The organism is Billgrantia endophytica, from assembly GCF_002879615.1.
Classification (GTDB): domain Bacteria; phylum Pseudomonadota; class Gammaproteobacteria; order Pseudomonadales; family Halomonadaceae; genus Halomonas; species Halomonas endophytica.
Window position 1 is genome coordinate 112,152 of record NZ_PNRF01000032.1, and the last position, 57,127, is coordinate 169,278.

The following is a 57,127-nucleotide window of genomic DNA, read 5'->3' on the forward strand; positions in this document are numbered from 1 at the left end:
ACCAGGCACCGACCAGGGCATGGCCGAAATCGGGGTTGGCGGCCAGGGTGTCGCTGTTGACCACCAACATGTCGAGGATCTCGCCGGGAATTTCGGCGGAGGTGTAGACCACGTGGCTGTCGGGCATCTCGGCGATGGCATTGAGCTGGGGATTCCAGGCTGCCACGGCCTCGGTGCTGTCGCTGGAGAAGAGGCCGACGATATCGGCATCCGAGGTGTTGACGGTCTCGATGTCACGCTCGGTAAGGCCGACGCTTTCCAGGGCGCGAGCCAGGAAGTAGTGAGAAACGCTGAATTGCACCAGGTTGACGCGGCGGCCTTCGATGTCGGCCAGATCGTCGCTGTCCTTGAGCACGATGCCATCGTTGCCGTCGGAGTAGTCGTTGATGATCAGTGCGGTGGAGTCGACGCCACTGGCGGCGGGGATGGTCAGTGCATCCATGTTGGTCATGGCGCAGCCGTCGACGTTTCCGGAGGTGAACTGGTTGATCGATTCGACGTAGTCGTTGACCTGGATGACATCGATGCTGATGCCGTACTCCTCGGCCCATTTATCGATGATGCCTTCCTGGTCGGCATAGGCCCAGGGCATCCAGCCGGCATAGATCGACCAGCAGACGCGGAATTCGTCGCGTTCCTGGCCGTGAGCTGGTGAGGTAGCCAGAACGCTGGCAAGCAGCACCGAGGAAAGCGCACAGGAAGCGATCAAATTGCTGCGGCTATGCAGGGCCAGCGGATGTCCGGTGAGAGGGCGGGGAAGCGTGGCAGGGGTCATGGCAGTCTCCAAACGGTTGGGAGCGAGCTAGGGGGGCATCGGCGCAGCAACTGCACCTTATCCTCCCGGGCTTTTCTCCCGCCGTGTAACCTTGCATCTGTGAGGAACGTCCGTGACGGAACACTTCCCCGCTGATGCCGGGTCGACGGCTCTCGGACCTGGCGCCGCATCTGGGGGCTTACTTGATGCGACCGGAACCCTAGCCGTCCATTGGAAACCGAATTGTCTGGCAGCCAAAGCTGCCGATACCCCATATCATGCAATGTGAGGCAAGAATAGGGCCGGTCATGAGGTAATAATCGTGAAAACAGGGCATTGAGGGAGTGCGAGGCGCCGGTGGGCAATCGCGACTCGGCATCGGTGTTTCAAGATGGTGCGCACTTGTCGCATGCGCACCATCCTGGTGGTTAGTGGCGTCAAAGTGGCGTCTTGCTGGCTTCGCCGGGGATCTCACGCACCAGGCGGGGCATCAGGAAACCAGGCAGTTGCCCCCTCAGGCCCGCGATCAGTTCGCGGGCCTCTTCGTCTGTCACGTCGAAGTGGGCGGCCCCCGCCACCGGGTCGAGCACGTGCAGGTAGTAGGGCAGGACGCCGGCTTCGAAGAGCCGCTCGGAGAGGTTGGCCAGCGTCTCGACCGAGTCGTTGACACCGCGCAGCAGCACGCTCTGGTTGAGCAGGGTCACGCCAGCGCCTTTCAGGCGCTCGCAGGCCGCCGCCACGGCGTCATCGATCTCGTTGGCATGGTTGATGTGCAACACCACCACCTTCTGCAGGCGGGTGGTGGAGAGCCAGTGGAGCAGGGCGTCGTCGACCCGGTCGGGGATCACCACCGGCAGCCGAGTGTGAAGGCGCAGCCGTTTCAGGTGGGGAATGGCGGCGAGGCGTTCCGCCAGCCATGCCAGTTGGCGGTCGCTGGCGGCCAGCGGGTCACCACCGGAGAGAATGGCTTCGGTGATCGAGACGTCGTCACGCAGATACTCGAGAGAGTCTTCCCACTGGGTGCGGGAGGGTGTGTTCTCGCCGTAGGGAAAGTGGCGGCGGAAGCAGTAGCGGCAGTTCACGGCACAGGCGGGGCTGGCGATCAGCAGGACGCGCCCGGCGTACTTGTGGATCAGGCCTCGCCCGGGAGTGTGGTCGGCTTCCGCCAGGGGGTCGGATACGTAGCCCCGGACCACCTCGCCTTCGGCAGCCAGCGGCAGTACCTGGCGCAGCAGGGGGTCCTGTGGGTCTCCGGGGCGCATGCGGGACAGAAAGGCCTCCGGCACCCGCACCTCGAACAGGGAGTGGCCTCGCTCGGCGCCGGGAAGCCAGCCGCCATCGAGGCCCAGGCGGCGACACAGTTCCCCCGGGTCGCGGATGGCCTGCGACAGCTGGGCCTGCCAGGCCGACTGCAGGGCCAAGGGCGTCACGTCGGGGTGTGTCGATTCCTGGCTCTGCAAAACGGAGGGGCTTCGGGTTATCATGTGGCACACCAGTCACATAGGGACGAGGGGATGACTCCTCGTCGATTCCGTATTCGCGCGTCCAGATCGAGCTGCGACGCGCTCGATCCTGCGAGGCAATATGGCGAACTATTCTACCAACGAATTCAAGGGCGGGCTGAAGGTGATGCTGGATGGCGACCCCTGCGCGATCGTCGAGAACGAATTCGTCAAGCCGGGCAAGGGCCAGGCCTTCAACCGGGTCAAGCTGCGCAACCTGATCACCGGCCGTGTCTGGGAGCGCACCTTCAAGTCCGGCGAATCCCTTGAGGGCGCGGACGTGATGGACCTGGAGATGGAGTATCTCTACTCCGACGGGGACATGTGGTACTTCATGAAGACCGACGGTTCCTTCGAGCAGTATGCGGTCGAGAAGAAGGCCCTCGGCGACACGGCCAAGTGGCTCAAGGAGCAGGTGGCCTACACCGTGACCCTGTGGAACGACAATGCCATCAGCGTCACCCCGCCCAACTTCATCGAGCTGGAAGTGGTCGAGACCGACCCGGGACTCAAGGGCGACACCGCTCAGGGCGGCTCCAAGCCGGCAACCCTCTCTTCCGGTGCCGTGGTTCGCGTTCCGCTGTTCATCAACCAGGGCGAGGTGCTGAAAGTCGATACCCGCTCCGGGGATTATGTCAGCCGCGCTTGAGGGAAGATCCTCCAAGGCTAGCGGCGCCGGGGATAGGCTATCGCAGATAGCTTCCATCGCTCGGGGCCGGTCTGGCGACAAGCCTGTGAGGAGGCGCTGTGAACACTTCCCTGTACGCTACCGATGTCATCCCTGGCGTAGGACCTCCTCTTCGGCTTGTCCCCAATTCCCCTCGCTTGGCGTATCCGCGATAGCCTTGGCACTGGGGAAGCCACGGCTCCGTGCCTGTTTCCGACGAGACAGCAACCCACGAAGGCTACGCTTTTCCGGCGTGGCTTTCGTCGTTCTGGAGAAAGTGTCATGGCAACCGACTGGCAGCCCACGGCGAGTATCGAGACGCTGCGCGAGCGGGCGCGGCTACTGGCCCAGGTGCGGGCGTTCTTCGCCGGGCGGGATGTGCTGGAGGTCGAGACGCCGGTTCTTGGCCATGGTGGCAGTACCGATGTGCACCTGGCCTCGCTCTCCTGCCAGGCGGATACGCCGGCCGGGCGTGAGCGGCTGTGGCTGATCACTTCGCCGGAGTTCTCCATGAAGCGGTTGCTCGCCGCCGGTAGCGGGCCGATCTTCCAGCTGGCGAAGAGCTTTCGCGACGGCGAGGTGGGGCGACGCCACAACCTCGAGTTCACCATGCTGGAATGGTATCGGCCGGGCTTCGTGCTCAACGAGCTGATCGACGAGACGGCGGCACTGATTCACACGATCCTGCCAGGCGCATCTGGTCCGCTTCGGCGGCGCCGCTACCGCGAGCTGTTTCGCGCGGCGCTCCATATCGACCCCTTCCATGCGCCGCTGAGCGACCTGCGCCGCCTGGCCGGTGAGCGCGGTGGGCTCGACATGGCGGAAGCGCCGCGCGATACCTGTCTGGACCTGCTGATGAGCCTGGTCATCGAGCCGACACTGGGTCGTGACGGACAGGAGGTGGTGGTGGACTACCCGGCTAGCCAGGCGGCCCTGGCGCGTCGTCATCGCGACCCGGAGGATGGCGAGTGGGTCGCCTCGCGCTTCGAGGTCTATGCGCAGGGACTGGAACTGGCCAACGGCTATGATGAGCTCATCGATGCCGGTGAACAGCGCATGCGCTTCGAGGAAGACAATGCCGAGCGCCGCCGGCTGGGGTTTGCCGAGGTCGATATCGACGAGCGCCTGCTGGCGGCCCTCGAATACGGCATGCCGGCGGGCTGTGGGGTCGCGCTGGGCTTGGACCGGCTGATCCAACTGGCGTTGGGCAAGCAGAGCGTGGCGGAGGTGATGGCCTTCGCCACGCCCAACTGCTGATTCACCACCTGGGCATCATCGTTCAATGAGCGCCAGGGAGGGAAAGCCGCCCAACGACTGGCCCATGGTCACCTTGGTCTTGGGCGCCAGGGTGTCGTCGAAGCCGACCGGGCCGGCGAAAGCCATCACCACGGTGGAGCCGAGCTTGAAGCGTCCCATCTCCTCGCCACGTTCGAGGCGTACCGGGGTATCGAAGCGGATGCGCTGCACCTGCCCCGAGAGCGGCGTAATCTGTCCTGCCCAGACGGTTTCGATGGCGGCCACGATCATCGCCCCGACCAGTACCACCACCATGCGGCCGTGCTCGGTATCGAAATGGCACACCAGGCGCTCGTTGCGGGCGAACAGGTTGGGCACGTGGTCGGTGGTGGCCGCATTGACCGAGAACAGTCGCCCCGGCACGTAGACCATCTCGGTCAGGGAGCCGCCCAGCGGCATGTGCACCCGGTGATAGTCCCTGGGCGAAAGATAGATGTTGGCATAACTGCCACCCCGGTAGCGCCTGGCCGCTTCCTCGTCGCCGCCGAGCAGGTCGGCCATGGAGAAGCGGTGCCCCTTGGCCTGCAACAGCCGGTCCGCCTCGATGGCGCCGAACTGGGACAGGGTTCCGTCGGCGGGGCAGAGCAGCCCTTCACCGAGGGGTCTGGCATCCGGCTTCAGTTTTCGGGTGAAGAAGTCATTGAAGGTGGCATAGGCCGTGGGATCGGGCTCGACGGCCTCGCGCATGTCGACCTTGAACCGCTTGATGAAGGCGCGGATCAAGGCGTTCTTCAGCCAGGGCTGGCGACATTCGGCGAGCTTGCCCACCAGGCGCGAGAGCAGATGGTGGGGAACGGGGTACTGGATCAGGGCGAAGCACTTGGCGAGAGACAAGGTAGTGGTTCCGTTGCGGGATTGGTTGGTTTGCCTTACTTCTCTATCGGCGTATCGTCGCGGTTGCCCCACTCCTTCCAGGAGCCGGCGTAGCCACGCATCTTCTCGAATCCCAGCGCCTTGCCCACCAGCCAGGTGAAGCCGCTGCGGTGATGGCTCTGGCAGTGAGTGACCACTTCCATGTCCGGTGTCAGACCCAGGGCTCCCAGCTCGGTGATCAGCTCCGCATAGTCGCGGATACGCAAGGCGCGCTCCTGGTCCATGGCAGCGGTCCATTCCATGTTCACCGCGCCGGGAATATGTCCGAGCCGCCTGTTGTCGCCTTTCTCCCCGTCATACTCGGCCCGGGAGCGAGCGTCCCAGACAGCGAAGCCCTTCTCCCCCAGGCGCTCCAGGATCTCGCTGCGATCGATGGCCACCTCGGGGTGCAGGATGTCGGCCTCGTAATCGCTGGGGATGGGGGAGCGCGATTCGGTCGAGATGGGCTGACCGGCATGGCGCCAGGCGTGGATACCGCCGTTGAGATAGGAGTAGCGGGTATGCCCGATCAGCTCCAGGGTCCACAGCAGGCGTCCGGCCCAGCCCCCGCCCTCATCGTCATAGGCCACCACATGGGTATCCCGTGTCAGGCCGAGTGACGAGAAGAGATGCGAGAGCGCGTCTGTGGCTGGCACCTCGCAGGGGACATCGCCTTCACCACGCATCAGCTTGCGAAAGTCGAGAAACACGGCGCCCGGGACATGCCCCTCGCCATGGCTGTCAGCCTTTATCGGCACGTCGATGATCAGCAGCTGAGGATCGTCCAGATGCTCGGCAAGCTGTTCGGGCTCGACGATCAGCGGCAACAGATTCTCTTCAGAGCTCATGGCACTCTCCTTATTTTCAGCCTTGGTTCCAGCCTTGACACCGGCCTGCGTCGGGTCGCTTTCACTCTACCTCAGATCTCGTCATGGCTCAGGCTTCGTTGAGGCTGTCGACGATGCGGCGGTAACTGTCAAAACGTTCGGGATGGATGTCCCCTCGCTTCACGGCTTCGAGCACTGCGCAGCCCGGCTCCTGCCGGTGGCGACAATCGCGGAATCGACAGCGCCCGAGCAGTTCGCGAAACTCGATGAAGCCTTCGGTGACCTGCTGTTCGTCCAGGTGCATCAGCCCGAATTCACGAATTCCGGGGGAGTCGATCAATTCGGCGTTTTCGGCAGTCGGCAGGTCGTAGAGTCGCGCCGTGGTGGTGGTATGGGTACCCTTGCGCGAATCCTTCGACAGCGCCCCGATGCGAAGCGCCTCGCCGGGGAGCAGACGATCGATGAGGGATGACTTGCCTACGCCGCTCTGACCGACGAAGACCGAGGTGCGTCCGGCCAGGCGGTCATGAAGGGCGGCGAGGCCATTCTCCCGTGCCGTGGTGGTCGCCACTACCGGGTATCCCAATGCCTCGTAGCGGTTGAGCAGCGCCATCAATTCGCCACCGTCCTTCGGCAGCAGGTCGATCTTGTTGAGTACCAGCGTCGGGTCGATGCCAGTGGCTTCGGCGGCCACCAGGTAGCGATCGATCAAGTTGGGATGGGGGGCGGGCTCCACGGCGAAGACGATCAGGATCTGATCGATATTGGCGGCAACCGGCTTCAACTGGCCTCGGGCGTCGGGGCGCTCCAGGACACTCTGGCGTTCCGAGCGGGCCACGACAACGCCTTCGACGACATGCCCGGCAGGATCATGGGTCGCGCGCCAGATCACACGGTCGCCGGTCACCAGGCCTTCGAGGTTGGCGCGCAGGTGACAGCGCACCGGGTCGCCGCCGCTGTCGGCGCGAACATCCAGGGTACGCCCGAAATGGGCGATGACGCGCCCGGGTTGCTCGGGACCGTACTCGCCGGCAGCGAGTTTCCGGGAATCCTCGTCACCCCGCTGTTCGGCGCGACGAGCGCGTTCGGCTTGTACCTTCTCGATACGCCAGCGCTGCTGGCGGCTCAACTTGCGTTTGCTCATGAGGGCCCGAAAATCGTTACAATGATGGCATTGTAACCAGCGTGGCCTGGCCTGTCGTGCTGTGCCCGTTTTTCTGGAGCTCCCAATGACCGATTCCCCTGAACCACGCCAGGACCTGCTGGTGTGGATCGATCTTGAAATGACCGGGCTGGACCCGGAGCGCGAGCGTATCATCGAGGTGGCCACCCTGCTCACCGATAACGACCTCAACCTCATCGCCGAGGGCCCGGTGCTCGCCGTCCATCAGCCCGATGGGTTGCTGGCGGCGATGGACGACTGGAACCAGAAGACCCATGGCGAGTCGGGCCTGGTCGAGCGGGTCAAGCAGAGCCGCATCGACACTGCCGAGGCCGAGCGACGTACCCTCGACTTTCTCAAGGCCCACGTGACCCCGGGTTCGTCACCGATGTGCGGCAACAGCGTGCACCAGGACCGGCGCTTCCTCGAACGCGAGATGCCCGGGCTGCTGGCCTTCTTCCACTACCGCAACCTGGACGTCTCGACGCTGAAGGAACTGGCCAAGCGTTGGAACCCGGGCGCGCTGGCCGGCTTCAGCAAGCGCAATACGCACCAGGCGCTGGACGATATCCGCGAGTCGCTGGCCGAGCTGGCCCACTATCGCAATACGTTCCTGCGGCTGGCGGGCAGTGAGCGTGACGAGGAGGAGTGAGAGGAAAGTCTGACCCAGTCGTCAGATGGAAGGAGTCGGAGCTGTCATGTGAGCGATTTAGCCGGGACGCCGATGCGAGCGAGCCGAGTCGCGCAAATCGACCGGGATGTCGATTTAGGGCTAGCAAGAGGGACCTTGTTCTAGCCCGGCGCGTCGCTCGGCTCGCGAAGCGTCGGGGTTTCGTCACGGCGCAAGCGAGTATACAGGCTCCGACGTACACTCAGATGCCGGCGTTCCCTAGCCCTGGCTGGCAATCAGCCTGCCACGCTTTTCCCGCTGCCGCCCGAGCGCCCAGCGCACGTGCTCGCGCACCAGATCGGAGGGGTAGGACAGGCGCGCCATCAAGGCGGCTTCCACAGCCTCGCTCCATGGGGCGTTGCCCAGCCCCACCGCCAGGTTGCGCAGCCAGCGCTCATAGCCGATGCGCCGTATCGGGCTGCCGGCGGTCTTGTCGAGGAACTCCTCCTCGCCCCAGCCGAACAGCGAGACCAGGCTGGCCCGGTCGAGGTCGTGGCGCGGCGCGAAGTCCGCTTCCCGTGTGGCGCGGGCGAAGCGAGTGAAGGGGCAGACCAGCTGGCAGTCGTCGCAGCCGAATACCCGATTGCCCATGGCCTCACGGTATTGCTCGGGAATGGCGCCGAACAGCTCGATGGTGAGATAGGAAATGCAGGCCCGGGCATCCACCACTCGATCCGCGACGATGGCGCCCGTCGGGCAGGCGGTGCGGCATGCGCTGCAGCTGCCGCAATGGTCGGCCTCGAAGGGCGGATCCACCGGCAACGGCAGGTCGACGTAGAGCTCTCCCAGGAAAAACAGCGAACCGGCCTTGGGATTGAGTAACATGGCATTCTTCCCCACCCAGCCGAGCCCCGCCTTGCGGGCGATTGCGCGCTCCATCACCGGTGCCGAGTCCACGAAGGCGCGGTAGCCGAAAGGGCCCGTCCTGGCTTCGATCCACTGTGCCAGCGTGGCCAGCCGCTTGCGCATCAGCTTGTGGTAGTCGCGACCAACGGCATAGCGGGAGACATAGGCCGTTTCCGGCTGACCCAGTACCTTGGCGCTTTCCACGTCGGCGGGCAGGTAATCCAGGCGTACGCTGATCAATCGGACAGTGCCGGGTATGAGCGCTTCGGGCCGTGTGCGCCTGGTGCCATGCTTGGCCATGAAGCCCATTTCACCGTGATGGCCGGCGTCCAGCCAGCGCTGCAGGTAGCGCTCGTCATCGGTCAGGTCGATGTCGGTGATACCCACCTGCTGGAAGCCCAGTTCTCGTCCCCAGGTCTTGATGGTGTCGGCCAGGTTGGCGAGTTCGGTGTCGTCCAGGGGTGCCGGAGGCGTCATGATCGAGAAAAAACCACGTAAATGCGCGCTGGGGGATTGGCGAAAGCGCCATGAAGCTTACACTTGTCTATGGTAAAGCATCCTTCGCAGGGGAGACACCGGATGTCCGAGAATCAGCCCGACAAGACACAGCCCTTGCTGCGGCCCCTGTATCGGGCCGATCAGGTGCGGGAACTCGATCGGCGTACCATTGCCGCCGGAATCGAGGGCTTTGCCCTGATGCAGCGTGCCGCCGCGGCTGCCTGGCAGAGCCTCACGTCGCGCTGGCCGGGGGTGCGGCGGCTGACCGTGCTGTGCGGAGGCGGCAACAATGGTGGCGACGGTCATGTCCTGGCGGCGCTGGCTGCGGCGGCCGGGCTGGACGTGCAGCGTATCGTGCTCAAGAAGACGGAAACGCTGGAAGGGGATGCGGCCCGGGCCGCCGAGATGGCGACGGCTGCCGGCGTGGGTGTGGTCGACTGGCAGCCTGGCCTGAACCTTACCGGCGAAGTGGTGGTGGACGCTCTCCTCGGGACGGGGCTGGGGGGAGAGGCGCGCGGTGCGTTTCGCGAGGCCATCGAGGCCGTCAATGCCAGCGGCCTTCCGGTACTGGCGATCGACATTCCCTCGGGGCTGGCCGCGGACACGGGGGCGGAGCTTGGCCTCGCGGTACGTGCCACCCGCACCGTAACCTTCATCGCCGACAAGATCGGCCTGCATACCGGCCGAGCCCCGGCCCTGGCCGGAGAGGTGCATTTCCGCGCACTGGGAGTCGATGCCGCTGCGCACCATGACCTGGTGCCAGCGGCTTGGCTGCTCGACAGCGCCTTGCTCCCGGCCATGCTGCCTCCGCGTCGGCGCGATGCGCACAAGGGAGACATGGGCCACCTGCTGGTACTGGGCGGGGCGCCCGGCTTCGGTGGGGCGGCACTGCTGGCCGGCGGGGCGGCCGCTCGCCTGGGGGCCGGCAAGATCAGCCTGGCCACGGCGCCCGAACATGTCACGGCCTGCCTGATGCATCGACCGGAAGTCATGGTGCATGGCATGCGCGGAGCGGCGGATCTCGGTGATCTTCCCGCGCGTGTCGACATAGTGGTGGCAGGGCCGGGCCTGGGGCAAGGTCCCTGGGGGCAGGGCATGATGCAGGCGGCGCTGGGGGCGAAGCGACCCCTGGTAGTGGATGCCGACGGTCTCAATCTGCTGGCCAGCCGCTGGACCGGGGAACGACGCGATGACTGGATCCTGACGCCGCACCCGGGGGAGGCGGGCCGGCTGCTGGGTATCGGCGCAGCAGAGGTGGAAGCCGATCGCCCCGCTGCCGCACGCGAGCTGCAGCGCCGTCGCGGTGGCGTGGTGGTACTCAAGGGTGCCGGTAGCCTCGTGGTCGGCCCGGAGGGGATGGTGGTTTGCCCCTACGGTAACCCCGGCATGGCCTCGGGTGGCATGGGTGACGTGCTGTCGGGAATTCTGGGCGCCCTGCTGGCCCAGGGGATCGGGCTGGAGGATGCCGCCCGTCTCGGGGTGCTGGTACACGCGATGGCGGGCGATCTGGCGGCTCGGGATGGTGGCGAGCGTGGTCTGCTGGCTGCTGATCTGGCATCCTATGCACGACGTCTGGTCAATCCCGGGATCAACTCCGGGTCCAATTCCCTGGCAGGTAGTGGCAATGCGCGTGCGACTCGATGATGAAGACACCCAGGTCGCCTTCGGCGAGTGCCTTGGCCGCGCCCTGGCCGGACATGGGCGTGTCTATCTCGAGGGCGACCTGGGTGTCGGGAAGACGACGCTGACCCGGGGTATCCTGCGGGCATACGGCCATGCGGGGGCCGTCAAGAGCCCCACCTATACCCTGGTCGAGCCCTATGAGTTCGGCGGCAGGTGGCTCTACCATTTCGACCTCTATCGTCTCGGCGACCCGGAGGAGCTGGAATTCATCGGTGGGCGCGACCTCTTTGCCGACGATGCCCTTTGTATCGTCGAGTGGCCCAGCCGGGGGGCAGGATGGCTGCCGATACCGGACCTTGTCATAACTCTCGGCCTGGACGAACCGGGCCGGGTCGCCAGCCTGGAGGTCTTCTCGGAGCACGGGCGGGCCGTCCTGACGACGCTGGCGGTGGATGCCACCCTGGACGACGCAATCATCGAGCAGGAACGCGAAGCACCGTGATGACGATCCGATACTTGCCTGTGAGTCTCTTTCCGGGCGCCCCCTCATGGCGCTGGTGCCAGGTCATGCTGGCACTCTTGCCGTTACTGCTGTTTCCCAAGCTGGCTCTGGCGGCGCAGGTGGACAATGTGCGCCTCTGGGCGGCGCCGGATCATGCCCGCCTGGTCTTCGACCTATCCGGCCATGCCGAGGCCGATGTCTTCATTCTCGACGGTCCCCGGCGGCTGGTCATCGACCTTGATGACAGTGGTCTCAATACCGAGCTTTCCGCGCTGAATCTGGATGGCAGTGCCATTACCGCCGTGCGCAGCGGGGTACGGGATGGCAATGGCCTGCGGGTGGTGCTGGAACTCTCCCGAGAGGTCGAGCCGCGCCATTTCACGCTACCGCCCAATGATCAGTATGGCCATCGCCTGGTAGTGGACATGGAGTACCCGGGGGAAAGCGCGGTGGAAAATCCCATCGACCCCATCGAGGCGATGATCCGCGAGCAGGAGATCATCGCCAACCGCGGGCGTTCCGAGGGGGCGGAGAGTGCGCCCCGGGTGGATGCCGAATCCGCCGTGGCGAGCCAGCCGGCGGCGCCGCATCCCCGCCGCGACATCATTATCGCCATCGATCCCGGCCATGGGGGAGAGGACCCCGGCGCGATCGGGCCAGGCGGCACACGCGAGAAGGACGTGGTCATGGAAATCAGTCGCCGGCTGCAACGTCTGGTGGACGGTGCCGAAGGGTTCCGTGCCGTGATGATCCGGGACGGGGACTACTACATCGGCTTGCGTCAGCGTACCCGTATTGCCCGCGAGCAGAAGGCCGACTTCTTCGTCTCGATCCATGCCGATGCCTTCAACAGTCCGCGCCCCAACGGCAGTTCGGTCTATGCCCTGTCCCAGCGTGGTGCCACCTCGGAGACCGCCCAGTGGCTGGCGGCCAGCGAGAACCAGGCCGACCTGATTGGCGGCGTGGACGGTAACCTGTCGCTGAACGACAAGGATGAGGTGCTGCGAGGCGTACTGCTCGATCTCACCATGACCGCCACGCTCAACGACTCGCTGGCCATCGGCGGCCAGGTGCTCGACCAGCTTGGCCGGGTCAATCGGCTGCACCGTTCGCGTGTGGAGCAGGCAGGCTTCATGGTGCTGAAATCGCCGGATATCCCGTCGCTGCTGATCGAGACGGGGTTCATTTCCAACCCCGAAGAGGAGCGGCGTCTGCGGGAGGGCGGACATCAGCAGAAACTGGCCGAGTCGATCTTCGCGGGCCTGAGCGAACATTTCCGCCGCAACCCGCCTCCAGCCAGCCTGCTGGCCTGGCAGCGGGACAATCAGCGCAGCCCTGCCGGGGACGAGTACCGTATCCAGCCCGGCGACACGCTGTCGGGCATCGCGTCGCATCATGGCGTACCCGTGGGTCGGCTCAAGCAGGCCAACGAGCTCAATGGCGACGTGATACGTGTCGGGCAGGTACTACGGATTCCGCGTTCATGACGATATCTCGCACGGACCATCAGGGCGCTACGGTCGAAGCTCGGCGTATTCGGGTTCTCGACCCCCGCCTGGCCAACCAGATTGCCGCCGGAGAGGTGGTGGAGCGCCCCGCCTCGGTGGTCAAGGAACTGGTCGAGAATGCCATCGATGCCGGTAGCCGCCGCATCGAGGTGGACATCGAGGCGGGCGGCGCACGGCTGATTCGGGTGCGCGACGACGGCAGTGGCATCGGCGAAGCCGATCTGCCGCTGGCCCTGTCGCGGCACGCCACCAGCAAGATCGTGTCGCTGGAGGAGCTGGAAGGCGTGGCCAGTCTGGGCTTTCGTGGAGAGGCGCTGGCGTCGATCTGCTCGGTATCGCGCCTGGAGCTGGTCGCCAATGCCGCAGAGGACCCCCAGGGGGGCTGGCGGGTCGTCGTCGAGGGACGCCAGATGGAACCGCGTGTCACGCCGGCTCCGCACCCTCGCGGTACATCGGTTACCGTGCGGGATCTCTTCTTCAATACGCCTGCCCGGCGCAAGTTCCTGCGTACCGAGAAAACGGAATATGGTCACGTGGAGGAGGCGTTCCGCCGCCTGGCCCTGTCACGCTTCGACATCACCTGGGTGCTTCGGCACAATCAGAAGATCGTTCACCAACTGCCCGCCAGTATCGACACGATGGCCCGTGAGCGCCGCATCGGCGCGCTGCTCGGCAAGGGGTTCCTGGAGCATGCCCTGCACCTGGACCTGGGAGCCGGCAGCCTGCGACTGTGGGGCTGGGTCGGGCTGCCTACCCACTCCCGTGCCCAGGCCGACCAACAATATTTCTTCGTCAATGGGCGGGTGGTGCGGGATCGCCTGGTGGCTCATGCCATTCGTCAGGCCTACCGGGATGTGTTGTTCCATGGCCGCCATCCGGTCTTCGTGCTCTATCTGGAAGTCGATCCGCTGATCGTGGATGTCAATGTGCATCCTACCAAGCATGAGGTGCGTTTCCGCGATGGCCGGATGGTGCACGACTTCCTGTTCTCGAGCTTGCACCGGGCATTGGCGGAGGCGCGTCCTGGCGAGCAGGGCGATCATGCTGTCGCAGTGGCCGAGGGTTCGCCAACGAACGACCAGGCTGGCCGATTCGAGCATGAGGTTCGTGAAGGCGGGGGGCGCTGGCAGCAGCAGCCGATGGCGCTGCATGACCGCGCCGCTGGCGAGGGCGAGCGGGTCACGCCAGACCACGTACGGGCCTTCATGAACGGCTATCGGGCTCTCCATCCCGACCATGAAACGCAGCTGCTGACACCCCGGCCGGCTGCGCCCGGGGCGGGCGGCACTGCCGCCGAGGTGGCCCTGGCCGAACGGCAGCATCCTGGAGGAGCCGAATCCTTGGTGGCTCGTCCAGGCCTCCCCGAGGAAGACGCCACCCGTGCCCCGCCCCTGGGCTATGCCGTTGCCCAGCTGCATGGTGTCTATATTCTCTCCCAGACCGAGCGGGGTCTGGTGATAGTGGACATGCATGCCGCCCACGAGCGTATCGTCTATGAGCGCATGAAGACCGAAGTGCACGGTGGCGCACTGGAGGCTCAGCCATTACTGATGCCGGTGTCGCTGGCCGCCAGCGCTGCGGAAGTCGCCACCGCCGAGGCCGAACGGGAAGCCTTTGCGCGTTTCGGCGTGGAGCTCGATGTGGCCGGCCCGGAGACTCTGTTGGTGCGCCAGGTACCGGCATTACTGGTGGATGCCGATGTGGAACCGTTGGTTCGCGACATGCTGGGTGATCTGGAGCGCTATGGTCGCTCCGACCGCCTGGAAGCCCATGTCAACGAGTTGCTGGCCACCATGGCCTGCCACGGCAGCATACGGGCCAATCGCCGCCTGACGACGGCAGAAATGAACGCCCTGCTGCGCGACATGGAGCGCACCGAGCGTAGCGGCCAGTGCAATCATGGCCGCCCCACCTGGACCGAGATGTCGCTCAAGGAACTGGACCGCCTTTTCCTGCGCGGCCAGTGAGAGAGCGCCGTAACCGGATATGTGGAATGTCTGACGATCGCCCCCTGGCCATCCTGCTGATGGGCCCCACTGCCGCCGGCAAGACCGATCTGGCCATTGAACTGCATGAGCGGCTCGACTGTGAGCTGATCAGCATGGATTCGGCCATGGTCTATCGCGGCATGGATATCGGCAGTGCCAAGCCTTCCCCCCGGGAGCTGGCCCGGGCGCCGCATCGACTGATCGATATTCGTGATCCGGCGGAATCCTATTCGGCGGCCTCCTTTCGTGAAGATGCCCTGCGTGAGATGCGACAAATCACCGCAGCGGGCCGGGTGCCGCTCCTGGTGGGCGGCACCATGATGTACGCCAAGCGCCTGATCGAGGGAGTCGCCAACCTGCCTTCGGCCGATCCGGCGATACGGGCCGAGTTGGCAAGGGAAGTGGAGCGGGGCGGGCTCGTCGCCCTGCACGACGAGCTCAGCCGCATCGATCCGGAAGCGGCTCGACGCATTCACCCCAATGATCCCCAGCGGCTGATGCGCGCCCTGGAAGTCTTTCGGGCCAGTGGTCTGACCTTGACCGAGCTATGGCATCGGCAACGTCCTGAAACCTTTCCGTGGAAATTGCTGTCGATAGGTATCGCGCCATCCGATCGCGGCCTCCTGCATGCTCGTATTGCCGACCGTTTCGATGCCATGTTGACGGCCGGCCTGATCGAGGAGGTAGCGGCGCTCAGGGCCCGTGGCGACCTGCATCCTGGCCTGCCGTCCATGAAAAGCGTGGGGTATCGCCAGGTATGGGAGTATCTGGATGCCAGCGGAGACAGGGCTCACTTGCGCCATCGAACTGTCGTGGCGACGCGGCAGTTGGCCAAGCGCCAATTGACATGGCTTCGCAACTGGCCGGAGCTGCGCTGGGTCGATACCCAGTGTGGCGATGCGTTGGGCGACGTCCTGAAGTTCGTGCGCGAATTCGGCTCTTAGCGTAAGATGTTGTCTTCAAGTGGCCGGGTGACCGCCCCGAGCCGGTATGGTGACATGCCGCGCTGGCAAACAACCCAAGAACACAACTTCCACCCCTCATGAGAACGTTTTAGGGAGAGGTAACATGTCCAAAGGGCAGTCCCTTCAAGACCCGTACCTGAATATTCTGCGCAAGGAGCGCATTCCGGTATCGATTTTCCTGGTCAACGGCATCAAGCTGCAGGGACAGATCGAGTCCTTCGATCAGTTCGTCATTCTGCTGCGCAATACCGTTAGCCAGATGGTCTACAAGCATGCCATTTCCACCGTGGTTCCGTCGCGCAACGTGCGTCTGCCACCTCAGGATCCTGCTGCCCAGCCGGAATCAAACGTGTGAGGATACTGATTGTTTTTTGAACGTCCCGATGCCGGTGAAACGGCAGTACTGGTTCATGTGGATTTTCAGGATGAACGCGAACGCGAGGACCCAGGCGAGTTCCTGGAGCTGGTGCGTTCCGCAGGTGCCGAGTCGGCAACGCTGTTGAGTGGCAGTCGGCATCGGCCCGATTCACGCACCTTCATCGGGAGCGGCAAGGTCGAAGAGCTGCGTGAAGCGCTGAGCATTCACGGTGCCGAACTGGTGATCTTCAACCATGCCCTCAGTCCCTCCCAGGAGCGCAATCTGGAGCGTGTGCTCAAGTGTCGTGTGCTGGATCGAACGGGCCTCATCCTCGATATCTTTGCCCAGCGGGCGCGTACCCATGAAGGCAAGCTTCAAGTCGAGCTGGCCCAACTGGAGTACATGTCCACTCGCCTGATTCGGGGTTGGACTCACCTGGAGCGTCAGAAGGGGGGGATCGGCCTGCGTGGACCCGGCGAAACCCAGCTGGAGACCGACCGCCGGCTGTTGCGGGCGCGTATCAAGGCCATCCACAAGCGCCTCGACAAGGTGCGCAGTCAGCGTTCCCAGAATCGTCGCGCCAGAGCCCGGGCGGAGATTCCCAGCGTTTCCCTTGTCGGCTATACCAACGCCGGCAAGTCAACGCTATTCAACGCCTTGACCGAGTCGAAGGTCTATACGGCAGATCAGCTGTTCGCTACCCTCGACCCGACGCTGCGGCGCCTGGAAATCGGCGATGTGGGGCCTGTTGTGCTGGCTGACACCGTGGGTTTCATCCGACACTTGCCGCACAAGCTGGTGGAGGCCTTCCGGGCTACCCTGCAGGAGGCCGCCGAAGCCACGCTTCTGGTGCATGTGATCGATGCGGCCGACCCGGATCGCGATCTCAACGTGACGCAGGTCGAGGGTGTACTTGACGAGATCGGCGCGCTCGATGTGCCGATGCTCAAGGTCATGAACAAGATCGATCTGCTCGACAGTGCCCCTCGTATCGAACGCGATGGTCACGGTCGTCCCGAGGCGGTCTGGCTGTCGGCCCAGAAGGGGCGTGGTCTCGACCTGTTGGCCCAGGCGCTGTCGGAGTGCCTGGCCAATGACGTGATCGACTTCCCTCTGGTCCTGTCGCCGGAACAGGGGCGCCTGCGGGCGGGACTGCACGAGCTGGATGCCGTGCGGGAAGAGGGCTTCGATGAAGAGGGCATGATTCGACTCGGCATCCGGTTGCCTCGCCGCGATTTCCTGCAGTTGATGGCGCGGTTGGGTGAGCGGGCAGAAGACTATCTTCCGCCTGAGCTGTGTGAGCGTCCTGTCTGGGAGGAGTGACGACCAGACGGCTGGTCACTGGGGGCGCTGCAAGACGCAGCCTCGCGATGGCAGGTCGCGCAGGTATCGAACCGATTTCGCAATGAACCGATTCGCAATAACAGAACGGGCCACGACGCCAATGGCGTCGACAGGATGGCAACCGACTCCTTCGCTGGCCTGGCTGGTGGCGGGGGGGCAACGCAGAGTGGAGAAGACGTATGGCTTGGAATGAGCCTGGTGGCGGCAACCAGCACGACCCTTGGAGCGGTGGGGGGCGACGCGGCGGCGGAAACGGAAACGGCGGCGGAAACCGTGGTGGCAAACAGGGGCCTCCCGACCTTGACGAGGCCCTGAAGAAGTTTCAGGACAAGCTCAACAGCATGTTGGGCGGTCGTGGCGGCAAGGGAGGCGGTCGTGGGGGCCAGGGAGGCAGTGGCAAGCCACGCAATACCCTTGCCTTGCCTGGGCTGCTGCTCGTCATTGCCCTGGCGATCTGGGGAGCCATGGGCTTCTATCTGGTCGACCAGGCTGAACGGGGCGTGGTGCTTCGCTTCGGCAAGTTTCAGGAAATAGTCACCCCTGGCCTGCATTGGAACCCGCCGCTGATCGATGACGTGCGGATGGTCAACGTGACCCGCGTTCGCTCGCTGACTCAGACCCAGTCGATGCTGACCCGTGACGAGAACATCGTCGAAGTCGAGATATCGGCCCAGTATCAGGTGAACAACCCACGCGACTTCGTGCTCAATGTGCGCAATCCGCAGCTTTCCATAGAGAACGCGCTGGATTCGGCGCTGCGTCACGTGGTTGGCGGGACGGACATGATCGAGATCCTGACCTCGGGTCGTGAGATTCTCGGCAGCTCCGTGGCAAGCCGCCTGCAGACCTACCTCGACAGCTATGGTACGGGGATTCGCCTGCAGACCATCAACATCGAGTCCACCTCGGCGCCGGCGCCGGTCATCGATGCCTTCGATGACGTCATCCGGGCTCGTGAGGATCGCCAGCGGACGATCAACGAAGGGATGGCCTATGCCAATGCCATCATCCCGGCTGCCCAGGGTCAGGCTCAGCGCCTGGTCGAACAGGGCCAGGGGTATCGTGAGTCCGTCGTCGCCGAGGCTCAGGGTCAGGTCAACCGCTTCAATGCGCTGCTGACCCAGTATCAGACCGCTCCGGAAATCATGCGTGAGCGTCTCTATCTCGATACCATCACCGAGGTCTTCGGCAAGACGCCGATGGTCCTGATCGATGTCAGCGAAGACAGCCCGTTGATGTATTTGCCGCTCGACCAGCGCCCTGGTGGCGGAGCGAGTGGCGAAGGTGACGGCGACGGAGCCCGCGGCGAGAGTGGTGAACTGGATCCGCGCGTGCTCGAGAGACTTCGCACGACATCGTCGACGCAGGGCAGTAACGCCAGTGGTATCCGCAGGGAGGGCCGCTAAATGATTAACAACCGTTCCCTGATCATCGTGGGCAGCCTGGCCGCCGTTGCCTGGTTGGCCAGCAACAGCCTCTATGTGGTCGACGAGACCGAACGTGCCGTCAAGTTGCGCTTCGGTGAGGTCATCGAGGAGAACATCCAGCCGGGCCTGCATTTCAAGGTGCCGATCACCCAGACCGTGCGAAAGTTCGACACTCGGGTGCTGACGCTGGATACCGATACCAGCCGCTACCTGACCCTCGAGCAGAAAGCGGTCATCGTGGACTCCTTCGTCAAGTGGCAGGTGATCAACCCCACCCGCTACTACGAGGCGACTGCCGGCGATGAGATGATGGCGATCCGGCTGATCCAGCCCCGGGTCGACGAGAGCCTGCGTAACGAGTTCGGCCGCCTGGACCTGCAGCAGATCATTGCCGAGCGTCGGGACGACCTCATGATCCGTCCGACAGCCGATCTCGACGAGCTGATGCGCGAGGAGCTGGGGGTGTCGATCCTGGATATTCGCGTCAAGCGGATCGACCTGCCCGAGGATGTATCGGCAGCCGTCTATGACCGTATGCGCTCCGAGCGCGAGCGCGAGGCTCGCGAGTGGCGTGCCCAGGGCCAGGAAGAGGCCGAGCGCATTCGCGCCAACGCCGACCGTCGCCGTCAGGTACTGCTGGCCCAGGCGACCGAGCGGGCCGAGACGCTGCGTGGTGAAGGTGATGCCGAAGCGGCCGCCATCTTCTCCGAATCCTACGGTCAGGATCAGGAGTTCTTCAGCTTCTGGCGCAGTCTGAACGCCTATCGGAGCAGCTTCGATGGCGAACAGGACATGCTGGTGCTCGATCCCTCCAGCGACTTCTTCCGCTATCTCAAGAGCCCGGCTCTCCAGCCGCGGGACTGACGCGGGCAAAAGGGCGGTGGGGTAGGCAGGCTGCCCCCCATCGTCCTTTCATTAGGTCGCATCTGGCTTGCGGTGGGGTTCAACCCGTCGTCAAACGTGATAGAATCCTTGAACCGGGCGTGGCCCGGTTTTTTTGTGGGCATTTTCCGGCGGCATCGAACGAACGTTATTCGCCCGACCCTTATCGCCTTGCAGGATTGACAACATGACCATTGCTGACCGCTGGCTGCTGCCCGACGGCATGGACGAGGTGCTGCCGCCCCAGGCGAGCCGCATGGAAGAGCTGCGCCGGGCACTGCTCGATCTTTATCACTGCTGGGGCTATGACCAGGTGATGCCGCCGCCGGTGGAGTTCCTCGACTCGCTGTTGACGGGGACCGGCACGGACCTGGATCTGCAGACCTTCAAGTTGACCGATCAGTCGACAGGGCGGCTGATGGGCGTGAGTGCCGACGTCACGCCGCAGGTGGCGCGCATGGATGCCCACTCGATGCGCCACCGGGGCCCGGCCAGACTCTGTTACTGCACCAACGTGCTGCGTGCCAAGGCCGATCAGCCTCAGGGCGGCCGCAGCCCGGTCCAGGTCGGTGTGGAGCTGTTCGGCCATGCCGGCCTCGAGGCCGATCTGGAGATCCTGCGCCTGGCACTGACCAGCCTCAAGGTGGCGGGAGCTGATGAACTGCACCTGGCACTCGGTCATATCGGCATCTATCGCAGCCTGGTCCAGGCGGCAGCCCTCGATAGTGACCAGGAGCGGGCGTTATTCGCTGCGTTGGAGCTCAAGTCGCCAGGCGCATTGGCAGAGCAGATCGAAGCCAGCGTCAGTGACGCGGCACTGGCAGAGATGTTCATGGCGCTGGGCGACTTGCATGGTGGCCCCGAGGTTCTGGACGCGGCTCGCGACGCCTTCGCCGGTGCACCGGCTGCGGTAGCCGAGGCCCTGGCCCAGTTGCGGGCCCTGTACCGCGGGGTGCTGGAGGCGCATCCCGAGGTCGAGCCCTATGTCGACCTGGCGGAACTGCGGGGCTACCAGTACCACACGGGCATGATGTTTGCCGCTTTCGTACCCGGCTATGGTCAGGCATTGGCCAAGGGCGGACGCTATGACGACACCGGCCGGGCCTTTGGTCGCGCCCGCCCGGCGACCGGCTTTTCCATGGATCTCAAGCTGTTGGCCACCCTGGTCCAAAGCGAGCCGGCTTGTGACGGGATCTGGGCTCCCGCGGATGGGGCTGGGGTCGGTGAGGCCATTGCCGCCTTGCGAGAGCAAGGCATGCGGGTCGTGCAGGCGCTGCCTGGACAGGCCACGGCTCCCGAGGCGCATCGCTGCAGTCGCCGACTGGTATTGACGGACGGCCACTGGCAGGCCGTGACGCTCTAGAGATGACATAGCCGGCGGTGCGAGCCGGCCACCGAACGCGGCCCAAGGGCCGGATCATGGACGCGCACCTGAGCGGCGCCGACACGAGAGATGAAATCACCATGGGCAAGAACGTAGTCGTACTGGGCACACAGTGGGGAGACGAAGGCAAGGGCAAGGTCGTCGACCTGCTTACCGAATCCGCTTCGGCGGTGGTGCGTTTCCAGGGCGGACACAATGCAGGTCATACGCTGGTCATCGACGGTGAGAAGACCGTACTGCACCTGATTCCCTCCGGCGTCCTGCGCAGGGACAAGATCTGCATCATCGGCAACGGGGTGGTTCTGTCTCCCGAGGCGCTGATCAAGGAGATTCGTGAACTGGAAGCGAAAGGGGTGCCGGTACGCGAGCGCTTGCGCCTGTCGCCTGCCTGTCCGCTGATCCTGCCGTATCACGCTCGTCTCGACCTGGCCCGCGAGAAAGCGCGTGGTGTCGCCAAGATCGGTACCACCGGCCGCGGTATCGGTCCCGCCTACGAGGACAAGGTAGCACGTCGCGGCCTGCGTCTCGGCGACATGCTCCATCGGGAGCGCTTCGCCTCCAAGCTCGGCGAGGTGCTGGATTACCACAACTTCGTGCTGGTCAACTATCACGGCGAGAAACCGGTCGACTTCCAGATGGTTCTCGACGAGGCCATGGAAATGGTCGAGGAGCTGCGCCCCATGGTCTGCGACACCGTCGGCCTGGTCCATGAGCTGCGTCGTGCCAACGAGAATATCCTGTTCGAGGGGGCCCAGGGATCACTGCTGGATATCGATCATGGCACCTATCCCTTCGTCACCAGCTCCAACACCACTGCCGGTGGCACCGCCACGGGTTCGGGTGTCGGACCGCTCTACCTGGACTACGTGCTGGGGATCACCAAGGCCTATACCACCCGTGTCGGCTCAGGCCCTTTCCCCACCGAGCTGTTCGACGAGCATGGACGTCATCTGGCCGAGCGTGGCCATGAATTCGGTGCCACCACCGGTCGTCCTCGCCGCTGTGGCTGGTTCGATGCCGTGGCCCTGCGTCATGCGGTTCAGATCAACTCCGTTTCCGGCATCTGCCTGACCAAGCTGGACGTGCTCGATGGCCTGGAGAACATCCGCGTCTGTGTCGGCTATCGCAGCAAGGATGGCAAGGTACTCGATACACCAGTGGATTCCGAAGGCTACGAGGCCCTCGAGCCAGTCTATGAAGACCTGCCCGGCTGGAGCGAATCGACCCTGGGCGTCAAGCGGGTCGAGGATCTGCCGGCCAATGCGCGCTCCTATATCAGCTACCTGGAAGAGAAGGTGGGGACCTCCATCGATATCATATCCACCGGACCGGACCGCAACGAGACCATCGTGCTGCGCAATCCTTTCGACGACTGAGCAACGCACCAGTTCGCCTGGATGACGACAACCCCAGGTTTCATGAACTCCCGTTATACGAAAGGCCGGCACTGGGTTGCCGGCCTTTCGCGATCTGCGCGGTGAACGGCCTGATCACTCGGATTCCGCGATCGCTTCCGACAGCAGGTCATGGAGTGTTTCAAGGGCCAGGTCGCTGTCGCCTTCCATCACGTCATCCAGCCACAGCAGGGCCTGGTCACGATTGGCCGTCTCGAGACCATGTGCCGAGAGGTAGGCCTCGGCCAGGGCAAGCCGAGCGGAGCCGTGCCCCTGTTCGGCCGACTGAAGGAGATAATCCGCCCCGCGCCGGGGATCCTGTTCGAGCAACTCGCCGCGGAGATATTCGCGCCCCAGGGTGGCTTGGGCACCGGGGTGATTCTGGTCGGCAGCCTCCTGTAACAGCGCTTGTCCCCGTTCGATATCCTGGGGCATGCCGTTCTCGCCGCGCAGCAGGATGCGGCCGAGATTGGCTCGGGCCGAGAGACTGCCGCTCTCCACGGCGCGGTTCAGCCACTCCGCGGCCTGGTCCGGGTCGGATTCGACGCCGTTGCCGGTCAGGTAGGCCTGGCCGAGCCACTGTGCCGCATGTGGATTGCCGGTGTCGGCCGCCTGGCGCAGATAGGCGACGCCTTGTTCAGGGTCGGCCTCCACGTGGTCACCGTTGAGGTAGGCTCGACCCAGCCTCAGCCGTGCGGCCTCATGACCGCCGTCGGCGGCGGTCTGAAGCATCTGGATGCCGCGCTCGGGGTCGGTTTCGAGCAGCAGTTCCCCGAAATCTGCCCGTGCTCCGGCATGGCCCGCATCGGCGGCACGTTCCAGCCAGGCCCTTGCATGCTGATGGTCCTGCTGGACACCACGCCCATCCATGAAGGCCCGGCCCAGATCGGCCATGGCGCCGGGATGACCGTCCTCGGCTGCGGAAATCAAGGCATTGATATCGCCCTGGGCGCCACGGTCACGTTGAACGTAGGTGAGGGCATCGTCGGCGGCTTCATGACCGGTCTCCTGGGCACGGTTCAGCCATCGGGTCGCTTGATCCAGGTCCTGTTCGACCCCGTTGCCATGGCGATAGGCCCTGCCGAGGACCACCATGGCGTAGCCATCGCCCTGGTTGGCCGCTTCCACCAGCAGATCATGACCCCGGGAAGGGTCCCGACTGTCCAGCGGGCCTTCCAGATAGGCTTCACCAAGCTGGGTCATTGCCGTCGTGTCGCCGGCCTGGGCGGCCGCCTGGAGCAGCTCTTCGCCTCGAGTCAGATCCCGCGGGAGGGTCTCGCCTTCGAGATGGGCTTGTCCCAACAGCCGCAGCGCTCCCTCCTGTCCCCTGTCGGCGGCTTCCTGCAGCAGTGCCTCCCCCCGGGAGCCGTCAGGGGAAACACCGCGGCCTTCCAGATAGGCCTGGCCGAGCTGCTGAGTGGCCCAGGGGTGGCCCTGCTCATGCCCCCGCTCCAGGTAATCGACGGCTATATAAGGTTGACCGGCGATGCGTTCGTCGTCGAGATAGAGTGCCCCCAACTGTGCCAGGGCCAAGGGATGGTCCTGCTCGGCGGCCTGTTCGAGCAGGCCGATGCCCCGCGGCAGATCATTGAGACCGCCCTGGCCTTCCACCAGGGCACGCCCCAGCATGACGGCGGCATCGAGCGACCCGGCTTCCACAGCTTCACGTAGCCAGCGTTCGGCACGCACCGGCTGTGGGCTACCCGTCTCGGGCTCCAGCAGGGCATGACCCAGATGGGCCATGGCGTCGACGTTGCCCTGGTTGGCGGCCTGCTCCAGGAGTTCGACACCCTGCTGGTATTCGCCGGTATCGAGCATGGCGTTACCCGCCCGGGCCAGCGCGTCCAGGTCCCCTGCGTCGGCGGCCTGCTGCAGCCAATGTACCCGCTGATCGGGCTGGTCGCCGAGCAGGCCGCCTGGTTCGTAAAGCCTGGCGAGCTGGAGCATGGCGTTCGTCTCGCCCTGGCTGGCCTGCTTTTCCAGCACGTCCGCGTAGCGCTGGGAATAATCCATGGAGCGGGCCGGATCCTCTTCCAGCCATCCCCCGGGTGCGTAGGCCTCTGCCAGCCCCTTGAGCGCATGTTCCTGCTCACGCCCGGCGGCCCGGGCATAGAGCTGGTAGGCCAGGTCCGGGTCGGCTTCCACCCCGTCTCCTCCTTCGGCAAGCAGCGCGGCCAACCGGACTTCCGCGTCGCGGTCGAGGTCGGCCTCCATCGCCTGCCACAGCAGGTAATAGGCGAGAACGTCGTTGCGCTCGACTCCGGCTCCAGTGCGGTAGAGGCCGGCAAGGTTCAATGACGCATGGCCATGGATTGGGGAAGGGCGTTCAATGGCTTTGCCATACAGGCGGGCAGCCTCGGCCTGGTCCCGTTCGACACCCAGGCCACGCTCGTACAGCTTCGCCATTTCGTAATAGGCGGACGGAAAGCCGCGCTCCATGAGGGACTGGAACTCTTCGATGGCTTCCTCGTGGCGCCCGGCGGCAAGGGAGTCCTGGGCGGCATTGACCCGGTCCCAGTCGTAACCGTCCATCGGTACTTCGAGGCCGCCGTCGAACCAGGCCTCGTATTCCGCCGGAATGGCGCGGGCATGGCCACCGCCGGGGGGCTCGTCGGTAATGGCACAGCCTGCCAACCATGCCACGAGGATGGCCGCTGCGGCCAGCCGCAGCGGCGGTGCGATTCGGTTTCGGTAGGTGATCGTTTTCATGGTTATCCGCCTTGATATCGGGTCGCAATGACCGTGTTCCCTAGTCGCCAAGGCCGTAGAAGGCCTCGGTCCGGCTCCGATCATCGTCCAGCACGACGTGCTGTTGGGCATCGGGCTGCATGAGATAGAACGTCACGTAGCCCCCCGCGCTGCGGTTGTAGAGCGGACGTAGCCGGGACACCAGGCTGGCCATGCGCGGATGGTCGAAACGGCGCTGGTAGATGTCCATCCAGGTAAAGTATTGCGGGTCCTTGAGAAAGCCCATGTACTGCTCGAGAGGGGCGTGGTCCCCCAGCGCCGCCGGGTCGTCGAGAATCGTGAAGAGATAGTCGACGGCATCATGAATGGTGCTCCCCTCGTACTCCAGATCGAAGATGTCGTAGCCCTGGCGGGAAATGACCTCCATGTTGGTCACCAGGTAGAGCAGGGCGTAATTCTGGTAGTGGATGGCACGGCGACCCCGCCGCACTTCCAGCGGCAGCGCCCCCTCTTCGGTCATGTCGTGCAGGGCGGAGTAGATGGCACTGACCCCGAAGCGAAACAGGTCTTCGTCTTCGGTGAGTATGCCGATCATGCTGGCGTAGAGCGCGCGACGGTAGAAGTGGTTGTTGCAGCAGCTCTCTTCGGGTTCGCCGGGTATCGCCGAGTGCTGCAGGGCGAGCCCGCGAAGCCAGAGTTCGACCTGTTCACGCTCCTCTTCCATGCCTTCGATATAAGGGCGGACGGTGGAGTAGGCCATGGCGGCGGCAAACAGCATCGACTCGCTGGCAAACCAGGCCTGCGGTTCCATGGATTCGTAACGGAAAGTGGTGAGTGCGCCGGCCTCTGCCCAATGGTCCAGATAGTTCACCAGGCATTCGGCATAGTAGGGGTCGCTGGTGGAAACGAAGGAGCCCGCCAGCATCGAGACAGTGTCCTCGAAGAGAAAGAGCGGCTCGGTGGCGACTTCCCACTCCTCGGGAGAGGGGTAGTAACCGGGGATGCGCCCCCGGGTCGTGATGGGTTCGTAATTCAGCAGCTGCCTGCAGCTCGGTCCTTGGGCCAGCTCATCCTTCTGTTGCAGCAGGATGGAGTTGTCGGTATTGCCGAGAAGTTCCTTGCGCTCTTCGACGTCGAAATAGCCGGCATCGGGGTTCGTGACCGTATAGCCCGAAAGATCTATGCCTTGCCGCTGTTCACGAGAGAGGGTATCGGGATCGGCACTGGCGCCTGCCCACGCTCCGGCCAGGGCCAGGGGTAGAGCCAGGTGCAGCAGTTGGCGCGGCGGACGGCTTCGCAGGCGCTGTGTCATGGTCGGTATCACTCCTTTGATACTCAAATGATGTGGCTTCACGGGGTGTAGAAGCGAAAGGCCGCGAAGTCGACAAACTGGTCTCGTGGGGTTTGCCACTCCTTGCCGGTTCCACCGAAGAAGGTCGAGAACATCAGGCCGTCGATGGTCGATTCCGGCGTGGTGCGATAGGTGATGTCGCGGTGTTCGAGCACCGGACGACCGTCGATCCACAGGCGGGCGATGCCATTGTCCCGTCCCGGGTCGTTGAGTATGACCTCCTGTTCGACGCTCACCCATCGCCCCACCGGGAAATGCCAGGACCCGCGACCCACCGATACGCCTTCGTGACCCACCACATAGGGGTAGAGCTCCCCCTCGCCCATTTCGCGCCACATCAGGCGCAGCGAGAAGCCGTTCTCGCCGTCCACGGCTTCACCGCCGCTTGGGGCATCACCGCCATAAAGGCCGGGCAGCTTGCCGCCCTTGACGAAGTCGAAATCGGGGGCGAAGCGCACCTGGTAGCTGAGACAGGCTCGTTCCGCCCCAGCCAGGGCTTTCGGATCGGCATAGAAGCCGGCTCCGCCGAGCGGTTCATCGCTCGGGGACGAGGTACCAGCCGGGTAATGGACCCGCAGGCCGGGTTCGTCAAGGTCGGTATGCTCGGCACCGAGGCGCTGTACATTCTCCTCGGTGCCCCAGTGGCGGTGGGTGTCGAAGCCTTCACGGATCGACTCGTGGCCGTTGCCTGCCTGGGCGGGCCTTGGCGTATCGACCTGTACATAACGCTGGGAACAGGCCTCGACCTGTGGCACTCCCACGGAGGCTTCGTCGACATCCTCGGCGAGGGCCGGTCCGACGGTCAGCAGGGCCAGGGCCGTCAACAGGCCGCCGGCCTTGCGATGTCTTGCGTAGAGAACGTTGTCCAGAGGCATGCTGGCTCCTTGCGGTTGGGCCGCGCTGTCATGGCACTGCGGATCGCCTGCGGTACAGGGCCCCTTACCCTTCATCGGTGTCGTCATCGTTTTCCTCCAGGGCGGCGCGATAGATGTTGTCACCGAACTGAATCACCGTGCGTACTCCCTGCCAGATGCGCTCGGAAGCGGCACCCAGCAGCGGTGCTTCGGTGAATCGGACATCCACCGGCTGGCCGACGCTTTCGGCCGGCAGCGTTTCCTCGGGAACCAGCAGGACGCTGGCGACGTTCTGCTGTTGTCGCACCCAATTGGGGAAGCCGGCACGGGGCTGGCGTTCCACGTCAAGCGCTACATTGCGAACCCGGGCGCGAATCGGCTCGGAGCTGTTGGCCAGGGTGATGTAGGCTTGCTGGTTGGGTTCGATACGATTGATATCGTTCATGTGAACCAGCGCTTCCACCATGACGTCGTCATCGCCGGTACGGATCAGGGTCATGATCCGCTCGCTCTCGTTGATATAGGTGCCATCGGCACTGCTCAGGGCCCAGGCCACGAGACAGTCACAGGGGCTATAGATATTGTTGCTTGCCTTTCTTGCCTCCAGGGCGGTAATGCGCGAGTTCTCGTAGTCCCGCACCGTTTCGAACTGCTCGATCCGGGCCTGGGCGATCTCCGGCGACACCGATTCGAAGGTCATGGTATCGCCGCTGGCCGGCTGGGCGGAGTTGGCCAGGCTGACCTCCTGGTTACCGGCTTCCATGTGTTCCTGAAGGTTCTCGATCAGCCGGTTGTTGTAGTTCAGTGCGGCATCGGCAAGGATCAGGTCGGACTCCAGATCGCTGTTCTCGACATTGGTGAGCAGTTGGTCCCGTTCGACCCGATCACCGGCCTGGAGCTCGTGTTCGGCCAGGATGCCGGGCCCGGGGGCACGGATGTCGATACGGGGTGCGGTAACGGCGGCAAAGCTCGGTTCGATAAGCATGAAGTTGCGATAGGCGGTCGCGGCACCCACCAGCACCAGCAGCCCGATGGCCAGGAACAGGATGATGTAGCGTCCCATCGGCTTGGGTGGCCGGGCGGGGGCGCGCGGCTTGCCCGGCTCGATCTGGCGCTTGTGCGGTGTCTGGGGGTCTTCACCCGCCATCAGGCCTTCGATATCGGGTGAACGACCGCTAAGTGCGCTGCGTATGACCTGACGCAGCAGCTCGCGATGAGGCGGCTCGATATCGATGATTTCGAAGCTGGCCCGCTGACCACCCCCGTTGGGGGCGGCGGAGCCGACCCGGAGGCATTCGGCCTTCAGCGGAACGATCAGCTCGGTCGGGCCAGCCATCAGCAGGAGCGAAGCCGATACCTTCTCGCCGGGCTGAAAGCCGCGTTCGCTCTGGGCCGAGAAGCCACCAAGCGAAACATCGGAGCCGGGCAAGGTGCTGCCGTCATCCAGCCGGACACGGAATGGGAGTGCGACACGGATATAGCCTCGCTCGTCGCGACGCTCGTGCTGCACTCGGTCGCCTTTGGTCAGGCGCGCATGCTCCTGGCCGCCGCTCTCGGATTCCGGGACACCGCCTCGTGGGGGAGTATGCCCCAGGGTGGGTTCATGACGTTCTTGATCGTCGCTTGAGTAGTGGTCAGCCATCCGTTGGTCGCTCCTTGCGTTAGGGTCCAACCGTTGCCACGTCAGTTGCGGCAAGGGGTTCGAGCCTCAGACGTATGTTGACGAGAGTCAGATCATGTTCATGCAGCGCCAGGCTGCAGCTTGCATCGGTGGTGCAATGCACCCTGCCTTCGACGGGTTCTCCGTCCGGCCCCCGCAGCCGTGCTGCAAGATCGGGTACCAGCGCCAGAGTCGTGGTGGCGTTGCCGACGGCGCCGCTGACCAGGTCCGCTCTTGCCCGCGGGCCCTTATCCCAGGCATCGAGCAAGGTGCCATCCAGGCGGAAGGTGCCGGCGGGGAGCTGCACCGTGCCACCGTCAGGGGTGTCGACAAGGGCCAGGTAGAGCCAGCGGTCGACGTATTCCTGCTGCGAGTTGCCCCAGCCGTTGTCCCGCGCAATGGAGAGCGAGATTCGGTCCGGTGGTTGCAGTACGCCAGTGGTAAGCGTCAGGGCGAAAAGCAGTACGCCGTAGGCGAAGCCGTGAAGCACGTGGCCCATGCGCCGCTGGCGTCGGGCTGCCACCGGGTTGCCGGGCTCCCCGGCGGAGATGCCCTGGCGCGACCATTTCTGGCGGTTGAAGCGGAAGCTGACATAGGTCTTGAGCATCGCGCCCCATACCTGGTTGTAATAGATCAGCGGGATCCACAGCAGGCTGTAGCGACCTCTCTGCCACGCCAGAATCAGCGTGGCGATGCCACGGGTGAAGATGATCCAGAGGACGTAGGCGAAGAGGAAGGATGGCCTGACGAATAGCGATACCAGCGTTACCACCGTTGGCCCGACCAGCGTGGTCCACATGGAAAGGCGCTGGTCCACCAGGCTCCACCAGGTGAACATCCCCATGGGGCGTGGCCCCAGGGCGATGGCCCGATTGCTGGTACGCAGCATGTTGCCGTACCAGCGGCGCATCAGGTCGGTGGTCGAGGCGAAGAAGCGTCGCCTGTCCGGCAGCTCCTCGAACCCCGTGACATGGACATCGGGCAGGTAGAGCATTCGCCAGCCATTCTTCAGCAGCCAGAACCAGGATGACTTGTCATCACCCGAAAGGAACGTGAAATGGCCGAATCGCCAATGATCGACATGGTCGCTTTCGATGAGTTCGATGAAATCCGGCTGAGTTGCCAGGTCGGCACGAAAGACGCTGTAGCGTCCCGTGAGTACCAGTAGTCTCCTGGACACCGACATGGAGCTCATCATCAGGTGCCGCTGGGCGTAGCGCAGGTCATACCACTCGCATGTGGCATCGTCACCGGTGACCTCGGCGCGATTGTTGGTGGTCAAGGCCCCAAGGTCTGCCTGGGCCTGGAAGAAGGAGAGCGAGCGTGGCAGCGTGCCGGGCTCGAGGCGGATATCGCCATCCATCGAGATCAGCAATGCCCCCGGGGCCGGCAGGCGGCGTGAGATTGCTCGCAGCACCTCGGCCATGGCGGAGCGCTTGCCATCCCCCTTCTGGAACATGTAGCGGATCTCGATGTTCTCCGGCCAGTCATGCTCATCCATGACATGGGTGATGACATCCACGTCGGTGCGATCCGATATCGAGGCGAAGATGGTGGTGGGCACTCCGTAGTCGGCGACCTCCCGAACCATGGCGTCGTAGACCTGAAAGTTGATTTCGGCCTCGATGCGATAGGACGTGCAGAGCACGAAGAGCTCGGGTGGACGCACGATTTCGTCCACCGTATCCGCCTCGGCTCGCAGCCGAGGGAAAACGTGGCGGTTGTACCAGACCGAGCGAACGGCTTGTATCAGCCACCACGAGTAGCGCCAGACGGCGATACCCCCGATGACGAAGAAGAAGCTCTGTGACTCCGGGGTGAAGACATCCGATGGCAGCTGACTGAACACCACGATCAACAGGGCCAGGCCCAGCGCCAGGGTGGTACATTCCGATACCCAACTGGCAACGGTAGGATCTCGAGGAGCACGGGACATGTCGACTCCTCAGGCCAGTACTGGCCGTACCGAGTCACCACGGCCAATGGCGTAATAGCTGAGCCCGGCAGCCTTGACGGTTTCCGGGGAAAAGAGGTTGCGGCCGTCGATCACCACCGGTTCGAGCAGTGTCTTGTACAGTTGGTCGAAATCGATGGTACGGAAGGCCTTCCACTCGGTGCAGATGACCAGCGCGTGAGCGCCTTCCAGTGCCTCGTCGCGGTTGTCGGCGAGGACGAGGTCATCGCGTTCGCCATAGATCCGGTGGCACTCGCTGGCCGCCTCGGGATCGAAGGCCTGGACGCGGGCGCCAGCCTTCCAGAGGGCTTCCATCAACGTCCGGCTGGGGGCCTCACGCATGTCGTCGGTGTTGGGCTTGAAGGCCAGACCCCATAAGGCGATGGTCTTGTCGGCGAGCTGGCCATCGAAGGCCTGGCATAGCTTCTCGAACAGCTTGCCCTTCTGCCGGCTGTTGACACGCTCCACGGCCTTGATCATTTCGGCGGGATGTCCCGCCTCTTCGGCGGTATGGGCCAACGCCTTGACGTCCTTGGGAAAGCAGGAGCCACCATAGCCGCAGCCGGGATAGATGAAACTGTAGCCGATCCGGGGATCGGAGCCGATACCGTGGCGAACCTCTTCAACGTCGGCGCCCAGGCGCTCGGCCAGGTTGGCCACTTCATTGATGAAGCTGATCTTGGTGGCCAGCATGGCATTGGCCGCGTACTTGGTCAGCTCGGCACTGCGGATGCCCATGAACAGCATCTTGTCGCGCTGACGGTTGTAGGGGCCATAGCACTCCATCATGGCCTTCTTGACGCGCTCAGAATCCGTCCCGACCACGATTCGCGAGCCTCGGGAAAAGTCTTCGAGCGCGGCTCCTTCCTTGAGGAATTCGGGATTGGAGCAGACATCGAACGCCATCGACCGACCGCGCTTTTCCAATGATGCCGCGACGGCACGCCCCACCTTGCTGGCGGTTCCTACCGGCACGGTCGACTTGTCGACGATGATCCTGTAGTCGTTCATGTTATTGCCGATGGTTTCAGCCACCTTGAGCACATGGGTCAGGTCGGCGCTGCCATCCTCGTCTGAAGGGGTGCCTACCGCGATGAACTGAAGCAGGCCGAAATCGACACCCTCGGCGGAGTCCGTCGTGAAGCGCAGCCGCCCCGCGGCCTGGTTCTTGCCGATCAGGCTCTCGAGGCCGGGTTCGTAGATAGGGACTTCACCGGCATTCAGACGGGCGACCTTGTCGACGTCCACGTCGACACAGATCACGTCATGACCGACATCGGCCAGACAGGCGCCGGTCACGAGTCCCACATAGCCAGAACCGAAGATGGTAATCCTCATGTCGTTGCTCCTTGCTGGTTGGCCCCTGCTTTCCCAATGACGTCACCTGTCGGCGTGCCGACGAACCATGACGAAGCAGAGCCGGGAACATGTCCTTACGCCCTAGCCAAGAAGCAACTTTTGCGCCAACTTGGCCAAGAAGTTATAAAACGGCGTTCTGAATGGGGGGGAACATGAGGGAAGGTCATTCTGCCGCCTCGACGCGTCGCCATTAAGCGACGCCTGCGGCCAAGTGTGAGGAGAGACTTGTAGATCAAGTGCTTGAAGTGTCGTCAAATGGAGACGTTGCCGGTTAGTTGTTATTTACATGATTGTTTTTAAAGGGTTGATTCTTGTTGGTGCAGCGCAGGATATCCCTGGACGTGTCACTCACGACCAGCCCGCGTGCTCGGCCAGACGTGCCATGCGGTAGGTGTGGTGATCCAGTGCCGTGGTTTCACGAATGAACGGGGCGTCGAACTCGGCGAGTCTCCCTGGCGAAGATATCCTGTTCTTCCGGAGGCAAGTCACGCAGGCGAAGGCGTTTGACCCGCTCCACAGGGCGGCTGCCGACATCAACAGCATGCCCTTGCGCCATGTCATCGACAAGCGAGGCGGCGGGTGAAATGATTTCACGCTTCCGGCCGCTGACAGCGATTTCGGCCATGATGACAAGCCCGACTCTTCGAGGCACGCAATGACCGTGACCCTGCGCCAGGCCAGTACCCGTGACCTGGCTTCCCTTTTTCGCCTGGAGCAACTGGCCTTTACCAGCGACCACTTCAGCCGCCGCCAGCTCTGGCACCTGCTCAACCGCGCGCACGCCTTGACCCTGGTGGTCGAGTGCGCGGCGTCCGACGGCGGTGAGGCACGGTTGCTGGGCTATGGCACGCTGCTGTTGCGTCGTGGCAGCCGGCGCGTTCGGCTCTACTCCTTCTGCGTACATCCCGACGCCAGGGGAAGCGGCCTGGGGCGCCGATTGCTCGAAGCGCTGGAAGCCGAGGCACGTAGCCGAGGGGCCGAGGTTCTGGGCCTGGAGGTGCGTGCCGACAACCGGATCGCACTGGGGCTCTATCGTCGAATGGGGTTTCGCCTCGAACGCTGGCTGGACGATTACTACGAGGATGGCTGTGCCGGCTGGCAAATGACGAAGCCGCTGGCGCCTGCTGCCGAGGCCATGGCTGGGCAGGCAGGCGGACCAGTGGACTGATAGAATCAGTTCACCATCAATGGACAGACAGGATAGCGTCATGCCCTCCTTCGACATCGTCTCCGAATTCGACAAACATGAAGCCAGCAACGCCGTGGATCAGGCCAATCGTGAAATCCAGAGCCGCTTCGACTTCAAGGGCGTCACGGCGAGTCTCGAGCTCAATGGCGACACCGTCCAGCTCGAAGCCGAGGTCGATTTCCAGCTCACGCAGATGCTCGACGTGCTGCGCAATCGACTCATTGCCCGGGGCATCGACGCTCGCTGCATGGATCCGCAGGCTCCCGAGCTTTCCGGTGTCCGGGCTCGCCAGCAGATCATTCTGAAGCAGGGGCTGGAGCAGAAGGAAGCCAAGGACATCGTCAAGCGCATCAAGGACAGCAAGCTCAAGGTCCAGGCGCAAATCCAGGGCGACAAGGTTCGCGTCACCGGCAAGAAGCGTGACGACTTGCAGCAGGTCATGGCACTGCTGAGAGGAGAAGGCGGCCCGGACCTCGCTTTGCAGTTCGATAATTTCCGCGATTGATCTTATCTGCCGCCAAGGACTGAGCGATCGCCACTGGCATGCGGCCGTATTTCGTCATTGACTGACTCAGGTCAAAGTGGTGTTCGATCGCACTTGAACAATTTCCCCGCGCCACCAGATTGATACATGCCTAGGGGCCCATACCTGATGGCAATGGGTTATTTCGATGTGCGTCACGAATCGAGACGATCGAACAGGAGGTGGCGTATGAATCTGCAAAAGTTTACTCCCTGGAACTGGTTCAAGAGCGAGCGTGCCGATGCGCCGGCACCCTCATCCTTGACCGAGCCCCGTAGAGGCGAAATCACGCCGCTGCTGGGCATGCATCAGGAACTGGATCGCTGGATGGACAATGTCATGCGCCAATTCGGCATGCCGTCACTGGAAAGCCGTTTTGGTGACATGCCAGGCCTGTTGAGGCCACAGCTCGATATTGCCGAGCGCGAGTCCGAGTACCTGATCAGTATCGAGGTGCCCGGTGTCGAGGAGAAGGACATCAAGCTGGCCCTGGACGACCATCGTCTGGTGATCGAGGGGGAAAAGCGTCAGGAAAGTCGCACCGAGGAGGACCACTTCAGTCGGGTCGAGCGTTCCTATGGCAGCTTCCGCCGCGTGCTGGACTTGCCGGCGGATGCCCGCGCGGAGGAAATATCGGCCTCCTTCGCCAACGGTGTCCTGACGGTGCAGGTGCCGCGCAGCGCGGAGGCAAAGCCGCCGCGTCGTGACATTCCTATTCAGTAGGAACTCGACATCTCATGTCGTTGCGAGCTCGTCCCGGTGGCGAGCTCGCTCTCGTTCCGTGGCGCCGAATGGCGTCATAGGCAGAGGCGATTGGCCATTAGCCCTTCAATGGGCTTCAATGGGAAGCAACCGAACATTCACGATCACCCCGGAGGGAGCGTATGCATTCGCTTCGCCGCGTTGCTTACATTGCCTTGGCCTGGGTCAGTTTCATTCTTGGCGTCATTGGCGTCTTCGTGCCGTTGATGCCGACCACCTGCTTCATGCTGCTGGCGGTCTGGGCGGCTTCCCGAGGCTCACCCCGCTTTGCATCGTGGATTCGCGAACACCCGCGCTTTGGGCCGCCTGTCGTGGCCTGGGAGGGGGAAAGGGCCATCCCCCGGCATGCCAAATGGCTGGCCCTGACCATGCTGGGCTTCTCGGTCCTGATCCTGCTGTTCACTCTCAGCCTGTTCTGGCTGAAAGCCATCCTGGTGACCGGCTTGTCCCTGTTGGGACTATGGATCGCCAGCCGCCCCGAGCCCCGTGGGCTGCCTGCTCCCTCCACGCACCTCATTCGCCGATGACGCGCCAGGTAGCTTTGAGGTTGGGGAGCCGGCCCCCGTACAATGGTCACCGATTCCCGCCAGGAGCCTTTTTCTGATGTCTGAACCCAAGCCGACCTTCTTGCATGACTATCGGCCGCCTGCCTATCGTGTTACCCATACCGAACTGAGCTTCGACCTCGAACCCGGCGCGACCCGCGTCAAGGCCAGCCTGCATCTGGAGCGGCACCCGCAGCGGGAAGCGGGATCACCCCTGATGCTCGATGGCGAGCAGCTCGAGCTCAAGTCGATCGCCATTGACGGTCAGCCCCTGGACGACGATGAATACTCGCTCTCCGAGACAGGCCTGACCGTACACCGGGTCCCCGAGCGCTTCCGGCTGGATACCGAGGTGGAGATCGCTCCGGAGGAGAACACCGCCCTGGAGGGGCTGTACCTCTCCAACGGCATGTACTGCACCCAGTGCGAGGCCGAGGGTTTCCGTCGCATCACCTTCTACCCGGATCGCCCCGATGTCATGGCGACTTTCTCCACCACGGTGATCGGCGACCAGGCTCGCCTGCCGGTACTGCTCTCCAACGGCAACCCCGTGGAACGTGGGGAACTCCCCAACGGCAAGCATTTCGTCACCTGGGAGGATCCGCATCCCAAGCCTTGCTACCTGTTTGCCCTGGTGGGCGGCGACCTGAAGAAGGTCGAGGATCGCTTCACCACCATGAGCGGTCGCGAGGTAGCGCTTCAGATCTGGGTAGAGGAAGAGAACCTGGGCAAGACCGGCCATGCGATGGCGTCGTTGAAGCGTGCCATGAAGTGGGACGAAGAAACCTATGGTCGCGAATACGATCTCGACCTGTTCATGATCGTGGCGGTGAACGACTTCAACATGGGAGCCATGGAGAACAAGGGGCTCAACATCTTCAACTCGGCGGCGGTGCTGACCCATCCAAAGACCGCTACCGACGTTGCCTTCCAGCGGGTCGAGAGCATCGTTGCCCACGAGTACTTCCATAACTGGTCGGGTAATCGGGTGACCTGCCGTGACTGGTTTCAGCTTTCGCTGAAGGAGGGGTTTACGGTATTCCGCGACCAGTGCTTTTCGGCGGACGCCAATTCGGCACCGGTCAAGCGTATCGAGGATGCCTCCTTCTTCCGTACCGCCCAGTTCGCCGAGGATGCCGGTCCTACCGCCCATCCGGTACGGCCCGATCATTACATCGAGATCGGCAATTTCTATACCCTGACCATTTATGAGAAGGGTGCCGAAGTCGTGCGCATGCTGTGCAACCTGGTGGGCTGGGAGACCTTCCGTCGCGGTAGCGATCTCTACTTCGAGCGTTTCGATGGCCAGGCCGTCACCATCGAGGACTTCGTATCGTGCATGGCAGAGGTATCGGGGTTGGACCTGTCCCAGTTCATGCGGTGGTACTCCCAGGCCGGAACGCCGGAGATCGATGCGTATGGCGAGTACGACTACGCCAATGCCGAATACCATCTGACCCTGCGTCAGCGAACCCCCGTCACCCCGGGGCAAGCCGACAAGCAGCCGTTGCACATCCCGGTGCGCATGGGGCTGGTGGGCACCAAGTCCGGACGGGATCTGAGCCTGAACCTGGAAGGCGAGGATCTCGGTACCGCTGCCGTCATCCACCTGCGCGAGGCGGAGCAGTCCTTCGTGTTCACCGATGTCAGCGAGGCACCGGTGCCCTCGTTGCTGCGCGGCTTCTCGGCTCCGGTTCAGCTGCGCTTCCCCTACAGCCGCGAGGACCTCGCTTTCCTGCTGGCCAATGATTCCGATGGCTTCAACCGTTGGGATGCCGGCCAGCGCCTGGCCATGCTGGCGCTGGATGATCTGATCGCCGCGCATCGCAATGGCGTGGAAAAGGTGATGGACCCAAGGATCGTCGAGGCTTTCCGCGCTCTGCTTGAGCGGGGGAGCGATGACAAGGCGGTGCTGGCCGAGATGCTGACGCTGCCCTCCGAAGCCTATATTGCCGAGCAGCAGCCGCTGGTGGATGTGGATGCCATCCATGCCGCCCGGACTTTCGTCAAGCAGTCCCTGGCGGTGACCCTGCGTGACGAATTCATGGCGCTCTTCGAAGCCAACCGTTCTGATGAACCATATGCGCCCGAACCCGAGCAGATCGGTGCACGCAGCCTGAAGAACGTGGCGCTCTCCTACTTGATGGCGATCGAGGACGAGCAGGGCATCGAGCTGACCCAGGCCCAGTTCGATGCCGATCACAACATGACCGATGTCCGTCATGCACTGACGCTGCTGACGCACAGCAGTCGTGATGAACTGGCCGATCCGGCGCTGCGGGCATTCGGCGAGAAGTGGGCCCACGACCCGCTGGTGATGGACCAGTGGTTCAGCCTCCAGGTCACCCGTCCGCAGGCGGACGCCCTCGATCGGGTCAAGTTCCTGATGGCCCACCCGGCCTTCTCTATGAAAAACCCCAACAATATTCGTGCCCTGATTGGCGCCTTCGCCAACCAGAATCGGGTGAATTTCCACCGTGCCGACGGGGAGAGCTACCGGCTGCTGGCCGATGTGGTCATCGAACTCAACCGCCTAAATCCCGAGGTGGCGGCACGCCTGATCACGCCGTTGACGCGTTGGCAGCGCTTCGACGAAGCCCGTCAGGGGCTGATGAAGGGCGAACTCGAGCGCATTCGTGCCGAGAGACTCTCGCCCAATGTCTATGAGGTGGTGGAAAAGGCCCTCGCCTGACCTTGGGTCAGGCGAGCCCTCTCCTCATGAGCCCAATCAGTTGATCAGCCAGCTCAGCACCGTGACACCCAGCACCGCCCAGATGACAGTGGCGATCAGGCTGCGACGGAGCAGGGCGCGAAGGCCAAGATAGAGCAGCCAGAGGCCAAGTATCAGAACCACCAGGCTTATCAACGAGGGGGAAATCCCCAGCGAAGCCGATAGCCCGTGGAGGAAACCCTGGGCGGCATCGCCGAGGTTGCGGAAGAAATGGATCAGTAGATCCACCACGAAGCGGATGATGTCGCCGAGAGTGCTGCCCAGCCAGGTAAAGAAATCTTGCATGCGTCGTTCCGGTAGCCTTGTTCGATCATATCGAGCACGGCACCTACGATATCATCCATGATGGCCCGGCCCACCAACTTGTTGTCGTCTTGAGAACATTCGTGGGGGAATCGACCCGACATGGACAGGCTCGCCTGTTAGCCTTGTCACCGGCCATGCCATACCGGCCATGGCGGCGCTGGGCAGACCCGGGCAACTGATCAGACAGTAACGGACATCAAGATCGCGCCAATGGCGCTGGACGGAGAGGGAAGAACATGAACGTTTCATTGATCGTCATACTTGTTGTGCTGGGCCTATTGGTATTTTACGGCTTCAGTATCTATAACCGTCTGGTGGCGTTGAAGAATCGCTACCAGAATGCCTTTGCTCAGATTGAGGTGCAGCTCAAGCGACGATACGATCTGATTCCGAACCTGGTCGAGACCGCCAAGGCCTACATGGCCCATGAGCGGGAGACCTTGCAGGCTGTCACCGAGGCGCGCAACACCGCCCTGGCTGGCCTGAAGACCGCCGCGGCCCATCCCGGCGAGCCTGGCGCCATGGCTGAACTGGCCGGGGCTGAAGGGGCGCTGGGTTCTGCTCTGGGTCGGCTGAATATGGTCATGGAAGCTTACCCGGACCTCAAGGCTTCCGAGAACATGCGACAACTTTCCGAGACCCTGACCAGTACCGAGAACCGGGTGGCCTTCGCTCGCCAGGCCTTCAACGATGCCGTCATGCAGTACAATACCTATAGGCAGAGTTTCCCCCCGGTCGTGCTGGCAGGCCCCATGGGGCACCGAGAGGATGCGGCTCTGCTGGAATTCGAGGACAGTGCCGAAATTCAGGCGGCGCCAAAGGTCAGTTTCTGACGGGGGTGTCGCATGGATTTTTTCGAAGCCCAGGATCAGGCCAGGCGGCTGACCGCGCGGTTGATTCTCCTGTTGATCGTGGCAGTAGTGGGATTGGTCGCCGTTGCAGTGCTGGTGGTGGCGGTTGCCATGGCTCTGCTGGACGGAGGGCAAGCCGGCGCCGATCCGCTGGACAGGGCGCTGGATCCGGTCCTGCTGGGCAGCGTGGCGATTGGCGTGCTGGCAGTGGTTGGCCTTGGCAGCCTGACGCGTCATATACAGCTGAAGGCGGGAGGGGCCACCGTGGCGGAAGCGCTGGGAGGCCGGCTGATCAACGCCGGCACCCGCGATGGCGATGAGCAGCGGCTGCTCAATGTCGTGGAGGAAATGGCCATCGCTTCGGGCATGCCAGTGCCATTGGTCTACGTACTGGAAGAGCCGGCAATCAATGCCTTTGCCGCGGGCCACTCGCCCCGGGATGCTGTCATCGGCGTGACTCGCGGGGCTATCCAGGTGCTGGATCGAGACGAGCTGCAGGGCGTCGTGGCCCACGAATTCAGTCATATCCTGCACGGCGACATGCGACTCAACATGCGCCTGGTCGCGCTGCTGTCTGGCATACTGCTCATTGGTCTGGTCGGTCGGATGCTGCTGCGTGGCACGGCGGGCAGGGGTGCCGTACGCAGCTCCCGCCGCGGTAATGGCCAGATCGTCATGCTGGGGGCGGGGCTCGCCCTGATGATCGTGGGCTCGGTGGGTTCCCTGTGCGGCAATCTGATCAAGGCGGCGGTGAGTCGGCAGCGGGAATTCCTGGCGGATGCCAGCGCGGTACAGTATACCCGCCACCCTGATGGCCTGGCCCGTGCGCTGAAGCGATTGGCGGCACATACCCATGGCTCGGAACTCGGCGCGGTCCAGGCGGCCGAATTCAGCCACCTCTATTTTGGTCGTGGACTTCCGGGGTTGAGCGGCCTCACGGCTACCCATCCACCCCTGACGACACGTATCGAACGGCTGCAGCCAGGCTGGGATGGCAGTCTCCCCGAGCCGCGCCCGGTCAATGGCCAGCCCGCTACCGGGGCGCAGCAGCCCGGTGCAGCGCCTGGTGCCGCCGGGTTGGCGGGAGCCGCGTCCGCCCATACCGGGTCTGCACGCTCCGGCGGTCCCGCTGGCCTCGCCCAGCGGGTCGGCCAGTTGCGACCGGAAGATCTCGTTCGGGCACGACAGGCGCTGGCCGGGATCGATGCTCGCTTGCTGGACGCCGCGCATGATCCATATGCCGCCCGGGCGCTGGTCTATGGCATTCTCATGGGCGTTGACCCGACTAGCCGCCAGCGTCAACGGCAGGCCTTGGTGACACAGGCCTTGCCAGAAGTACTCGGGGAGCTCGACCGTCTGGCTGAACCCCTCGAGGAGATAACCCCGGGGCAACGGCTACCATTGATCGAGCTGACCTTGCCGATCCTGCAGTCGCTATCCACCGCCCAATATGCCCGCTTTCGGGCTTGCCTCGTTTGTCTGATGGAAGAGGAAGCGCAGCCAGGCGCACTACAGTGGTCGCTGCATCGGTTGTTGACCGTGGGTATCGAAGGGGCGCGTCACCGCCGCTATCGCAAGCGCCACCTGTACCAGGTGGACGCCGCCGCCGGGCGGTTGTTGTCGAGCCTTGCCAAGGCGGGAGAGGTTGAAGAGCAGGAGGCGCGTGATGCCTTTCGGGCTGCCGTCGCGGAACTGCCGATCACACCCGATTTCGTGGCGGTACCAGCGAGTCCGGATGAGCTCGACCGGGCCGTGGAACACTTGCAGCAATTGACTGACGAGGAGCGGTTGCAACTGCTGACGGCCATGGGCCGATGTGTCTCACATGATGGGCGTATCTCGGCTCGCGAAGCGGAGCTGCTGCGGGCCGTCGCCTGGTCCCTGGGCTGTCCGCTTCCGGCAACGGCCACCGATTGACCGACAGTGGGTATTCGCTTCACCTTGCCACGGGATCGTTTTCCCTCTCTGTTGTCCAACCCGTTACGCCAAGGCAAAAATGCTGTCGACTTGCAGGTACGTCAGGGCTTTGCTGCAATAAGCTTCCTTTTGACGGCCTTACATAGACTGGAGATACCCGAATGGCGAAAAAACCCTGGATACCGGTGGCAGCCGTGCTGGCCCTTGCGCTGGGTCTGGTTGGCTGCGGCGATGCTGAGGAAGATGCCGGGGTAACCGAGACCGAGGAGGTCGGTACTCCCGCTGGCGAGGCCACCGATGATATGGCAACCGAGGAAGATGAAACGCTGCAGGAGGAGGCGCCCGCTCCGCTACCGGCGGAGGACGACACTGCCGAAGCGTCCGAGGAGGACGGCGTGGGCCTTCCGCCGGATGACGATATAGACACGGACGTGGAGACACTGGGCGAGTCCCCGACTGCCACCCTGGAGGAAGGAGGAGCACTGCCAGGCGAGCCGACGCGCTCTGACATCGATGCGATCCTGGAGGATACCGAGCGTCGCTTCGAGGAAGCCCAGAGGCAGATCGACGAACAGTATGAAGAGGCCGAGCAGGATCCGCCGGTGTTCGAGCCCATGGAGGATCCGACCAGCCTGGAGCCCATGGAAGACGATGAACGGGGTGCAACGTCAACCATCAATGACGGCGATGCGCTTCCCGGCGAGACGACCCAGTCCGACATCGATGCACTGCTGGAGGAAACCGAACGCCGCTTCGAGGAAGCCCGCCGCCAGTTGGACGAGCAGTTCGAAGAGGCCGAGCGCAGGGATCCGCAGAGCGAGGCACCTCGGTTCGACATCGAGGACTGATCCCGGATGCAGGCCCTGTCCCACGAAAAAGGCCCACCAGAAATCGGTGGGCCTTTCGTCTGAGGCGGTCTGCCTTCAATCAGAAGACAGGCCTGCACGCTTGCCGAGGCAGTGCCTCAGTTGGCGATCTTGATGTTGGAGGCCTGAAGGCCTTTCTTTCCCTGAGTGACCTCGAAGGTGACCTTCTGGCCGTCTTGCAGGGTCTTGAAGCCGTCAGCCTGAATCTCGGAGAAATGGGCAAACAGGTCATCACCACCATCATCCGGTGAAATGAAGCCGTAACCCTTGGTGTCGTTGAACCACTTGACAGTGCCAGTTGCCATTGTCGATTTCCTTACTTCCTGATTAATCGTGCTGGGCACTCGGCTGTGCCGCCGGAGGCCCGAAGTGCGTGGGCAAGGCTAGAAAGGTGCGCTTCGGGTGTATCGACGAATCCAAATACAACTGACGACTTTCTACTTGCTGACCAACGCAGCGGATCATGCAGAAATGGCCCTGGAGGCCCCATGACGAGTACCTTGCCGCAGCCATACTGCCCGCTCAATCAACTGTAGATAGAATTTTTCTAAGCGTCCAGAGAATCTCGACCGAGAGATCGCCCTGGCATAACCGACAGGCAAGCAGGCTTCCTGCCCGTTTCTCGGTACGCGATTGGTGGGTCGCCTCTACTCCACGCAGGCTCGCTGTCGTGCCGCGGTGATCGATGGCATTGGCCATGGGCATCCGGCAAGCGGTAGTGGGACGGCGCACTTCTGGCGTAGAATCGCTCTCTGCGAGTTCGAGGCCTTCCATGACTTGGGGAGAGACAATCGACATGTTGCTGGATGCCCATTTCTGGCCATTTCTGGTTGCCATTACGCTGCTGACCATGAGCCCCGGCGTCGATACACTCCTGGTGATTCGCAACACGGCCCGTGGCGGGGTGCGTGATGGTGTCTTGACCAGTCTGGCCATCTGCTGTGGCCTGTTCGTGCACGCGGCGGTTTCCGCACTGGGCATATCGCTGATTCTGTTGCAGTCCGCCTGGGCCTTCTCCGTGCTCAAGCTGGCCGGGGCCGGTTACCTGATCTGGCTGGGGGCTGCCAGCCTGCTTGCGGCCAGGCGGGGCCAGGGGTTACCGGTCGCGGCGATGCAGGGGGAGCGCCAGATAGTGCCGATAGGGCGTCCGCTGCGGGAAGGGCTGCTGTCCAACGTCCTGAATCCCAAGACGGTGATCTTCTACATGGCCTTCCTGCCTCAGTTCATCGCGCCGACCGACCCGGCCTTGCTCAAGTCGCTGTGGCTGGCCGGGGTGCATTTCGTCATCGCCAACCTGTGGCAGATCGGCATTGCCGTGACGGTGAGTGGAGCAGGGCGGTGGTTGGGCAGCCGAGCCTTTTCCCGAGGGCTCAATGGAGCCACCGGAGTGGTACTGATCGGGTTTGGCCTCAAGCTGGCCTTCGAACGGCAGCCGGCCTGATTGACGAGCTACGCCATGACATAGGCCCCGGTATTTGGCCGGGGCCTATGTCGTTCGCGACCCGGGCGGAGTCAGTTGCGGGCCAGCAGTGACCCATCATAGCGGACGGTGGTTTCCGCTGAGCTAAGCATCGCGACGCCTTCGGAGCTGCCACCGTTGGCCAGGCTCTCGAAAATGACCCGGTAGGCGAGTACCGCCTGAACATAATCGCGAGTTTCGCGGAAGGGGATGCTCTCCACGAACAGATCGAACTCCTCCGGCGAGTCGCGCAGCCAGCGATCGACCCTGCCTGGTCCCGCGTTGTAGGCCGCGGCAGCGGCCAGACGATTTCCGCGATAACGGGCGGTCATGTCACGGATGTAAGTGCTGCCCAGACGTATGTTGAGCTCCGGGTCGAGGACACCGTGGGGCCCCGGGTCACTGATGCCGAGCTGTCGGCTCAGCAGGGTGGCGGTGCCGGGCATGATTTGCATCAGGCCGCGGGCGCCGGCGGGAGAGAGCGCCACGGGATTGTAGGCGCTTTCGCGCCTGGCGATGCCCATCAGCAGATAAGGATCGACACCGGTATTGTTCCCCCAGCGCATGAAATGCTCGCGATAGGCTTCCGGGAAGCGCCAGTCAAGCGCATCCCACATCTGGCCTGTAATGGTGGTCTGGACCAGACGCGCATGCCAGCCACGGCGTTGGGCATAGTCGGCAAGCGCCCTTGCTTCCCGCTCCGTCCCGGTGGCCACGGCGTTCAGCCATTCGCTGTTGGCCAGGCCATCCTCGCCGATGCGCAGCAGTGCCTCGGTACGCTGCACCGCCGGCCAGCGGGCGATCTCCTCACGGAAACTCTCGTCGAAACCGCTGCGCTCCAGGTTCAGGGCATAGGGCTGACCGATACGGTCGGCAGCCGCGAAGGCAAAGAAGTTGCGTCCTTGCGCCGCTCGGGCATACGCCTCCCGGGCCTGGTCGGAATCGCCCAGCTGCTCATGGGCCCGTGCCATCCAGTATTGCCAGCGACTGTCATCGCGGGTCTCGTCGGGCAGCATCGCGACCCAGCGCAGCGCGTCGGCCCAGTCGCGCTGGGTCAGGGCATGCCGAACACGCAGTTCGAGCACTCTCGATGTGCCTATCCGTGGCAGGGCATCGTCCACCCAACCCCGGTTGTTGTCGATATTGCGCACCAGGGAATAGAACGCGAGATCCTCTTCGATGGCATGACGATGATCGCCATCGAAGGGCAGGTGCGAGGCAATCTTGCGCCATGCTTCCATGGCGGCTTCGGTATCGGCTCGGGTGAAGCCGTACATGGCAGCGGCAAACAGCGCGCCGCTGCCGTGGCACTCGGGACCGATACAGGTGGGCACCTGGGTCACGGCTGCGTAATCGCGCTGCAGGCGGGACACGGCATCGCGTGCTTCCTGCCAGCGACTGCCGAGCTGGCGACCCAGGAAGCTGGCGAGACCGGTTTCTCCCTGCCGCCAGGCCAGCATCTTGCGCTCCCAGATGTCCAGTTCGGTGATCTCGCCTTTTTCGCGGAGACGATTGAACAGGGTATCGCATGCCGATGGCTGGGAACTGCCGACATGCCAGAGTTTCCGGCCCCCCTCAGCGGCGGCAAGGGGATCGGGGCCCAGCAACGCCGTATAGTAATGGCACTGTCGTTCGGTTCCGCTGGGCTCGCCATCGGCTACCGCCAGCAGGCTGCCGTAGCGTCCGGCACTACCGTAACGGCTGATGGCCTGCCCTCGCATCCACTCGGCCAGAGGGGCGTCTTTATGACGCTCGATGAAAGCCAGGACCTGGCCTGGCTCGGCCAATGGCAACTGGTTGCGCAGGCGATGATATTCCACGTAGCCGGAAAGGACATGGTCATCGATCGCGGCGCTGTTGACCCTGTCCCATTGCTGGTTGCGTGCCGCCTCCAGGGCATCACGCAGGGCGCTGTCACTGGGCTGGCCATAGGCCACGAGAGGCAGGCTGAGTGCTGCCGCGGCAAGCCAGGCGGCGGCGCGGCGAACCGGGTGGCGATGGCGCATGGTGTCGGCCTCCGAAAGGCTGATGTCGAGGTCCCCGTATCGTCGCCTATTGGCAACCGTTTGAGTAGAGCCTCGGCCGATTTCCTTTCAATCGAGGTATCGGGGTACGTTTCGTTGAAAGCCGCGCCGCTTGTGCTGCCCGTGGGCGAGGGCTAGGCTTGGCAGATATAGATCAAACGCTTGTTGGAATTTGCCGCGAGGAGTGCAGGTGTGATCCCTGATGACCTTGATGACGAAGCGGCGGGATTCCGTGCCACTGGCCCAGGTCCTGACGCCTGGCGAACCGCCCTGAACCGGTTCGTGGCGGTGATCCCTCATACCCGTGAGCTGGGCCTCGAGGTGGTTTCCGTGACGCCTCCCAATGTGACCATGCGCTTGCCTTGGCGGGATGAACTGCTGGGGGATACCACTCGAGGCCTGGTACATGGCGGCGTGTTGACCATGTTGCTGGATACTGTCTGCGGCTCTGCGGTGCTGTGCTCATTGCCGGCTCCCGAGGTGTGCCCGACCCTGGACCTTCGTGTCGATCACTATCGACCCGCGTTGGCACGGCTGCCTATCATGGCCCGGGCTCGAGTGCTGAGGGTGACCGAGTCGATAGTGTTCACCGAGGGGATCCTTTGGCAGGAGCCCGAGCGGCCTATCGCACGGGGGACCGGCAACTTCGTGCGTTTGGGGTCGCGCAATACCCCCCCGGGTTTTGGTGAGGCGCTCTTCAGCGGGGTGGATGACCATGCAGGATGATTTCCACGACGTGACCTGGCTGACGAAGACGCGAGCCGAGGGGGATGTGGCATCCTGGCTGGCTCGGCTGCCCTATGCCCGGTTCATCGGTATCTCGGCCTCGCCCGATGGCGAGGGGAACGGGTTGATCTATCGGCTCGAGCCCCACGAGTACAACGTCGGCAATGTTCTGTTGCCGGCGATTCATGGCGGGGTCGTGGCCGCGTTCATGGAGACGGCTGGCACCCTGGACCTGATGCTGGCGGCCCGAGAGCCCCGCCTGCCGCGGATCATCGACTTCTCGATCGATTACCTGCGTACCGCCCGGGTGGTGCCGACCCATGCCCGTTGTACCCTGCTCCGCGAAGGGCGCCGTCTGGCCAATGTCAAGGTAACCGCCTGGCAGGCAAATGAAGAGAAACCGGTGGCCACGGCGCGCCTTCACTTCGTATTGTCCACTCCCGAAGACCCCAGCGGTTGAAATCGCCATCCTGGTCCCCATATCGCTGAACAGTTCTGCATTGGGCGACGCCAATAGTGGCGTCGCCGCTGGTTCAAGCCATGAGGTACCGATCCATGTCCACTACCGCTCACGAGGAAACCCTCGGCTTTCAGACCGAGGTCAAGCAGCTCCTGCATCTGATGATCCACTCCCTCTATTCCAACCGGGAGATATTCCTGCGCGAGCTGATTTCCAACGCCGCCGATGCCTGCGACAAGCTGCGCTATGCGGCGCTGGATAACGATGCCCTTTATGAGGGCGACAGCGAACTGCGCATCGAGATCGAGCATGATCAGGCGGCCGGTACCGTGACCGTTCGCGACAACGGTATCGGCATGAGCCGAGCCGAAGTGATCCAGAACCTGGGCACCATCGCGCGCAGCGGGACCGCCGAGTTCCTCAAGCAGCTTTCCGGCGAACAACAGAAGGACGCCAGGCTGATCGGCCAGTTCGGGGTGGGCTTCTACTCCAGCTTCATCGTGGCCGACGAGGTGACGGTGCGCACCCGCAAGGCCGGCACCGAGCACGGTGACGGTGTCGAGTGGCGCTCGAAGGGTGAGGGTGAGTTCACGGTTGCCGACATCGACCGCGAGCTTCATGGCACCGAGATCGTCCTCCACCTCAAGAAGGACGCCGGTGAGTTTGCCGACGACTACCGTCTCAAGAGCCTGGTCCGCAAGTACTCGGATCACATCGAGGTTCCGGTGCGCATGCCGAGCGTCGATGTCGAGCGGAATGACGAGGGCGAGGAGATTCCCGGCACCGAGAAGATCCGTTGGGAAAACGTCAACGAAGCGACGGCCCTGTGGGTGAGACCCAAGAGTGACGTCTCGGATGACGACTACAAGGCCTTCTACAAGCATGTGGCCCATGACTTCAGCGACCCGCTGAGCTGGAGTCACAACAAGGTCGAGGGCAAGCTCGAATACACCAACCTGCTCTACGTGCCCGGCCGTGCTCCCTTCGACCTGTATGAGCGGGATGGGTCCCGTGGGGTCAAGCTCTACGTGCAGCGCGTCTTCATCATGGACGATGCCGAGCAGTTCTTGCCGATCTACCTGCGCTTCATCAAGGGCGTGCTCGATACCCGAGAGCTGTCGCTCAATGTCTCGCGCGAATTGCTGCAGCAGGACCCCAAGGTCGAGAAGATCAAGAGCGCCCTGACCAAGCGGGGGCTCGACATGCTCAAGAAACTGGCCAAGGACAAGGAAGCCTACCAGACCTTCTGGAATACCTTCGGCAGCGTGCTCAAGGAGGGGCCGGCGGAAGATTTCGCCAACCGCGAGAAGATCGCCGCCCTGCTGCGCTTCTCCAGCACACATACCGACAGCTCCACTCAGGACCAGTCACTGTCCGACTATGTCGAGCGTATGCAGGAAGGCCAGAAGAAGATCTACTATATCGTTGCCGACAGCTTCAATGCGGCCAAGAGCAGCCCCCACCTGGAGATATTCCGCAAGAAGGGCATCGAGGTACTGCTGTTGAGCGACCGTATCGACGAGTGGTTGATGAGCCACCTGACCGACTTCGATGGCAAGTCGTTCATCGATGTCGCCAAGGGTGAGCTCGATCTCGGCGATATCGAAGGGGAAGAAGAGAAGAAGGCCCAGGAGGAAACCGCCAAGGCCAAGGAGGAACTGGTCAAGCGTGTCCAGGATGCCTTGGGAGAGGAGGTCCAGGAGGTCAAGGTGACTCATCGATTGACCGACTCGCCGGCATGCGTTGTCCTGCCTGAGCATGAGATGGGGTACCAGATGCGCCGTATCATGGAGGCCGCGGGGCAGCCGGTTCCGGACGTCAAGCCGATCCTGGAGCTCAACCCCGAGCATGCCCTGGTCGCCCGGCTCGAGTCTGCCGAAGGGGCGAGCTTCAGCGACCTGGCGCGAATCCTGCTCGACCAGGCGATCATCGCGGAGGGTGGCCGACTCGATGATCCAGCCGCTTACGTCAAGCGTCTCAACGCATTGCTGACCGCTTGATGATGGAGGGTGCCCGAAGGGCGCCCCAGCAAGTACTTGCCAACCCCACCGGTCCGACGGGCCGGTGGGGTTCTTGTTGGTGGCGTGGAAAGGTTTGCGTCATTCGTCAGCCCGTGACACTCGCACCGGTCGTTACCCCGTCTTCATTGCCCGTATGGGTCGGCTAACGTGACGTGCTGCTTGCCCTGCTTCGTAGTAATGTTGGTTTGTTACACAGAAATCGCAGCGGCGGTGCCTTGCTACAGGGAGTGCCGTGTGGGCGGGAGCTGCGCTCTTGGTGGTCTTGGTTGCCTTGAGGGGTTTCTGTATCTCATGTATATGTGTTGTGCAAAAGTCACGCAAGAACAAACCCACACCATGGGGGACCCAACGTGAAGATCGGATCACCGAAGGAACGATACAGGGGCGAGGCGCGGGTCGCCTTGACGCCTGAGAGCGCGCAGCAGATCCAGAAGCTGGGGCATGAATGCCTCGTCGAATCGGGGGCGGGCGAAGCCGCCGGTTTTTCCGATGAGACATACCGTGAGGCGGGGGTCACCGTCGTGGCGGATGCGGCCTCCCTCTGGAGGGAAACCGACGTCGTCATCAAGGTACGCGAGCCTTCCGATGAAGAAGCCGATCTGCTGCGTGAAGGGCAGACGCTGATTGCCTTCTTCTGGCCCGCCCAGAACGAGGCATTGCTCGAGCGCTGCAAGGCGCGGGGAGCGACGGTCATCGCCATGGACATGGTGCCGCGCATCTCGCGTGCGCAGAAGATGGATGCGCTCTCGTCGATGGCGAACATTGCCGGCTATCGGGCGGTGATCGAGGCGGGTAACAACTTCGGGCGGTTCTTTACCGGTCAGGTCACCGCGGCGGGCAAGGTGCCGCCGGCCAAGGTACTGGTGATCGGCGCCGGTGTGGCCGGACTGTCGGCAATCGGTACGGCTGCCAGCCTGGGGGCGGTCGTGCGTGCCTTCGACGTGCGCCCCGAAGTCGCCGAGCAGATCGAATCCATGGGTGCCGAATTCCTGTTCCTCGACTTCGAGGAGGCGCAGGACGGCTCGGGCAGCGGTGGTTATGCCGCCCCCTCCAGCCCGGAATTTCGCGAGAAACAGCTGGCGCTTTTCCGCGAACAGGCCCCGGATGTCGATATCGTCGTCACCACCGCACTGATTCCGGGCAGGCCGGCTCCCAAGCTGTGGCTCGAGGACATGGTCAAGGCCATGAAACCGGGGTCGGTCATCGTCGACCTGGCCGCCGAGAAGGGCGGCAACTGCGACCTGACCGAGCCGGACAAGAAAGTCGTCAGCGACAATGGCGTGACCATTGTCGGCTATACCGACTTTCCCTCGCGCATGGCGACCCAGTCATCGCTGCTCTACGCCACCAACATCCGCCATATGCTCACCGATCTGACGCCGGCGAAGGATGGCGCGATCGTGCAGAACATGGAGGACGACGTGATCCGTGGCGCGACGGTCGCTCACCGGGGTGAAATCACCTTCCCGCCGCCGCCGCCCAAGGTCAAGGCCATTGCCGCCGCCAAACCGAAGGAGAGGGTCAAGGAACCCACGCTGGAAGAGAAGAAGGCGGCAGAGCTTGCGACCTTCAAGGTGCAGACCAAGCGTCAGTTGACGCTTCTCGGTGTGGGTGGTGCGCTCATGCTGGTGCTGGGTCAGGTTGCGCCGGTGTCATTCATGCAACATTTCATCGTTTTCGTCCTGGCCTGTTTCGTCGGGTTCCAGGTGATCTGGAATGTGAGTCACTCGCTGCATACCCCCCTCATGGCGGTGACCAACGCGGTCTCCGGCATCATCATCCTTGGCGCGATATTGCAGATCGGTTCGGGGAACTGGATCGTGGTACTGCTAGCGGCGGTGTCGGTACTGATCGCCACCATCAATATCGTGGGTGGCTTCCTGGTGACACGCCGGATGCTGGCCATGTTCCAGAAATCCTGAGCGGCGGAGAAAAGACATGTTGGGTCAAGGTTTTGTTTCTGCCGCAGCCATTGCGGCAAGCGTGCTCTTCATCCTCTCGCTGGGGGGGTTGAGCAACCAGGAAAAAGCCAAGCGCGCGGTGTGGTACGGCATCGTGGGCATGGCCGTAGCGGTCTTCTTCACGGCCTTCGGGCCGGGGATCGGCGGCTACTGGTGGATGATCCCGATGATCATCATCGGCTCGGTGATCGGTTGGTACGTGGCCAGCCGGGTTGCCATGACCGAAATGCCACAATTGGTGGCGGCCCTGCATAGCTTTGTCGGCCTGGCGGCGGTATTCGTCGCCTGGAATGCCGACCTGGAGCGGCGGCGAGTCATGGCGGCCCAGCTGGCCGGCGCCACCACGGAACACTTCTCGGCTTTCGCCGCGTTGGTCGCGACCAAGGCGCCCGATGAGCTGATGTTCCTGCAGATCGAGGTAGTCTTTGCGATCTTCATCGGTGCCGTCACCTTCACCGGTTCGGTGGTGGCCTTCGGCAAGCTGGCCGGCAAGGTGGATGGCAAACCCAACCCGTTGCCTGGCGGCCACATGCTCAACGCCGGTGCCGCTCTGCTGTGCCTGGTACTGGCGATCGCCTATATCGGCGGTGCGGGTTTCTGGACGCTGTTCATCCTGGCGGTATTGGCCTTCTTCATCGGCTGGCATCTGATCATGGGAATCGGCGGCGCCGACATGCCGGTGGTGGTGTCGATGCTGAACAGCTACTCGGGCTGGGCAGCGGCGGCCATCGGCTTCACACTCTCCAATGATCTGCTGATCGTGACCGGTGCGCTGGTCGGCTCGTCCGGTGCGATTCTTTCCTACATCATGTGCAAGGCGATGAACCGCAATTTCATCAGCGTCATCCTCGGTGGCTTCGGTGCCGCCCAGAGAGGCGCGGCAGCCGAGATCGAAGGTGAACAGGTGGCGATCGATGCAGGCGGTGTGGCCAGTTCCCTGAATAATGCCAACAGTGTGATCATCGTGCCGGGCTACGGTATGGCGGTGGCCCAGGCGCAGAACGCGGTCAGCGAACTGGTGCGCAAGCTGCGTTCGGCGGGAAAGGAGGTGCGTTTCGGTATCCACCCGGTGGCCGGCCGGCTGCCCGGGCACATGAACGTGCTGCTGGCCGAGGCCAAGGTGCCGTACGATATCGTGCTGGAAATGGATGAGATCAACGACGATTTTCCGAAGACGGACGTGGTGATCGTCATCGGCTCGAACGATATCGTCAATCCCGCGGCGCAGGATGACCCCAACAGCCCCATCGCCGGCATGCCGGTGCTGGAGGTGTGGAAGTCCTCGGTGGTGTTCGTCTGCAAGCGCGGTCAGGGCACGGGCTACTCCGGTATCGAGAACCCCTTGTTCTACAAGGAAAATACGCGCATGTTCTATGGGGATGCCAGGGAGAGTATCGATTCGCTGCTGTCGCTGATCGAGTGAACCGGGGAGCCCGGGGCGTCATGTCCCTCGGGCTGCTACTCTCGACGAAGACGCCCTCCTCGAGGGCGTTTTTCGATACAATTCCCTCTACACCTTCATTCTATCGGGGCGACCATGTCAGATGATCCCATGCGGGTGGCAGTGCTGGGCGGAGGCAGTTTCGGTACGGCGCTTGCCAGTATCGCCGCAGACAACGGAGGCGAGGTGTGTCAGTGGTTGCGCGACCCCGAGCTGGCGGCGCAGATCAACCGTGAACACCGTAACGGCCGTTACCTGCCCGATTACGCCATCAATCCGACCGTGAAGGCTTCCAGCAACATGCAGGACGTCCTGGAGCGCGCCGAACTGGTGCTGGTGGCCATTCCCTCCAACGCCTTCCGGGATGTCGTGCGACAGGCTCGGCCCTGGCTGCATGCCGACCAGATCCTGGTGAGCACCACCAAGGGTATTCAGGAAGATGGCTTCAAGCTGATGAGCCGAATTCTCGAGGAAGAGACCGGTTTCATCCATATCGGCGTGATCTCCGGGCCCAATCTGGCGACCGAGATCGCCCAGAAGCAGCTTACCGCCACGGTGGTGGCAAGCGACGACCCCTTGACTCGGACACGGGTGCAGAAGGCCCTGGGCTGTGATTATTTCCGGGTCTATGCCAGCAATGATCGTTACGGTGTCGAGCTGGGCGGTGCCCTCAAGAACATCTATGCCATCGCCGCGGGGATAGCCGCGGCCCTTGGCATGGGGGAGAACACTCGCAGCATGCTGATGACCCGAGCGCTGGCCGAGATGGGGCGCTTCGCGGTGGATCAGGGGGCCAATCCCATGACGTTCCTGGGGCTGGCCGGGGTCGGTGATTTGATCGTCACCTGTTCGTCGCCCCTCTCGCGAAACTATCGGGTCGGCCACGCCCTGGGACAGGGCAAGAGCCTCGACGAAGCCGTCGAGGCACTGGGCCAGGTGGCCGAAGGGGTCAATACGGTACGGCTGGTGCGAGACAAGGCGCGTGAGGACAACGTCTACATGCCGTTGGCGGAAGGGCTCTATCAAGTGCTGTTCGAGGGTGTGCCGGCCAGGGAGATGGCACGCATGCTGATGCTCGGGGAGCAGAGCAGCGACGTCGAATTCCTGCTTTCCCGCGAGGATGTCCAGCAGGCCCACCGACGCGTCGAGACCCGCAATGAGTGAACGCCTGCTCATCATGCGCCACGGTGAAGCCGGCCCCGGCTACCCGGATGCCGAGCGGGTACTGACGTCCAGGGGGCACGCCGAGGTGGCCCGGATGGCCGATTGGCTGCAGTACCGGGCGCTGGATGGCATTCGTATCCTTGCCAGCCCCTTCGCGCGCGCCCGACAGACCGCCGATCATGTGGCGGCGGCCCTGGGCAACGAGGTAGAGACCCTGGCGATCATCACCCCGGACGACAGGCCCCAGGCCGTGGGCGACTGGCTGCTGGAACAGGCGACTGCACGGCCTGTACTGCTGGTCAGTCATATGCCATTGGTCGGCGCCTTGACCGGGCTGCTGGTCGAGGGGCGTGCCGACCGTGGGCCAGGCTTCCCGACGGCTGCCGTTGCCGAGCTCGAGGCCGAGATATGGGCGGCGGGCTGCGCCAACATGATCCGCTTTACGACGCCGCGCGACGTTCCGGAATCACCGGTCTAGCTCGAGTGTCTTGGGCGGCTTCGAATAGAGAAGAAGGACGCAATCGGTGAAGGCGGAGGCCTGGAGCAGTTCGAAGTGGTGGTTGGCTCCCGCGATCAGATCAAGCCGGCGAGGCGGAGCCCAAACACCCCCAGTGTGATGGTGACGCTTGCCATCAAGGTGGTCAGGGCAATGATATTGGCGGTGAGCATGGCGTTGCCGCCCATCGCCTTGGCCATCACGAAAGCTGCCGCTGCCGTGGGGCTGGCGAAGAACAGGAACAGCACGCCCAGTTCGCGTCCCTCGAAGCCGGCCAGCCAGGCCGCAGCGGTGGCCAGGGCCGGTAGCGTGACCATTTTCAACGTACTGGCCCCCGTGGCGAGCCTGCCTGACTCCATGATCGACCCCAGGGACAGGGTGGCTCCGATGCAGATCAGCGCCAGGGGCAAGGTCAGCGAGGCGAAATATTCGCCAGATGTCATCAGCCAGCCGGGCAGGCGGAGCTCCAGCGCCGCCACTGGTACCGCCACCACCACGGCCAGGATCAGCGGGTTGTGAGCGATATGAGTCACTATGCTGCGCCAGTCGGTATTCTGGTCTGGCTGATAGGTGGCCAGGGCGATCACCGAGAAGGCGTTATAGGTGAGAATGACCACGCCGAGCAGCAGGCCACCGGCGGAAAGTCCATATTCGCCGTACATGCCGGCGGCCAGGGCGAGGCCGACGATGCCGCAATTGCCACGAAAGGCACCCTGTACATACACGCCTCTGTCGGTGTACGGCACCCGCAGGATGGCCCACCCCCAGCAGAAGAGAAAGCTGCCCAGGGTGGCCAGGGCAAAGAAGCCCAGCAGCCCGGGATTGAGAGTGGCGTCCAGGTCGGCCTTGATGATGCTGAGGAAGATCAGCATCGGCATGGTGCCCTTGAACACCAGCAGCGAGGCGGTGTTGATGAAGCCCTGGTCGATCCAGCCGGCACGCTTCAGCCCCAGGCCGATGAATACCATGGCGAAAACCGGGAGGGTGATCTCGAGGGTGCTGAAGAATACGTCGAGCAGGGCCATGTCAGCGGACCAGCCACAGGCCGACCGTCACGGCGGCGATCACGGTGATCCAGAAGATCCGGTTACGGATGCGTGTGTCGCGCGGTGGTCGCGGATCAGAGGGCATGGCTAGACTCCAGTGGGCAGGGGAGCGGCATCGGCCGGATTGACTTGGCGAAATAGGGTAAACCCGTTAGCCTGCTATCGCCACTGACATTACGTTTCGTTCGACCTGGATTTCAGCCATGACCGTTTCCACCGCCACCCGACGACCGCGACTGGTCTTTGCCCATGCCAATGGATTTCCCGGCATGAGCTACCGTAGCCTGCTTGCGCCGCTTCGCGAGCGATTCGATGTGCATCCGGTCGATCGGCTGGGGCACCACCCCGATTACCCCGTTGGTGCCAACTGGTTGGCACTGAGGGATGAGCTGATCGATCACGTGACCCATCGTGACGAGCCGGTCATCGGGGTCGGGCACTCGATGGGCGGAGTCTTGATGGCAATGGCGGCCGAGCATGCGCCCGGTAGCTTTCGTTGCGTTGTCATGCTGGACCCGCCGCTGATGCTGGGCCTGGATGCCTGGAGCATGAAGGTGGCCAAGCGCTTCGGCTTCATCGACCGCGTCACGCCTGCGGGGAAATCCAAGGGAAGGCGGTCGGAGTGGCCGAATCGCGATGCCATGGCCAACCATTTGCGCCGCCGGGGCCTGTTCCGGCGCTTTACCCCGGATGCCCTGCATGACTATGTCGAGGGTGGCACCCGGCTGCGCGATGACGGCGCCGCCGAACTGGTCTATGACCCGGTGATCGAGACCGAAATATTCCGCCATTTACCGGATCACCTGACACGCCTCCCGAGGAGCCTGCGCGTCCCGTTCGGGCTGCTGGCGGGCAGCGAGTCGGACCTGATCACGCCGGCGCGCCGCCGTCGCCTGGAGCGACACGGGATCAACCTCGCCCTGGTACCCGGCACTCACATGTTTCCCATGGAGCACCCTGAAGAGACCCGCCGGGCCTTGTTGACGATGCTCGACGAGCTTCTGGAGGTGTCCCGATGAGCGAGGCTCGGTCACTCACGCTGGCCGGTGGGCGGCTGGCAGGCTTGTGCTGGGGCGATGATGCCGCTCCGACCTGGCTCGCCTTGCATGGCTGGCTGGACAATGCGGCAAGCTTCACGCGCCTGGCCCCCCATCTGGTCGAACGTCTGGGGGTTCGGGTGGTCGCCATCGATTTCACCGGCCATGGGCTGTCGCAGCATGTCGAGGGCGATTACGCCCTTTGGGATTATTGTCACGACCTGCTGGACGCCGCCGATGAGCTGGGCCTGGAGCGTGTCACGCTTCTGGCCCACTCCATGGGGGCCGGCGTGGCTTGCCTGACCGCCGCGGCCCTGCCGGAACGGGTCGAGCGGCTACTGCTGATCGATGGCCTGGGTGTCGTCACTACCGAAGTGGAGGACACGCCCGCCCAGCTTCGTAAGGGGCTACGGGCAGCGCGCCGCCCGCTGTCGTCCGTACCGCGCTATCCTGACAGTAGTACCGCCGTGGCGGCTCGGGTTGCGGGAGGGGTGACGTCCATCGACGGGGAAACCGCGACGCCGCTGGTAATGCGCAATCTGATGTCCGAGGGCGATGGGCATGTGCGGCTGCGTACGGATGGCCGTCTACTATGGCCATCACCGGTTCGCCTGACGCCCGATCAGGTACTGGCGACACTGGGCAAGATTCGTGCTCCAGTACTGCTGATCGAAGGTGAAACGGGCATTCTCGGTAATCGGGATACCGTGGCTGCCGCACGGGCAGTGGTTCCGGTGCTCACCCGGCGCGTATTGCCGGGAGGGCATCACCTTCATCTCGAGCCCGGTTCCGTGGTGGCGGTGGCGGATGCCATCACCGACTGGCTCGTCTCGCCCGAAGCGTTTGAAGAAAGGGGGGCACAAGGAGAAACCTGATGAGCGATCGACGAGCAGCGGAGATGGGCAAGCGCGTCGCCCTGACGCTTGGCAGCGGCGGGGCTCGTGGCTATGCGCATATTGGCGTGATCCAGGTACTCGAGGCCCGTGGCTACGAGATCGTGGCGATCTCGGGTTGCTCCATGGGGGCGGTCATTGGCGGTGTCTATGCGGCGGGAGGTCTCGACGCGTACCGAGACTGGGTATGCCAGCTCGATTACTTCGATGTGCTCAAGCTGGTGGACGTGACCTGGAGTCCGATGGGAGCCATGCGGGCCAGCAAGGTGATGAGCAAGCTGGAAAGTCTGGTCGGGGACATTCAGATAGAGGACTTGCCGATTCCCTTCACCACCGTGGCCACCGACCTGGTGCGCCAGCGCGAGGTATGGTTCCAGACCGGCTCTCTGTTGAG

50 protein-coding genes and 1 riboswitch (2 of these 51 only partly in view) are annotated in these 57,127 nt (G+C 63.4%); of the genes, 33 read left to right on the plus strand and 17 right to left on the minus strand.

Features of this window, described 5'->3' with window-relative positions:
- A protein-coding gene (locus C1H69_RS16020) for a putative urea ABC transporter substrate-binding protein (protein WP_102654380.1) crosses the window boundary here: on the minus strand, positions 1–775 show its 5' portion. It extends 341 nt beyond the left edge of the window; only the first 775 of its 1,116 coding nucleotides appear in the window; it begins with the start codon at positions 773–775; its stop codon lies beyond the left edge, outside the window.
- A gap of 60 nt (positions 776–835) precedes the next feature.
- Positions 836–989: riboswitch (guanidine-I (ykkC/yxkD leader) on the minus strand.
- Positions 990–1,191: 202 nt separating this feature from the next.
- Entirely contained in the window at positions 1,192–2,238 is a 1,047-nt protein-coding gene (gene epmB / locus C1H69_RS16025) for an EF-P beta-lysylation protein EpmB (RefSeq protein WP_102654381.1), read from the minus strand.
- Between the two features lie 100 nt (positions 2,239–2,338).
- Here epmB and efp point away from each other — a divergent pair, with 100 nt between their 5' ends.
- Together efp and epmA are read left to right on the plus strand one after the other, a co-directional pair.
- On the plus strand, positions 2,339–2,905 hold the full coding sequence (gene efp, locus C1H69_RS16030) for an elongation factor P (protein WP_102654382.1): 567 nt from the start codon (positions 2,339–2,341) through the stop codon (positions 2,903–2,905).
- A gap of 300 nt (positions 2,906–3,205) precedes the next feature.
- Positions 3,206–4,180 carry an EF-P lysine aminoacylase EpmA gene (epmA, locus tag C1H69_RS16035; RefSeq protein WP_102654383.1) on the plus strand — a complete coding sequence of 325 codons (975 nt, stop codon included), beginning with the start codon at positions 3,206–3,208 and terminating at the stop codon, positions 4,178–4,180.
- A 15-nt stretch (positions 4,181–4,195) separates the two neighbouring features.
- Here epmA and asd read toward each other — a convergent pair whose 3' ends face one another.
- The 3 genes from asd to rsgA all read right to left on the minus strand — a co-directional run bounded on the left by asd (position 4,196) and on the right by rsgA (position 7,042).
- Positions 4,196–5,053, minus strand: a complete 858-nt coding sequence (gene asd / locus C1H69_RS16040) for an archaetidylserine decarboxylase (protein WP_102654384.1) — start codon at positions 5,051–5,053, stop codon at positions 4,196–4,198.
- Between the two features lie 35 nt (positions 5,054–5,088).
- Positions 5,089–5,919, minus strand: a complete 831-nt coding sequence (locus C1H69_RS16045; protein WP_102654385.1) for a sulfurtransferase — start codon at positions 5,917–5,919, stop codon at positions 5,089–5,091.
- Positions 5,920–6,007: 88 nt separating this feature from the next.
- Positions 6,008–7,042: a small ribosomal subunit biogenesis GTPase RsgA gene (rsgA, locus tag C1H69_RS16050; RefSeq protein WP_102654386.1), complete on the minus strand. Its 1,035-nt coding sequence runs from the start codon at positions 7,040–7,042 to the stop codon at positions 6,008–6,010.
- An 85-nt stretch (positions 7,043–7,127) separates the two neighbouring features.
- Between rsgA and orn the strand changes: the two genes are divergently transcribed.
- The gene (gene orn, locus C1H69_RS16055) at positions 7,128–7,712 is read left to right on the plus strand and encodes an oligoribonuclease (RefSeq protein ID WP_102654387.1); all 585 of its coding nucleotides are present in this window, start codon (positions 7,128–7,130) and stop codon (positions 7,710–7,712) included.
- Between the two features lie 237 nt (positions 7,713–7,949).
- On the opposite strand, the gene queG is transcribed toward orn, so the two are convergent.
- Positions 7,950–9,053 carry a tRNA epoxyqueuosine(34) reductase QueG gene (queG, locus tag C1H69_RS16060; RefSeq protein WP_102654388.1) on the minus strand — a complete coding sequence of 368 codons (1,104 nt, stop codon included), beginning with the start codon at positions 9,051–9,053 and terminating at the stop codon, positions 7,950–7,952.
- 102 nt (positions 9,054–9,155) lie between these two features.
- Here queG and C1H69_RS16065 point away from each other — a divergent pair, with 102 nt between their 5' ends.
- The 11 genes from C1H69_RS16065 (at position 9,156) to C1H69_RS16115 (ending at position 22,431) form a co-directional block, all read left to right on the plus strand.
- Positions 9,156–10,718: an NAD(P)H-hydrate dehydratase gene (locus C1H69_RS16065; RefSeq protein ID WP_102654389.1), complete on the plus strand. Its 1,563-nt coding sequence runs from the start codon at positions 9,156–9,158 to the stop codon at positions 10,716–10,718.
- On the plus strand, positions 10,699–11,199 hold the full coding sequence (gene tsaE, locus C1H69_RS16070; protein WP_102654390.1) for a tRNA (adenosine(37)-N6)-threonylcarbamoyltransferase complex ATPase subunit type 1 TsaE: 501 nt from the start codon (positions 10,699–10,701) through the stop codon (positions 11,197–11,199). The genes C1H69_RS16065 and tsaE overlap by 20 nt, the downstream gene beginning before the upstream one ends.
- A 65-nt stretch (positions 11,200–11,264) precedes the next feature.
- Positions 11,265–12,686, plus strand: a complete 1,422-nt coding sequence (locus tag C1H69_RS16075) for an N-acetylmuramoyl-L-alanine amidase (RefSeq protein WP_102654391.1) — start codon at positions 11,265–11,267, stop codon at positions 12,684–12,686.
- Positions 12,683–14,674, plus strand: coding sequence for a DNA mismatch repair endonuclease MutL (mutL, locus tag C1H69_RS16080; protein WP_102654392.1), 1,992 nt, complete (start codon positions 12,683–12,685; stop codon positions 14,672–14,674). Before C1H69_RS16075 ends, mutL begins: the two co-directional genes overlap by 4 nt.
- 26 nt (positions 14,675–14,700) lie before the next feature.
- Entirely contained in the window at positions 14,701–15,639 is a 939-nt protein-coding gene (gene miaA / locus C1H69_RS16085) for a tRNA (adenosine(37)-N6)-dimethylallyltransferase MiaA (RefSeq protein WP_102654393.1), read from the plus strand.
- Between the two features lie 124 nt (positions 15,640–15,763).
- Positions 15,764–16,015 carry an RNA chaperone Hfq gene (gene hfq / locus C1H69_RS16090; RefSeq protein WP_066445437.1) on the plus strand — a complete coding sequence of 84 codons (252 nt, stop codon included), beginning with the start codon at positions 15,764–15,766 and terminating at the stop codon, positions 16,013–16,015.
- Between the two features lie 9 nt (positions 16,016–16,024).
- On the plus strand, positions 16,025–17,341 hold the full coding sequence (hflX, locus tag C1H69_RS16095) for a ribosome rescue GTPase HflX (protein WP_102654394.1): 1,317 nt from the start codon (positions 16,025–16,027) through the stop codon (positions 17,339–17,341).
- 200 nt (positions 17,342–17,541) lie between these two features.
- On the plus strand, positions 17,542–18,768 hold the full coding sequence (gene hflK, locus C1H69_RS16100) for an FtsH protease activity modulator HflK (RefSeq protein WP_102654395.1): 1,227 nt from the start codon (positions 17,542–17,544) through the stop codon (positions 18,766–18,768).
- Positions 18,769–19,653 (plus strand): protease modulator HflC, encoded by an 885-nt coding sequence (hflC, locus tag C1H69_RS16105; protein ID WP_102654396.1) that lies wholly within the window; start codon positions 18,769–18,771, stop codon positions 19,651–19,653.
- A 205-nt stretch (positions 19,654–19,858) separates the two neighbouring features.
- Positions 19,859–21,034 (plus strand): ATP phosphoribosyltransferase regulatory subunit, encoded by a 1,176-nt coding sequence (locus C1H69_RS16110; RefSeq protein ID WP_102654397.1) that lies wholly within the window; start codon positions 19,859–19,861, stop codon positions 21,032–21,034.
- Positions 21,035–21,135: 101 nt separating this feature from the next.
- Complete coding sequence (locus tag C1H69_RS16115) at positions 21,136–22,431, plus strand: adenylosuccinate synthase (RefSeq protein WP_102654481.1); 1,296 nt, start codon at positions 21,136–21,138, stop codon at positions 22,429–22,431.
- 114 nt (positions 22,432–22,545) lie between these two features.
- Here C1H69_RS16115 and C1H69_RS16120 read toward each other — a convergent pair whose 3' ends face one another.
- From C1H69_RS16120 to C1H69_RS23640, 7 genes are all read right to left on the minus strand, one after another.
- The gene (locus C1H69_RS16120; RefSeq protein WP_102654398.1) at positions 22,546–25,158 is read right to left on the minus strand and encodes a tetratricopeptide repeat protein; all 2,613 of its coding nucleotides are present in this window, start codon (positions 25,156–25,158) and stop codon (positions 22,546–22,548) included.
- Between the two features lie 40 nt (positions 25,159–25,198).
- Positions 25,199–26,449 (minus strand): alginate lyase family protein, encoded by a 1,251-nt coding sequence (locus tag C1H69_RS16125; protein ID WP_102654399.1) that lies wholly within the window; start codon positions 26,447–26,449, stop codon positions 25,199–25,201.
- A 38-nt stretch (positions 26,450–26,487) separates the two neighbouring features.
- Positions 26,488–27,363: a polysaccharide lyase gene (locus C1H69_RS16130; protein WP_240609970.1), complete on the minus strand. Its 876-nt coding sequence runs from the start codon at positions 27,361–27,363 to the stop codon at positions 26,488–26,490.
- A gap of 64 nt (positions 27,364–27,427) precedes the next feature.
- The gene (locus C1H69_RS16135) at positions 27,428–28,984 is read right to left on the minus strand and encodes a PilZ domain-containing protein (RefSeq protein ID WP_102654400.1); all 1,557 of its coding nucleotides are present in this window, start codon (positions 28,982–28,984) and stop codon (positions 27,428–27,430) included.
- A 19-nt stretch (positions 28,985–29,003) separates the two neighbouring features.
- A complete protein-coding gene (locus C1H69_RS16140; RefSeq protein WP_102654401.1) occupies positions 29,004–30,938 on the minus strand; it encodes a glycosyltransferase in 1,935 nt (644 codons plus the stop codon).
- Positions 30,939–30,947: 9 nt separating this feature from the next.
- On the minus strand, positions 30,948–32,294 hold the full coding sequence (locus tag C1H69_RS16145; RefSeq protein WP_102654402.1) for a UDP-glucose dehydrogenase family protein: 1,347 nt from the start codon (positions 32,292–32,294) through the stop codon (positions 30,948–30,950).
- Between the two features lie 369 nt (positions 32,295–32,663).
- Positions 32,664–32,909 carry a hypothetical protein gene (locus C1H69_RS23640; protein WP_165789505.1) on the minus strand — a complete coding sequence of 82 codons (246 nt, stop codon included), beginning with the start codon at positions 32,907–32,909 and terminating at the stop codon, positions 32,664–32,666.
- A gap of 61 nt (positions 32,910–32,970) precedes the next feature.
- Here C1H69_RS23640 and C1H69_RS16150 point away from each other — a divergent pair, with 61 nt between their 5' ends.
- The 5 genes from C1H69_RS16150 to pepN all read left to right on the plus strand — a co-directional run bounded on the left by C1H69_RS16150 (position 32,971) and on the right by pepN (position 38,026).
- The gene (locus C1H69_RS16150) at positions 32,971–33,483 is read left to right on the plus strand and encodes a GNAT family N-acetyltransferase (protein ID WP_102654403.1); all 513 of its coding nucleotides are present in this window, start codon (positions 32,971–32,973) and stop codon (positions 33,481–33,483) included.
- Between the two features lie 40 nt (positions 33,484–33,523).
- Positions 33,524–34,009 (plus strand): YajQ family cyclic di-GMP-binding protein, encoded by a 486-nt coding sequence (locus C1H69_RS16155; protein ID WP_102654404.1) that lies wholly within the window; start codon positions 33,524–33,526, stop codon positions 34,007–34,009.
- Positions 34,010–34,216: 207 nt separating this feature from the next.
- A complete protein-coding gene (locus C1H69_RS16160; protein ID WP_102654405.1) occupies positions 34,217–34,750 on the plus strand; it encodes an Hsp20/alpha crystallin family protein in 534 nt (177 codons plus the stop codon).
- Between the two features lie 161 nt (positions 34,751–34,911).
- Entirely contained in the window at positions 34,912–35,316 is a 405-nt protein-coding gene (locus C1H69_RS16165; RefSeq protein WP_102654406.1) for a YbaN family protein, read from the plus strand.
- Between the two features lie 76 nt (positions 35,317–35,392).
- A complete protein-coding gene (gene pepN, locus C1H69_RS16170; RefSeq protein ID WP_102654407.1) occupies positions 35,393–38,026 on the plus strand; it encodes an aminopeptidase N in 2,634 nt (877 codons plus the stop codon).
- 36 nt (positions 38,027–38,062) lie between these two features.
- Here the strand turns inward: pepN and C1H69_RS16175 are convergent, their stop codons facing one another.
- Entirely contained in the window at positions 38,063–38,350 is a 288-nt protein-coding gene (locus C1H69_RS16175) for a hypothetical protein (RefSeq protein ID WP_102654408.1), read from the minus strand.
- A 257-nt stretch (positions 38,351–38,607) separates the two neighbouring features.
- Between C1H69_RS16175 and C1H69_RS16180 the strand changes: the two genes are divergently transcribed.
- The 3 genes from C1H69_RS16180 to C1H69_RS16190 all read left to right on the plus strand — a co-directional run bounded on the left by C1H69_RS16180 (position 38,608) and on the right by C1H69_RS16190 (position 41,987).
- Entirely contained in the window at positions 38,608–39,204 is a 597-nt protein-coding gene (locus C1H69_RS16180) for a LemA family protein (RefSeq protein ID WP_102654409.1), read from the plus strand.
- Between the two features lie 12 nt (positions 39,205–39,216).
- Positions 39,217–41,139: a M48 family metallopeptidase gene (locus C1H69_RS16185; protein ID WP_102654410.1), complete on the plus strand. Its 1,923-nt coding sequence runs from the start codon at positions 39,217–39,219 to the stop codon at positions 41,137–41,139.
- A gap of 161 nt (positions 41,140–41,300) precedes the next feature.
- A complete protein-coding gene (locus tag C1H69_RS16190) occupies positions 41,301–41,987 on the plus strand; it encodes a hypothetical protein (protein WP_102654411.1) in 687 nt (228 codons plus the stop codon).
- 116 nt (positions 41,988–42,103) lie between these two features.
- Here the strand turns inward: C1H69_RS16190 and C1H69_RS16195 are convergent, their stop codons facing one another.
- Entirely contained in the window at positions 42,104–42,310 is a 207-nt protein-coding gene (locus tag C1H69_RS16195) for a cold-shock protein (RefSeq protein ID WP_102654412.1), read from the minus strand.
- Positions 42,311–42,801: 491 nt separating this feature from the next.
- On the opposite strand from C1H69_RS16195, the gene C1H69_RS16200 reads away from it, so the two are divergent.
- Entirely contained in the window at positions 42,802–43,446 is a 645-nt protein-coding gene (locus C1H69_RS16200) for a LysE family translocator (protein ID WP_102654413.1), read from the plus strand.
- Between the two features lie 71 nt (positions 43,447–43,517).
- Here C1H69_RS16200 and C1H69_RS16205 read toward each other — a convergent pair whose 3' ends face one another.
- Positions 43,518–45,470, minus strand: coding sequence for a transglycosylase SLT domain-containing protein (locus tag C1H69_RS16205; RefSeq protein WP_102654414.1), 1,953 nt, complete (start codon positions 45,468–45,470; stop codon positions 43,518–43,520).
- A gap of 210 nt (positions 45,471–45,680) precedes the next feature.
- Between C1H69_RS16205 and C1H69_RS16210 the strand changes: the two genes are divergently transcribed.
- From C1H69_RS16210 to sixA, 7 genes are all read left to right on the plus strand, one after another.
- Complete coding sequence (locus tag C1H69_RS16210; RefSeq protein ID WP_240609971.1) at positions 45,681–46,214, plus strand: PaaI family thioesterase; 534 nt, start codon at positions 45,681–45,683, stop codon at positions 46,212–46,214.
- Entirely contained in the window at positions 46,204–46,674 is a 471-nt protein-coding gene (locus tag C1H69_RS16215; RefSeq protein ID WP_102654415.1) for a PaaI family thioesterase, read from the plus strand. The genes C1H69_RS16210 and C1H69_RS16215 overlap by 11 nt, the downstream gene beginning before the upstream one ends.
- Before the next feature lie 95 nt (positions 46,675–46,769).
- Positions 46,770–48,674, plus strand: a complete 1,905-nt coding sequence (gene htpG / locus C1H69_RS16220) for a molecular chaperone HtpG (RefSeq protein WP_102654416.1) — start codon at positions 46,770–46,772, stop codon at positions 48,672–48,674.
- Positions 48,675–49,045: 371 nt separating this feature from the next.
- Positions 49,046–50,617, plus strand: a complete 1,572-nt coding sequence (locus tag C1H69_RS16225) for a Re/Si-specific NAD(P)(+) transhydrogenase subunit alpha (RefSeq protein WP_102654417.1) — start codon at positions 49,046–49,048, stop codon at positions 50,615–50,617.
- A 16-nt stretch (positions 50,618–50,633) separates the two neighbouring features.
- Positions 50,634–52,079, plus strand: coding sequence for an NAD(P)(+) transhydrogenase (Re/Si-specific) subunit beta (locus C1H69_RS16230; RefSeq protein WP_102654418.1), 1,446 nt, complete (start codon positions 50,634–50,636; stop codon positions 52,077–52,079).
- Positions 52,080–52,193: 114 nt separating this feature from the next.
- Positions 52,194–53,261 carry an NAD(P)H-dependent glycerol-3-phosphate dehydrogenase gene (locus C1H69_RS16235; protein ID WP_102654419.1) on the plus strand — a complete coding sequence of 356 codons (1,068 nt, stop codon included), beginning with the start codon at positions 52,194–52,196 and terminating at the stop codon, positions 53,259–53,261.
- Complete coding sequence (gene sixA, locus C1H69_RS16240; protein WP_102654420.1) at positions 53,254–53,739, plus strand: phosphohistidine phosphatase SixA; 486 nt, start codon at positions 53,254–53,256, stop codon at positions 53,737–53,739. Before C1H69_RS16235 ends, sixA begins: the two co-directional genes overlap by 8 nt.
- 95 nt (positions 53,740–53,834) lie before the next feature.
- Here the strand turns inward: sixA and C1H69_RS16245 are convergent, their stop codons facing one another.
- The gene (locus C1H69_RS16245) at positions 53,835–54,782 is read right to left on the minus strand and encodes an AEC family transporter (protein WP_102654421.1); all 948 of its coding nucleotides are present in this window, start codon (positions 54,780–54,782) and stop codon (positions 53,835–53,837) included.
- Positions 54,783–55,006: 224 nt separating this feature from the next.
- Between C1H69_RS16245 and C1H69_RS16250 the strand changes: the two genes are divergently transcribed.
- The 3 genes in view from C1H69_RS16250 to C1H69_RS16260 are tightly spaced (each overlapping or abutting the next) and all read left to right on the plus strand, a layout consistent with a single transcriptional unit that may run on beyond the window.
- Positions 55,007–55,822 carry an alpha/beta fold hydrolase gene (locus tag C1H69_RS16250; RefSeq protein WP_102654422.1) on the plus strand — a complete coding sequence of 272 codons (816 nt, stop codon included), beginning with the start codon at positions 55,007–55,009 and terminating at the stop codon, positions 55,820–55,822.
- On the plus strand, positions 55,819–56,715 hold the full coding sequence (locus C1H69_RS16255; protein ID WP_102654423.1) for an alpha/beta fold hydrolase: 897 nt from the start codon (positions 55,819–55,821) through the stop codon (positions 56,713–56,715). The genes C1H69_RS16250 and C1H69_RS16255 overlap by 4 nt, the downstream gene beginning before the upstream one ends.
- Positions 56,715–57,127 carry the start of a patatin-like phospholipase family protein gene (locus tag C1H69_RS16260; protein ID WP_102654424.1) on the plus strand. 649 nt of this gene lie beyond the right edge of the window, so 413 of the gene's 1,062 nt are visible here — the first part of the coding sequence; its start codon is at positions 56,715–56,717; the stop codon falls past the right edge of the window. Before C1H69_RS16255 ends, C1H69_RS16260 begins: the two co-directional genes overlap by 1 nt.

What these genes read in the sequence shown, in the direction of transcription:
- C1H69_RS16160 (WP_102654405.1), top strand. Translation starts at nt 34,217, where the DNA reads ATGAATCTGCAAAAGTTTACTCCCTGGAACTGGTTCAAGAGCGAGCGT.
- C1H69_RS16135 (WP_102654400.1), bottom strand. Translation starts at nt 28,984, where the DNA reads ATGGCTGACCACTACTCAAGCGACGATCAAGAACGTCATGAACCCACC.
- htpG (WP_102654416.1), top strand. Translation starts at nt 46,770, where the DNA reads ATGTCCACTACCGCTCACGAGGAAACCCTCGGCTTTCAGACCGAGGTC.
- mutL (WP_102654392.1), top strand. Translation starts at nt 12,683, where the DNA reads ATGACGATATCTCGCACGGACCATCAGGGCGCTACGGTCGAAGCTCGG.
- C1H69_RS16045 (WP_102654385.1), bottom strand. Translation starts at nt 5,919, where the DNA reads ATGAGCTCTGAAGAGAATCTGTTGCCGCTGATCGTCGAGCCCGAACAG.
- C1H69_RS16140 (WP_102654401.1), bottom strand. Translation starts at nt 30,938, where the DNA reads ATGTCCCGTGCTCCTCGAGATCCTACCGTTGCCAGTTGGGTATCGGAA.
- hfq (WP_066445437.1), top strand. Translation starts at nt 15,764, where the DNA reads ATGTCCAAAGGGCAGTCCCTTCAAGACCCGTACCTGAATATTCTGCGC.
- C1H69_RS16230 (WP_102654418.1), top strand. Translation starts at nt 50,634, where the DNA reads ATGTTGGGTCAAGGTTTTGTTTCTGCCGCAGCCATTGCGGCAAGCGTG.
- C1H69_RS16150 (WP_102654403.1), top strand. Translation starts at nt 32,971, where the DNA reads ATGACCGTGACCCTGCGCCAGGCCAGTACCCGTGACCTGGCTTCCCTT.
- C1H69_RS16065 (WP_102654389.1), top strand. Translation starts at nt 9,156, where the DNA reads ATGTCCGAGAATCAGCCCGACAAGACACAGCCCTTGCTGCGGCCCCTG.
- C1H69_RS16185 (WP_102654410.1), top strand. Translation starts at nt 39,217, where the DNA reads ATGGATTTTTTCGAAGCCCAGGATCAGGCCAGGCGGCTGACCGCGCGG.
- C1H69_RS16120 (WP_102654398.1), bottom strand. Translation starts at nt 25,158, where the DNA reads ATGAAAACGATCACCTACCGAAACCGAATCGCACCGCCGCTGCGGCTG.
- C1H69_RS16075 (WP_102654391.1), top strand. Translation starts at nt 11,265, where the DNA reads ATGCTGGCACTCTTGCCGTTACTGCTGTTTCCCAAGCTGGCTCTGGCG.
- miaA (WP_102654393.1), top strand. Translation starts at nt 14,701, where the DNA reads ATGTCTGACGATCGCCCCCTGGCCATCCTGCTGATGGGCCCCACTGCC.
- efp (WP_102654382.1), top strand. Translation starts at nt 2,339, where the DNA reads ATGGCGAACTATTCTACCAACGAATTCAAGGGCGGGCTGAAGGTGATG.
- C1H69_RS16125 (WP_102654399.1), bottom strand. Translation starts at nt 26,449, where the DNA reads ATGACACAGCGCCTGCGAAGCCGTCCGCCGCGCCAACTGCTGCACCTG.
- sixA (WP_102654420.1), top strand. Translation starts at nt 53,254, where the DNA reads ATGAGTGAACGCCTGCTCATCATGCGCCACGGTGAAGCCGGCCCCGGC.
- C1H69_RS16110 (WP_102654397.1), top strand. Translation starts at nt 19,859, where the DNA reads ATGACCATTGCTGACCGCTGGCTGCTGCCCGACGGCATGGACGAGGTG.
- queG (WP_102654388.1), bottom strand. Translation starts at nt 9,053, where the DNA reads ATGACGCCTCCGGCACCCCTGGACGACACCGAACTCGCCAACCTGGCC.
- pepN (WP_102654407.1), top strand. Translation starts at nt 35,393, where the DNA reads ATGTCTGAACCCAAGCCGACCTTCTTGCATGACTATCGGCCGCCTGCC.
- hflK (WP_102654395.1), top strand. Translation starts at nt 17,542, where the DNA reads ATGGCTTGGAATGAGCCTGGTGGCGGCAACCAGCACGACCCTTGGAGC.
- C1H69_RS16200 (WP_102654413.1), top strand. Translation starts at nt 42,802, where the DNA reads ATGTTGCTGGATGCCCATTTCTGGCCATTTCTGGTTGCCATTACGCTG.
- C1H69_RS16190 (WP_102654411.1), top strand. Translation starts at nt 41,301, where the DNA reads ATGGCGAAAAAACCCTGGATACCGGTGGCAGCCGTGCTGGCCCTTGCG.
- C1H69_RS16255 (WP_102654423.1), top strand. Translation starts at nt 55,819, where the DNA reads ATGAGCGAGGCTCGGTCACTCACGCTGGCCGGTGGGCGGCTGGCAGGC.
- epmA (WP_102654383.1), top strand. Translation starts at nt 3,206, where the DNA reads ATGGCAACCGACTGGCAGCCCACGGCGAGTATCGAGACGCTGCGCGAG.
- C1H69_RS16175 (WP_102654408.1), bottom strand. Translation starts at nt 38,350, where the DNA reads ATGCAAGATTTCTTTACCTGGCTGGGCAGCACTCTCGGCGACATCATC.
- epmB (WP_102654381.1), bottom strand. Translation starts at nt 2,238, where the DNA reads ATGATAACCCGAAGCCCCTCCGTTTTGCAGAGCCAGGAATCGACACAC.
- orn (WP_102654387.1), top strand. Translation starts at nt 7,128, where the DNA reads ATGACCGATTCCCCTGAACCACGCCAGGACCTGCTGGTGTGGATCGAT.
- C1H69_RS16115 (WP_102654481.1), top strand. Translation starts at nt 21,136, where the DNA reads ATGGGCAAGAACGTAGTCGTACTGGGCACACAGTGGGGAGACGAAGGC.
- C1H69_RS16250 (WP_102654422.1), top strand. Translation starts at nt 55,007, where the DNA reads ATGACCGTTTCCACCGCCACCCGACGACCGCGACTGGTCTTTGCCCAT.
- hflC (WP_102654396.1), top strand. Translation starts at nt 18,769, where the DNA reads ATGATTAACAACCGTTCCCTGATCATCGTGGGCAGCCTGGCCGCCGTT.
- C1H69_RS16195 (WP_102654412.1), bottom strand. Translation starts at nt 42,310, where the DNA reads ATGGCAACTGGCACTGTCAAGTGGTTCAACGACACCAAGGGTTACGGC.
- C1H69_RS16180 (WP_102654409.1), top strand. Translation starts at nt 38,608, where the DNA reads ATGAACGTTTCATTGATCGTCATACTTGTTGTGCTGGGCCTATTGGTA.
- C1H69_RS16130 (WP_240609970.1), bottom strand. Translation starts at nt 27,363, where the DNA reads ATGCCTCTGGACAACGTTCTCTACGCAAGACATCGCAAGGCCGGCGGC.
- rsgA (WP_102654386.1), bottom strand. Translation starts at nt 7,042, where the DNA reads ATGAGCAAACGCAAGTTGAGCCGCCAGCAGCGCTGGCGTATCGAGAAG.
- C1H69_RS16215 (WP_102654415.1), top strand. Translation starts at nt 46,204, where the DNA reads ATGCAGGATGATTTCCACGACGTGACCTGGCTGACGAAGACGCGAGCC.
- C1H69_RS16235 (WP_102654419.1), top strand. Translation starts at nt 52,194, where the DNA reads ATGTCAGATGATCCCATGCGGGTGGCAGTGCTGGGCGGAGGCAGTTTC.
- C1H69_RS16155 (WP_102654404.1), top strand. Translation starts at nt 33,524, where the DNA reads ATGCCCTCCTTCGACATCGTCTCCGAATTCGACAAACATGAAGCCAGC.
- C1H69_RS16205 (WP_102654414.1), bottom strand. Translation starts at nt 45,470, where the DNA reads ATGCGCCATCGCCACCCGGTTCGCCGCGCCGCCGCCTGGCTTGCCGCG.
- C1H69_RS16165 (WP_102654406.1), top strand. Translation starts at nt 34,912, where the DNA reads ATGCATTCGCTTCGCCGCGTTGCTTACATTGCCTTGGCCTGGGTCAGT.
- tsaE (WP_102654390.1), top strand. Translation starts at nt 10,699, where the DNA reads ATGCGCGTGCGACTCGATGATGAAGACACCCAGGTCGCCTTCGGCGAG.
- C1H69_RS16245 (WP_102654421.1), bottom strand. Translation starts at nt 54,782, where the DNA reads ATGGCCCTGCTCGACGTATTCTTCAGCACCCTCGAGATCACCCTCCCG.
- C1H69_RS16145 (WP_102654402.1), bottom strand. Translation starts at nt 32,294, where the DNA reads ATGAGGATTACCATCTTCGGTTCTGGCTATGTGGGACTCGTGACCGGC.